The organism is Flavobacterium ajazii, from assembly GCF_010614725.1.
In the GTDB taxonomy this organism is placed as follows: domain Bacteria; phylum Bacteroidota; class Bacteroidia; order Flavobacteriales; family Flavobacteriaceae; genus Flavobacterium; species Flavobacterium ajazii.
The window spans coordinates 461,370-519,040 of sequence record NZ_JAAEHL010000001.1 but is presented as its reverse complement, the minus strand read 5'-3'; the positions used below and the strand labels follow the sequence as shown (position 1 = coordinate 519,040).

At 34.7% G+C, this 57,671-nt stretch carries 29 protein-coding genes (1 of these 29 only partly in view); 27 read left to right on the top strand and 2 right to left on the bottom strand.

Translation table 11 applies throughout. The features are described 5' to 3' along the window. The 13 genes from GWR14_RS01980 to GWR14_RS01920 all read left to right on the top strand — a co-directional run. Positions 1–380: the end of a glycoside hydrolase family 28 protein gene (locus GWR14_RS01980; protein WP_163407270.1), read on the top strand. 1,198 nt of this gene lie to the left of the window's left edge; the window shows 380 of its 1,578 coding nt (coding positions 1,199–1,578); its start codon lies beyond the left edge, outside the window; it ends in the stop codon at positions 378–380. Positions 381–552: 172 nt separating this feature from the next. Continuing rightward, on the top strand, positions 553–2,382 hold the full coding sequence (locus GWR14_RS01975; RefSeq protein ID WP_163407269.1) for a metallophosphoesterase family protein: 1,830 nt from the start codon (positions 553–555) through the stop codon (positions 2,380–2,382). Between the two features lie 53 nt (positions 2,383–2,435). Next, on the top strand, positions 2,436–6,470 hold the full coding sequence (locus tag GWR14_RS01970) for a hybrid sensor histidine kinase/response regulator (protein WP_163407268.1): 4,035 nt from the start codon (positions 2,436–2,438) through the stop codon (positions 6,468–6,470). A 179-nt stretch (positions 6,471–6,649) separates the two neighbouring features. Continuing rightward, on the top strand, positions 6,650–10,294 hold the full coding sequence (locus GWR14_RS01965) for a DUF2339 domain-containing protein (protein ID WP_163407267.1): 3,645 nt from the start codon (positions 6,650–6,652) through the stop codon (positions 10,292–10,294). Positions 10,295–10,789: 495 nt separating this feature from the next. Then, the gene (locus GWR14_RS01960; protein WP_163407266.1) at positions 10,790–11,662 is read left to right on the top strand and encodes an inositol oxygenase family protein; all 873 of its coding nucleotides are present in this window, start codon (positions 10,790–10,792) and stop codon (positions 11,660–11,662) included. Positions 11,663–11,726: 64 nt separating this feature from the next. Next, a complete protein-coding gene (locus GWR14_RS01955; protein ID WP_163407265.1) occupies positions 11,727–14,867 on the top strand; it encodes a glycoside hydrolase family 2 TIM barrel-domain containing protein in 3,141 nt (1,046 codons plus the stop codon). A 249-nt stretch (positions 14,868–15,116) separates the two neighbouring features. Further along, positions 15,117–16,265, top strand: a complete 1,149-nt coding sequence (locus GWR14_RS01950) for an acyltransferase family protein (protein WP_163407264.1) — start codon at positions 15,117–15,119, stop codon at positions 16,263–16,265. Positions 16,266–16,342: 77 nt separating this feature from the next. Further along, the gene (locus tag GWR14_RS01945) at positions 16,343–17,980 is read left to right on the top strand and encodes a sodium/sugar symporter (protein WP_163407263.1); all 1,638 of its coding nucleotides are present in this window, start codon (positions 16,343–16,345) and stop codon (positions 17,978–17,980) included. Positions 17,981–18,012: 32 nt separating this feature from the next. Continuing rightward, on the top strand, positions 18,013–19,572 hold the full coding sequence (locus GWR14_RS01940; protein WP_163407262.1) for a glycoside hydrolase family 28 protein: 1,560 nt from the start codon (positions 18,013–18,015) through the stop codon (positions 19,570–19,572). 31 nt (positions 19,573–19,603) lie between these two features. Next, positions 19,604–20,419 (top strand): SDR family oxidoreductase, encoded by an 816-nt coding sequence (locus GWR14_RS01935; RefSeq protein WP_163407261.1) that lies wholly within the window; start codon positions 19,604–19,606, stop codon positions 20,417–20,419. Positions 20,420–20,528: 109 nt separating this feature from the next. Continuing rightward, entirely contained in the window at positions 20,529–21,707 is a 1,179-nt protein-coding gene (gene uxuA, locus GWR14_RS01930; RefSeq protein ID WP_187356520.1) for a mannonate dehydratase, read from the top strand. Positions 21,708–21,900: 193 nt separating this feature from the next. Beyond that, entirely contained in the window at positions 21,901–23,343 is a 1,443-nt protein-coding gene (locus GWR14_RS01925) for a glycoside hydrolase family 28 protein (RefSeq protein WP_163407259.1), read from the top strand. Between the two features lie 82 nt (positions 23,344–23,425). After that, positions 23,426–25,411, top strand: coding sequence for an alpha-L-arabinofuranosidase C-terminal domain-containing protein (locus tag GWR14_RS01920; RefSeq protein WP_163407258.1), 1,986 nt, complete (start codon positions 23,426–23,428; stop codon positions 25,409–25,411). A 307-nt stretch (positions 25,412–25,718) separates the two neighbouring features. On the opposite strand, the gene GWR14_RS01915 is transcribed toward GWR14_RS01920, so the two are convergent. Beyond that, positions 25,719–27,185 carry a glycoside hydrolase family 130 protein gene (locus tag GWR14_RS01915; protein WP_163407257.1) on the bottom strand — a complete coding sequence of 489 codons (1,467 nt, stop codon included), beginning with the start codon at positions 27,183–27,185 and terminating at the stop codon, positions 25,719–25,721. Positions 27,186–27,604: 419 nt separating this feature from the next. Here GWR14_RS01915 and GWR14_RS01910 point away from each other — a divergent pair, with 419 nt between their 5' ends. Together GWR14_RS01910 and GWR14_RS01905 are read left to right on the top strand one after the other, a co-directional pair. Continuing rightward, positions 27,605–30,721 carry a glycoside hydrolase family 2 TIM barrel-domain containing protein gene (locus GWR14_RS01910; RefSeq protein ID WP_163407256.1) on the top strand — a complete coding sequence of 1,039 codons (3,117 nt, stop codon included), beginning with the start codon at positions 27,605–27,607 and terminating at the stop codon, positions 30,719–30,721. A 98-nt stretch (positions 30,722–30,819) separates the two neighbouring features. Beyond that, a complete protein-coding gene (locus GWR14_RS01905) occupies positions 30,820–34,914 on the top strand; it encodes a hybrid sensor histidine kinase/response regulator transcription factor (RefSeq protein ID WP_163407255.1) in 4,095 nt (1,364 codons plus the stop codon). Between the two features lie 8 nt (positions 34,915–34,922). On the opposite strand, the gene GWR14_RS24005 is transcribed toward GWR14_RS01905, so the two are convergent. Further along, complete coding sequence (locus GWR14_RS24005) at positions 34,923–35,045, bottom strand: hypothetical protein (RefSeq protein ID WP_262888204.1); 123 nt, start codon at positions 35,043–35,045, stop codon at positions 34,923–34,925. A gap of 134 nt (positions 35,046–35,179) precedes the next feature. Between GWR14_RS24005 and GWR14_RS01900 the strand changes: the two genes are divergently transcribed. From GWR14_RS01900 to GWR14_RS01845, 12 genes are all read left to right on the top strand, one after another. Beyond that, positions 35,180–36,424 (top strand): DUF2264 domain-containing protein, encoded by a 1,245-nt coding sequence (locus tag GWR14_RS01900; protein WP_163407254.1) that lies wholly within the window; start codon positions 35,180–35,182, stop codon positions 36,422–36,424. A 42-nt stretch (positions 36,425–36,466) separates the two neighbouring features. Further along, entirely contained in the window at positions 36,467–37,141 is a 675-nt protein-coding gene (locus GWR14_RS01895; RefSeq protein WP_163407253.1) for a hypothetical protein, read from the top strand. Positions 37,142–37,269: 128 nt separating this feature from the next. Then, a complete protein-coding gene (locus tag GWR14_RS01890; protein ID WP_163407252.1) occupies positions 37,270–38,418 on the top strand; it encodes a glycoside hydrolase family 88/105 protein in 1,149 nt (382 codons plus the stop codon). Between the two features lie 393 nt (positions 38,419–38,811). Then, positions 38,812–42,144, top strand: a complete 3,333-nt coding sequence (locus GWR14_RS01885; RefSeq protein WP_163407251.1) for a SusC/RagA family TonB-linked outer membrane protein — start codon at positions 38,812–38,814, stop codon at positions 42,142–42,144. A gap of 13 nt (positions 42,145–42,157) precedes the next feature. After that, complete coding sequence (locus tag GWR14_RS01880) at positions 42,158–44,140, top strand: RagB/SusD family nutrient uptake outer membrane protein (protein ID WP_163407250.1); 1,983 nt, start codon at positions 42,158–42,160, stop codon at positions 44,138–44,140. Between the two features lie 350 nt (positions 44,141–44,490). After that, on the top strand, positions 44,491–49,023 hold the full coding sequence (locus tag GWR14_RS01875) for a glycosyl hydrolase (protein WP_163407249.1): 4,533 nt from the start codon (positions 44,491–44,493) through the stop codon (positions 49,021–49,023). A 123-nt stretch (positions 49,024–49,146) separates the two neighbouring features. Then, entirely contained in the window at positions 49,147–50,004 is an 858-nt protein-coding gene (locus GWR14_RS01870) for a glycoside hydrolase family 16 protein (RefSeq protein ID WP_163407248.1), read from the top strand. Further along, entirely contained in the window at positions 50,001–51,125 is a 1,125-nt protein-coding gene (locus GWR14_RS01865; protein ID WP_163407247.1) for a glycoside hydrolase family 43 protein, read from the top strand. Before GWR14_RS01870 ends, GWR14_RS01865 begins: the two co-directional genes overlap by 4 nt. Before the next feature lie 58 nt (positions 51,126–51,183). Further along, positions 51,184–52,158 (top strand): glycoside hydrolase family 43 protein, encoded by a 975-nt coding sequence (locus tag GWR14_RS01860; RefSeq protein WP_163407246.1) that lies wholly within the window; start codon positions 51,184–51,186, stop codon positions 52,156–52,158. A gap of 154 nt (positions 52,159–52,312) precedes the next feature. Further along, positions 52,313–54,319: a DUF2264 domain-containing protein gene (locus GWR14_RS01855; protein WP_163407245.1), complete on the top strand. Its 2,007-nt coding sequence runs from the start codon at positions 52,313–52,315 to the stop codon at positions 54,317–54,319. Positions 54,320–54,386: 67 nt separating this feature from the next. Next, positions 54,387–55,388, top strand: coding sequence for a glycoside hydrolase family 43 protein (locus GWR14_RS01850; protein ID WP_163407244.1), 1,002 nt, complete (start codon positions 54,387–54,389; stop codon positions 55,386–55,388). Positions 55,389–55,626: 238 nt separating this feature from the next. Continuing rightward, positions 55,627–57,618: a GAF domain-containing hybrid sensor histidine kinase/response regulator gene (locus GWR14_RS01845; RefSeq protein ID WP_163407243.1), complete on the top strand. Its 1,992-nt coding sequence runs from the start codon at positions 55,627–55,629 to the stop codon at positions 57,616–57,618. The last annotated feature ends 53 nt before the right edge of the window (positions 57,619–57,671 follow it).

The window sequence follows — 57,671 nt, the reverse complement described above, 5'->3', positions numbered from 1 at the left end:
TCGAAAATGTAGTTTTAGAAAACATCGAAATCAATTACCCCGGAAGAGCTACAAAGGGAATGGCTTATATTCCGTTAAACCGATTACATCAGGTTCCGGAAGCAGCACAGGATTATCCTGAATTTTCTATGTTTGGAGAATTGCCTGCTTATGGTTTGTATGTGAGACATGCCAACGGAATAACTATGAAAAATATCAAATTCATATTAGATGATGCTGATTTCAGGCCTGCTTTTATATTTGATGATGTCCAAAATATAAATATGGAGAAAATAAATCTTCCTGAAACAAAACACAAACAAATAATTTTCAAAAATGTAGTTTCAGCAATGTTAGAAAATGAGTTGTCAGAACAAAAACTAATGATAGATAAACAGTAAGATTTTGAATTAAAGATGTGTCAGGCTGAGCGGAGTCGAAGTCCCTTATGGTTTAAAAGCCTTCGACTCCGCTCAGGATGACACCTAATATATTAATTAAAGTATGTGTTTTAAAATTAGTGAAACGCCTTTTTTTAGTTTACAAAATCTATGTTTTAAATAAAAAAGTTATATGTTAAGAATATCAATTTGCATACTGCTAACACTTTCTTCATTTGCCTGTAAATCCAATAAGGCAGAAAGAAAAGCATCTTTGAAAATCGCTTTTATTGCCGATGCTCATTTACAGGATATTTTTGCAAAATTCGAAGACAATAATTACAAGGGAATCCAAAATCCCGTAACCGGAGAATACGCTAACATCAGGACAATGAATGCCCAATTGCATTCGACCCGAATTTTTAATGAAAACTATTTTGCTTTTTTAGAAGCTTTAAATGATATTTCAAAAAGAGGAATCAAACAGGTTGTACTTCCGGGTGATTTTAGTGATGATGGACAGCCCGTTCATGTGAGAGGTTTGAGGAAAATACTTGACGAGTATTCTAAAAAATACGGCATGTCATTTTTTGTAACTACCGGAAATCACGATGTGGTAAAACCCTTTGCTCAGGAAGCCCTAAAAACCGATTTTTTAGGGAAAGACGGTAAAGAACAAATTATAAGCAGCTCCAAAAACAATCTTCCTAAACATGAAAATCAGTTAGAACCTGTTATTACAGCCGATATCAAAAACTGGGGCTACAAAGAAACGCTAAATGAAATGCAGGCTTTCGGATTTTTTCCGCAAAAAAACTATTTGTATTGGGAAACTCCATTTTCAGATTATAATTATGAAAGTTATAATTTCGAAAAAGCTTTAGCTGAATCGGATTTAGAAAAAAGAACTTATTCTGTAAAAAACACGAATTTATTTCTTCCTGATGCGAGTTATCTCGTTGAACCTGTAAAAGGAGTGTGGCTCCTTGCAATAGATGCGAATGCTTATGTTCCGAATGAAAAATTATCAGGTCTACCTAATGATCCTCATGATTTTTCCGGTGCCAGTATTGGTTACAACAATGTACTCATTTATAAAAAACATTTAATAGACTGGGTAAAAAAGGTTTCGACAGAAGCAAAACAAAAAGGAAAAACTTTGATTGCCTTCAGTCATTATCCGATGGTGGATTTTAACGATGATGCTTCTCCTGAATTAAAATTGCTTTTTGGGTCAAACAAAATGCAATTATCAAGAGTTCCAAATGAAGAAGTAGCCCAAATTTTTGCCGATGCAGGAATTCAGATTCATTTTGGCGGACATATGCACATCAACGATACGGGAGTGCGAACAACTGCAAAAGGAAATACGCTATTTAATATTCAGACTCCTTCTCTGGCTGCTTATATGCCTGCTTATAAAATTCTAACCATACATCCAAATACAGTTCTTGAAGTAGAAACTGTGGTGATGGACAAGGTTTTAAATTTTAATAGTTTGTTTCCTTTTTATAATGAAGAATATACTCATTTACAGCAGATAAAAAGCCCTTCAATTTGGAATAGGGAAATTCTTAATACTAAAGATTATAAAGACTTTACAAAATGGCATCTAAAGGAATTAGTGAGGCTTCGGTTTTTACCGGAAGATTTTCCTTTAGATATTTCAGTCTCTCTTTTAAAACTTTCAGGAGCAGATTTAGCGTATATAAATAAAAATAATGCAGAAGTTGATGCAGCGTTTAAAAATAATTCTCTGACCATAAAAGATTTTGAATCCTGGACAGGTTTTGACATGATTTTCGATTTTTACAGATTGAAAAACGCTGATGAATTGGCCATTCCTGAAATAGGAACAAATAGATTAAAACAATACCAAATAGTTTGTGGACAATTAGAAAAATCAAGTAATGAGAAACTGGTTTTATGGGGAAAAATATTTCTGAAAACAATGAACAGCAAACCTTCGAATCATTTTAAGATTGACTTAAAAACGAATCAGATCATGCGCATAAATCCTTAAAATTAGCTAACTTTATTTAACCAAAAACCTCAATTCTATTTATAATTTATTTTATGAGAAAAAATCCTTTCATATTATTTCTGATCGTATTCATTTTTTATAATTCATATTCGCAGAATATAAAATTTACACATTACAACGATAATAATGGGTTGTCGCACAACTCTGTTAGACATATTGTTCAGGATAAAAAAGGTTTTTTATGGTTTGGAACTTTCTCCGGACTGAATCGTTTTGATGGCTATCAGTTCAAGAATTATCTAAGTTCTTCACTTGGCAATAATAAATTATACAATGACGACATTACAGCATTAGAACTCGATGAAGCATCAAACCACTTATGGATTGGTACCCGAAAAGGTCTGACGCTTTTTAAAATGGATACTCAGGCTTTTGTAACTTTTTTGCCTAATAAAAACAACGCAAACAGCTTACCTGAAGAAGAAATTCGTTCTGTACATGTAGGCAAATTTAAAAGAGTTTGGGTTGGGACTAAAACCAAAGGGGCATATATGTTTTTACTTGAAGAAAACAGATTTGAAAAGATTCCGATTAAAGGTTTTGATTATGTAAAAGAAATTTTTGAAGATAAAAAAGGAAATATTTGGGTTGGGAGTTACGAAAAAGGATCTGTGGCTAAAATAACGCTGGATTCAAAAGGTGCCATAGTAAGAATTAATAATTACACACTTACAGTTCCAAATTCTAATATCAAAAACCCATATGTCAACTTTATTTATGAAGATGCAAAATCCGATATTTTCGTAGGAACCCGTGAAGGGCTTTATAAACTGGATCAAAAGAAAGATTCTTTTACCAACTTATATATTGAAAACAAAGAAATCAGAGGAAGCTTAGGGCCTTATTTTTTATCAGTTGCTCAGGCACCTGATGGTAAATACTGGGTAGGAACTCTCGGAGGGTTATTGGTTTGCAAACAATTAGAAGATATACAGAAAGGGAATTACAAATGGTATTATTCCATATTGTCAGACAACACTTCTATCGTTGACAATTTGATTTCGGCACTTTATTTTGATGCCTCAGGCGTATTATGGATCGGAACAGAAGACGGACTGGATAAGTATGATCCTTACGAAAATCAATTTAACTTTAATAAAGATATTTCGCGTTACATAGGCAATCAGGCACCGCGTATAAGAGGTTTTTCTAAAACGTATGACGGAAAAGTAATTGTCGTAACCAATCATAATGGCCTTTTTATTTCAGGTTCCAATGGATTTGCTCCCTTATATAATACAGGAAAAGACATAGCCAGTATTTATTCTGATGATGGAAAGATTTTTTATTGCGGACTCTGGAACGGAAATATTTTAGTCTATAATTATGCTTCAAATAGTGCCAGAGAAATTTCTGCAGGCTTTGAAACGTCTCCTGTATTTGCTTTTAATAAAATAGACAATCAGTCGATGATGGTAGGTTCATTTGGAGAAGGAGCGGTTATTCTGGACACCAGAACATTATCAGTTCAGACTTCAAAAGGTAAATTATTACCCGGTTTTCAAATTAATGCCATAGAAAAAGACGGTCAAAATAATATCTGGTTTGCGACAGAAACCGGTGTTGTAAAATACAATACTATTTCGGGCAAAATTGAAACCTATAAAACACTTTCCAAAAGAGAAAACAGTGCTCCGCATGAAGATAATGTAAGCGATATTATGATTGACAAAGCCGGGAGGATTTGGGCTTCGACACGTTTTGGATTATGTCGTTATGATACTTCAAAAAACAAATTTGTTACGATAACCAAATTTAAGGAACTTTCGGGTAAATGGGTTACGGATATGTTATCAGATGCAAAAGGGGATTTGTGGTTAAATATCAACAATAACAGTATTGCATGGGTTAAATCTGATCTGAAAGACATTAATATTTACCATGTAAACAGCGGAAACAGATTGGATGTATTTAGTTCAGGAGGTTTTTTTAACTTTAATTCTAATATTTATTTAGGCGGTAAAAACGGTATTATTTCTTTTTCACCGCAATCGATGAAAAGAAATAAATGGTCACCTTTACCGGTAATTACCGAATTTAAAATCCAGAATGAAGAGGTGTTTCCGGAAATGGAGATCAACGGTGATGTTCCGCTTTCAAAAGAGCTGAATTACGGTAAAGAAGTAGAACTCAATTACAAGAACCGAAACTTTTCTCTTCAGTTTTCAACTCCTTCATTTGCAAATGAAAAGCTGAATAAATTTCAATACATGCTTGAAGGTTTTGATAAGGACTGGATATCAGCAAACAGCAATTCAAGAACCGTTCAGTACACCAACCTTTATCCTGGAAGTTATGTGTTTAAAATAAAATCGGCTAATAGCGACGGCAATTGGAGTAAGGTTGTTTCTTATAAAATCAAAGTACTTCCACCATTTTGGCTTACTCCAATCTCATTTTTATTGTTTTTCCTGCTTCTGACCCTTATTTTTTATTTTATCAGAAGAGAAATTAAAAACCGTATTCGCTTGAAACAGGAATTGCTTACCGAAAAAGTAAACAGGGAGCATGATGTAAAACTGAATAACGAAAAGCTTCGATTTTTTACCAATATTTCTCATGAGTTAAGAACACCGTTAACACTTATTTTAGGTCCTGCAAAGCAATTACTGGACGAAAACAGTAATGCTACAGATTATGAAAAAAGCAGGTACAATCTTATTTATCAAAATGCCAGCAGGCTATTGAATCTGGTAAATCAGGTACTTGATTTTAGAAAAGCACAATCAGGTGAATTGAAACTTAAGGTCACAAAAACTGATATTCTGAGCTATTCGAAAAACATTTTTGATTCTTTCAAAGAAATGGCTTTCAACAAAAAAATCAAATTGAATTTTATTACTGAGGACGAATCTATTGAGGGATGGGTAGATAATGATAAGTATGATAAAATTCTTTACAACCTGTTATCCAATGCTTTGAAGTTTACTAATAAATACGGAAATGTAGATTTATTCATCCGACTAAAAAACAATACAGATGAAATTCTAGTTATTGAAGTAATTGATGATGGTATCGGAATTCCGCTGAAAAGTCAGGAAAAAATCTTCAAACGATTTTATCAGGCAACCAACAGTAAAGCTCATAATACGGGTTCAGGTATTGGTTTGTCTTTGGTAAAATCATTAGTAGCGATTCACAAAGGATCAATCGCTGTAGAAAGTTCTTTAGGTAAAGGAAGTACATTCAGGGTTGAAATTCCGATAGATCGTGTTTCTTATGAAAGCAAAGAAGTTTTTGAGTATGCTTTGAAAAATGATAATCTGAGCATGCTGATTCCTGAAAAATCAGTTAAAAAAACGATTCAGAATACCGAATTGAAACAAAAAATACTGGTTATTGAGGATAACAGTGAGCTTAGAAAATATCTGGTAGATTTTCTCTCTGATTATTATAAAGTGTATGATGCAGAGAATGGGGAAGAAGGTCTTAAAATTTGCCGACAAATAAAGCCAATTTTATGTGTTGCCGATGTAATGATGCCTGTAATGGATGGGCTAGAATTTTGCAAAGAACTAAAAAACGATGAATTTATCAGCCATATTCCGGTTGTACTCCTAACGGCATTAGGGGAAAATGTTGACAAAGTTAAAGGATACGAAACAGGTGCCGATGGTTACCTGGTGAAACCTTTTGAACCAACATTATTAAAATCAGTTATCGAGAATGTTATCAAATCACGATTAGATCTGAAAGTAAAATTTTCAGGAGAAGTAGAGAGCAAAGTAAGTTTACTGACCCATTCTCCAATAGACGAAGAGTTTATGGAAAAAATTACCGCTTTAATCAATGATAACCTGAGCGAACTGGATTTGTCAACAGAATTTTTGTGTGATAAACTGGGAGTAAGTTCGTCAAAACTATACCGAAAGATAAAAGAATTGACAGATCTGGCTCCAAACGAATTCATCCGAACCATCCGTTTAAAAAAATCGGCAGAACTTTTAAAAACAAAAAAATACAACGTTTCTGAAGTAACGAATATGGTCGGGTTTAATGATCCGTTATATTTCAGCAGATGTTTTAAAAAACAGTTTGGTTTTCCTCCGAGTAAGCTTATCAATTAGAGGGACCAAAATTTATTATATAAAAAAGCAAAAATATTTAGGCAAAATCTGTAAAAAGAGTTGTTAAATAGTCCATATTGTACACTAAATGTAAAAAGTCAATTTTATAAAAAGAAAGTGTTTTTTGAAAATTGAATTAAAAGTATAATTCTTACATTAGCCGGTTCTAAATCTGAACTATGGAGAATTTTATTCTTTTTGCATTAATTGTATGCGTTGTTGTTTTATTTAATAATCTTTCGAAACTAAAAATAGAAAATGAACATTTAGATTCTCTTTATAAAAAAAATAAAGAGGATTTTAATGCCTTGAAAAAGGAAATTATTGAAATCAAAAAGCAACTTGAACAATCTGATTTTGTTGCTAAACAAGCACATGAAAAAGAAATAATTCCTGAACAGGTACAAGATATTGTTTCTCCGGTTGTTCCCGTGCCACTCGAGATTGTTGGAGATACTATTCAGACGGAAACAGATACTGCTGTCGATGAAGCTCTTGAAATACTTACTTTGAGCTACGAAAAGCAAACGGTTTACTCAGAAGATAAAAAAGAAAATGTTTCCGCAATAGAAACTCCGGAAGCTGTAGAAAATATTGAAATTCATGAAACACATGAACCAAAATCACAACCGGAATTTCAAAAGCAGGAAGAAGAAATTTATGTAGAAAGTGCATTTTCGATTCTAATAAAAAAGCTGGAAAAGCAATTTGCCGAAAACTGGACCGGAATTTTAGGAACGGCTATTATGGTTTTAGGAATTGGTTATCTGAGCATTTATACAGCTCTGAAAGTTTCACCAATGCTTCGAATTTTGATTCTTTGGCTTTATGCAGGAATTTTGGTTGGCTCGTATTTCTTTTTACAGAAAAAAGAAAAATGGTTTAAAACAGGACTTTGGCTTCGTAGTGCAGGCGCAAGTTTATTTTTGTTTGGCTGTTTTGGTGCTTCGCAAATTCCGGCACTCACGTTTGTGCATAGTATTCCGCTCGCATATTCGCTCATTGGAGTTGGAATTGCAATCAATTTATATGTTGGTTATATTATAAAACAGCAGACTTTCTTATCGCTTCACGTGATTCTGAGTGTCCTGGTTTTATGTGTAATTCCTGAAAAACTTTTAATTACATTTTTATTAGCGGCAGGAACTGCTACTGCCGGAATAATTTTATCGTATAAAGAAAAATGGGAATATCACTTATTGATTGTTATTTCTGCTTTTATCATATTTGACATTTGGTTTACTCAGGGTACACATTCTTTAAGTCCTTCTCAAAACATTTTTGCTATAATTGGTATTATATTGGTTTCTGTAAGTTGCATGTACATGCAATACCGTAATATTTATGCAGATACACGTTTTGACCGAATTGCTTTTATAACACATTTGACCAACTGGATTTTATTTGCTACAGGTTTAATTTTACATTCCACAGGAAGCAAAATCAAGATTTTCGTTTTATTTGCTGCAGCCATCATTTGTATTTTTGCAACTCTTTTTGCCAGAAAGAAAAAGATTTTTTGGCTATACCATTTAGACGGAATGGTTTCATTTATTCTATTTGCTTTAATTATTATAATGCTGAACGACTGGAAAGTAGGTTTTGATGTTATAGCTTGTGGGTTATACCTCTTAATCATTTCTTGTTTATTCGTAGTTTACAAAAGCAAAGAAATTTTACTGCATAAAATATTTTTAGGACTTAATCATATTTTCTGTTTAATTGCTTTTGTCTTTTTTGTGACGTACATCAATCCGTCATTTGAACAAAGTCACATTACAAATTCTTTTGCCACTGTGATTGCAATGTTTTCTATGACATTACTGGTCTCTGTTGTTTCTGCTGCAAAAAAAGAGTTTTTCGAAATAGATCCTTTTATCATTAAAAAAGATTTAAGCTTAAACGGAATATTCTCTGTTCTTTTTTCCATATTGTTTTTTATAAGTTGGTATCATACGATTGAGTTCTCGTTTTTTTATCCACTTTTATTTATTGCTTTAATGTGGTGTGGTTTACGATTCAGATTCAGAACGAATACTTTTGATCTAGGTAGATTTATCTTTTTAATCATTACTATTTTCACAGGAACCCTATTAGTTCTCACAGAACCAAAATCTAATTTGGATATTGCCTTCTTTTTAGGGATTATTGCAGTAATAACAGGTAACTGGTTTGTGAAATTATTTTATAATGATGATTCAATCATCAAAACCATTGGAATTATTGGCGTAAATGGTTTATTGGTTTCGCTTTTATACAAATATTTAGCGTCTTATACTATTATTCAGATTTTAGGATGGTTTGGTATTGCCTTGCTAAATCACGAATTTTTATGGATTCAGTTTAAACGAAAAACACTTAGAACGGATAACCAAATAGTGCTTTATGGCTTTTGTTTGGTATTTTCGATCTTTGGAAGCGCTTTGTTTGCCTATAATACCCGATTTTTAACTCATACCGAAATTGGATTAACTGCTGTTGGACTTTCTATAATTGAAATCTATATTCTATTTGCGGACAAAATCAGAAACAAATCGAATGCTGTGATTTCAGGTTGGGGGAAGTTAAACAGATTAAATTCTGAATTCATTCTTTTTAACGCTCTGGTCTTTGGATTTTCCTGTATTCAAATGGACTACATTCCTGTTTATTTAGGAGTTTTAGCATTGGTTACTTTTTGGGTTTTTCAAAAAATTGACAGACTTAAACGTTATAATATTTACTCTTTTGTCTTTTTAAACGTGGCTATATTTTTAAGCCTTTATTTAGCTGCTTTTGATTCAAATACAGTTAGTAAAAATATGCTTTACATTACGCAGGGAGTACTTGTTTTATTATCTGTAGGCTATAATTATCTTCAAATGAAAAGCCCAAAAGAAGGAGGGAAAATGTTTATTGCATTTTTACCTGTTATTCAGAATATATGGGTAATCGCTTTATGGTTTATTCAGGTTGAAGTGGTTTATTTACCGCCTTTATTAATGCTTTTGGCAATCCTGAATTTTGGTTTGATACTATACAGAAAAATAGAACTGGCTCCGGAAGCCGTTTTAGGCATTGCAGTTTTATCTATTATGACTTCTATTTTTTATAGTATCAGAGAACTTAATGATTTTACCTTGCTTGCATGGGGCTTACAGCTTTCAAGTATCGTTTTATTGATTGTTTTAGCACTTTTGATAAACAAAAAAGAGTTTATAAAATCACTAAAGATAGATTATCAGATTGTCATAAACATTTGGCTCTCTATCATTATGTTCACACAATTAGAACACAAATGGCTTCCTGTATTTTGGGCGGCAACAGCCATAATAAACATGGGGCTTTATTATAAAAAAATAGGAAGCAAAAAAGAAATCAGTGTTGTATATTATTTATTAGCAAATTTTCATCTAGCTTTTATTAGTTTCACTTATTACGAATCTAAATTTGAATATGTTTATCTCATCATATTTGCACTGTTAGCATTGTATATTTTTATTACTTATAAATATATCGAAGATTTCAAGTTTAAGAACAATATCATTATTTATCCGGCGACTTTTAGCATCGGGTTATTTTTGTATCTCACGTTCGACAAAGGAATCTTAACTTTCTTTTGGATTTTAGAATCTTTAGGATTACTAGTACTTGGAATTATCCTTAAAGAAAAATATTTCCGTTACGTTTCACTTTCGTTAGTCGGTGTTTGTGTAATCCGACTTATGTTTTTCGATTTATCAAATGCAGATTTCCTTATCAGGGCTTTAGTTTTATTAGGCGTTGGAGTAGTACTTTTAGTAATGAATACTTTGTTTAAAAAGTACAAAGAACGTTTTGATTAAAAATTGCAAACGTAGAGATGCACAGTAGTGCATCTACACATTGATAAACCAGAAAATGAGACGCACGGTTGTGCGTCTCTACAAATATTTGGATCTTAAATATTTTTCCTTGTAACCCGTTGGGTGAAATTAAAAATAAGTGTCAGGCTGAGCGTAGTCGAAGCTCTTTCGTGTTCAAAAGTCTTCGACTCCGCTCAGGATAACATCAATTCCTTGAGTTATAAATGATGGTTCACTACTGATTTTATACTTTTTATAATCAAATCAATTTTTTTAATCAATTTCACCCGACGGGTTTTCCTTTTAGATTTAATAAATTAATTTGTACAATGGATAAATAAAGGCTTCGGCATTGATTCACAATAACTTTAATAACTATTTTTTATTGAAAAATTCATATAATTTTAAATTCTATCCATGTTTTTGATGTATTAGTCCATTTTGTTTCCTGTTACTAAATCTATTTTTGTCTTATAACTTTTAATTTAAAATCTTATGAAAAAGAATATAGACACAGATAATCCGTTGCATAATTTAGATGAGTGGGAAGATGATTTGTTAATACGTTATCCGGATCCTTCTGAACCTGTAAAAGAAAAAGAAGAGTTTAGAAATTATGTAGATTCAGAAAGAGTAGAAACGGTTAGAGAATTTTACAGAATAAACCATACGTATCAGACTTATGATTTCGTATGCAGCAAAGAGCAGGAATTTTTACAGTTTAATAAAAAACAAATGTCAATTTGGGAAGCAGTTGATTTCCTGAATACACTTGTTGACGACAGTGACCCGGACATTGATTTAGATCAGACACAACACCTTTTGCAGACTTCAGAAGCGATTAGGGCAGATGGTCACCCTGACTGGTTTGTACTTACCGGCTTTATCCATGATTTAGGTAAAATTTTATGTTTGTTCGGAGAACCTCAATGGGCAGTTGTAGGAGATACTTTCCCTGTAGGATGTGCCTATTCTGATAAAATTGTTTATCCTGAGTTTTTCAAAGATAATCCGGATTATACTGATGAGAGATTCAATACTAAATTTGGAGTTTATACCGAAAATTGTGGTCTTGAAAATGTAAAAATGAGCTGGGGACATGATGAATACCTATATCAGATCATGAAAGACTATTTACCGGATCCGGCTTTGTATATGATTCGCTATCATTCGTTTTACTCTCAGCACAAAGAAAACGCTTATTCACATTTGATGAATGAAAAAGATATCGAAATGTTTGATTGGGTAAGAAAGTTTAATCCCTACGACTTATATACAAAAGCGCCTGTTAAACCGGATGTTAAAGCATTATTGCCATACTATAAAGAATTAGTAGCTAAATATTTGCCGGAAAAACTGAATTTCTAAGTATAATTTATATTGGTTAGAATTTTATAATTCTTTGGGTTGGAATATTTCAAAATAGAATTAAATGCAAAAAATCAAAACGAAAATATTTTTATTTGGTCTGTTAGTAATTTTTGTTTCAGGTGCTGCAGGACAGGAAAAAGACAGAAATGACTGGGAGAATCCGCAGGTATTTCAGATTAATAGAGAACCGGCACGAGCGTCTTTTCTCCCTTATGCAGACGAATCATCTGCTGTAAGTGATCAATATGAAAACTCACCATGGTATTTTTCCCTTAATGGTAAATGGAAATTTTCCTGGTCCCCAACACCCGATCAAAGGCCAAAAGATTTTTACAAAACAGATTTTAGCACTTTAAACTGGAAAGAGCTTCAGGTACCCTCTAACTGGGAACTACAAGGCTATGGAATTCCAATCTATACCAATATTACGTATCCTTTTGAAAGGAATCCGCCATTTATCAATCATGCTGATAATCCGGTTGGATCATACAAAAGAGATTTTATACTGCCGGAAAACTGGAAAAACCGTCATGTTTACCTTCATTTCGAAGCAGGAACATCGGCGATGTATATTTGGGTAAACGGAGAAAAAGTAGGTTATACTGAAGATACAAAAAGCCCTGCCGAATTTGACATTTCTAAATATCTGAAACCGGGTAAAAATGATGTTGCTGTAGAAGTATATCGCTGGAGCGACGGTTCATATCTGGAAGATCAGGATTTCTGGAGACTTTCGGGCATAGACAGAAATGTTTATTTGTACAGTACTGATACTATTCGGATTTCTGATTTTTTTGCTAAACCTGATTTGGATTCAAATTATAAAACCGGAAGTTTAAATGTTGAAGTAAGTTTAAAAAACCTGTCTTCTGTTGCTGTAAAAAATCAAAAATTAACTACTAAACTAATTGATGCTTCAGGGAAAGCAATTTTTGTTAAAGATTTAAAAGTGAATTTTGAGGCAAACAAAACCCAAACAGTCAGTTTTTTTCAAAATGTTTCCAATCCAAAGCTGTGGAGCAGTGAAGCACCAAATTTATATACACTCGTTCTATCATTAAAAGATGAAAAAGGCAGTATAATTGAATCCACTTCAACACAAATCGGATTTAGAAAGGTAGAATTAAAAGGAGGGGAATTACTCGTAAACGGCGTACGATTAATGGTTCATGGAGTCAATATCCACGAGCATAATCCTATAACAGGGCATTATCAGGATGAAGCCACGATGATGAAAGACATCAAAATGATGAAACAGCTGAATATAAATTCCGTTCGCTGCAGCCATTATCCGAATAACATTTTATGGGTTAAACTTTGTAATAAGTATGGCTTGTATCTTGTAGATGAAGCCAATATAGAAAGCCACGGAATGGGTGTAGAGGGACAGCCCCTTATTTGGATGAATCCAAAAACGAATCCGGGTTATCTTCCGGAATGGCATGCATCTCATATGGACAGAATTTACAATTTGGTCGAGAGGGACAAAAATGCACCTTCCGTAATCATTTGGTCATTAGGAAATGAAAGTGCCAACGGACCTGTATTTCATGATGCATACAAATGGATAAAAAAGAGGGACAATACACGTTTGGTACAATTTGAACAGGCAAAAGAAAATGAAAACACCGATATCATCTGCCCAATGTATCCTACAATTGCGTACATGAAAGAATATGCTGCTCGTAAAGAAGTTGCCCGCCCATATATTATGTGTGAGTATGCTCATGCAATGGGAAACAGCACAGGTAATTTTCAGGAATATTGGGATATCATTCGCGGAAGCAAAAATATGCAGGGCGGTTTTATCTGGGACTGGGTAGATCAGGGATTTAAAATGAAAGATGAAATCGGACGCGAATATTGGGCATATGGAGGTGATATGGGTGGTCAAAATTATACAAATGATGAAAATGGGTGCAATGACGGATTAGTATGGCCGGATCGTACTCCGCATCCCGGAGCATTTGAAGTAAAAAAAGTATATCAGGACATATTATTTAAATCTGTTGATATTAAGAACGGAGTTATTGAAATAATAAATGATTTTGGGTTCACAAATTTGGAGAAATACCACTTTGAATACCAAGTTGTAGAAAATGGGAAAATCATTAAAGAAGGTACCCTTTATGTTTCCCTGAATCCAAAATCAAAAAAACAGTTCAAAATTGATTTGCCAAAATTACAGGCAAAAGAAGGAACTGAATATTTACTGAATGTTTTTGCCTTTACCAAAACTGGTTCTGAATTACTGCCTCAGCATTTTGAAGTGGCGAGGGAACAATTTGTTATTGAAAGTGATAAATATTTTACGAAGACAGAACTGGTAAATACTTCTAAGATTCAGGATGATAAAAACGAATTTGTTTTGAGTTCAGCAGATGTTACAGTTAAGATCAGTAAGACAACCGGGTTGATTTCGTATTACAGTTTAAAGGGGGAGGAATACTTTAAACAATATCCGGAACCTCATTTTTGGAGAGCCCCAACCGATAATGATATGGGAAATAAAATGCAGATTAGATGTAATGTCTGGAGAACAGCCGGAAAAAATACCACTTTAGAGGATATTCAGGTTGTGGAAGAAAACGGAAAAAAATATGTCATAGCAAAATTAAAGCTTAATGATGTTTTTTCAGATTATACCATCAAATATTCTCTAAATAATAACGGCGCTTTAGAAGTTCAGTCTTCATTTAAACAAGGCAATAACTCTTTACCGGAAATGCCTCGTTTTGGAATGCTATTCGTCTTAAAAAACAATTTTGAAAATCTGGATTATTACGGAAGAGGCCCCTTGGAAAATTATCCGGACAGAAACACAGGAGCTTTCAAAGGGATTTATAAGAGCAAAGTAGCGGATCAATACGTGTCTTACACACGGCCGCAGGAAAATGGATATAAAACAGATGTTCGCTGGTTTTCGCTTTCAGACAATAGTGGAAAAGGACTGGAAATAAAAGGACTGCAGCCTTTGGGAATCAGTACACTGAATAATTATCCAAGTGATTTTGACGCCGGAATTTCTAAAAAAAATATTCACGCCAGTGATATTACACCAAGAAATGAAGTCGTAGTTTGTGTGGACTTAACCCAGCGTGGATTAGGAGGAGACAACAGCTGGGGATTGCCACCGCATGAACAATACCGACTGACGCAAAATGAATACAGTTACGGATTTGTTATAAAACCAATAGAATAATAACCGAAGTAATTTAAGCATGCTAAATCTTGCCCCGTTTAGCACTTAGGTATTTCACTTTTACATCCGATCACGTTCAGATAAAATGAACGTGATTGCTGTAAATTTTCAAGTCATTTAAAAAAGAGTAACCGCCATACTTTTGGCGAAATAATTTTGTAAATCAATAAATACTCATATAAACAGAACAATAAGTTGATACTCAATGCAGGAATCAACAGGTAAAATATGCTTTAAAATAAATCCGGTATGAACAAAATTATTACAAATAACAGATTAGTTTCTTTAGACGTTCTGAGAGGATTTGTTATGTTTTGGATTATGAGCGGCGAACATATCATTCACGCATTGGCCAAAGCAGCCCCAATTCCGGTTTTTGTCTGGATGTCTTCGCAATTGCATCATACTGACTGGGATGGAATCACGTTTTATGATATGATTTTTCCGGTGTTTTTATTCGTTGCAGGGGTTTCAATGCCGTTTTCTTTCGATAAAAAAATGAAACTGGCAGGAGTAATAGCACCAAGTGAACTTCCTTCGCAGGAAAAGAAAAAAATATACCTGTCTATGCTAAAAAGGACTTGCATTCTGGTATTCCTTGGATTTGTTGTCAACGGTTTATTGCGTTTTGACGGATATGACCAAACCCGTTTTGCCAGTGTACTAGGACGAATCGGAATTGCCTGGTTTTTTGCAGGACTGATTTATTTGAATTTTGATTTAAAAAAGCAGATAATCTGGTTTGCAGGTATTTTGATAGGTTATTATCTGGCGATGAAATTAATACCTGTTCCCGGATTTGGAGCAGGCGATCTAACAGCAGAAGGATCACTGGAAGGCTACATTGACCGTCTCTTGCTTCCGGGAAGACTACACAGCAAAGTATATGATCCTGAAGGTATATTTTCGACCATCCCAGCCGTTTCTACAGCTTTGTTGGGAATGTTTTTGGGGACTTTTTTAAAAACCAAAGCAGACTTTCTTTCGATAAATAAAATTATATTGATACTGGTTACCTCGGCTATTGTTTTAATAGGTACAGGGCTTCTTTGGGATTATGATTTTCCTATCAACAAACATTTATGGACTAGCTCCTTTGTTTGTTTTGTTGGTGGATTCAGCATCCTGTTTTTTACATTTTTTTACCTGATTATTGATGTGATGGGCTTTCACAAGTGGGCTTTCCCTTTAGTATTAATCGGTTCAAATTCAATTTTGATCTATATGGCGTCTGAAGGTATAGTCAATTTTAAACACACTGCCGATTTTGTCTTTGGTGGATTAATTAAATTTTCTCCTCCTGGCTGGCAGCCTGTATTTGCAACTATATCGGTAACATTTGTACAGCTTGTTTTGCTTTACTTTTTATATAAGAAAAAATGGTTCTTAAAAGTCTGATTCTATAAAATTATACCTTAAACTAACTAAAAACAACTAAACCACCACTACTAATTATCTAATAAACCAACCTCATTATGAATACTTTACAAAGTGCAGATTACATTGTTTTTCTTATCTATTTTGTGATTGTTGTTTCCTACGGAATGTACATTTACAGAAGTAAGAAAAATGCAATGACCAGTTCCAATGACTATTTTTTGGCAGAAGGCTCACTTACCTGGTGGGCCATTGGAGCTTCCTTAATTGCCTCTAATATTTCAGCAGAACATTTTATAGGCATGAGCGGTTCCGGTTTTGCCATCGGACTGGCGATTGCTTCTTACGAATGGATGTCGGCAGCAACGTTGATTATCGTAGCTATGTTTATTCTTCCTGTCTATCTTAAAAACAAAATCTTTACCATGCCACAGTTTTTGGCTAAAAGATATAACGGAACAGTAAGTACGATAATGGCCATAATCTGGTTATTAATATATGTATTTGTAAACCTTACGTCTATTATTTATTTAGGTGCTTTAGCCATTTCATCGATAGCACCTGTCAGTTTTCAGTTTTGTGTGATTGGACTGAGTTTGTTCTCGATCATTGTGACTTTAGGCGGAATGAAAGTAATTGGCTATACCGATATGTTTCAGGTGATAGTACTAATTTTGGGAGGTTTGGTAACGACGTATTTAGCATTAACCTTGTTATCAGAGCAGTTTGGTTTTGGAAAAGACATTTTAAAAGGACTTGCGGTTATTGCTGACGAAGCACCTGGTCATTTGCACATGATTTTAGAGAAATCGAATCCGCATTACGCTGAACTACCGGGAATGTCGGTATTGGTAGGAGGGATGTTAATCAATAATCTGGCCTATTGGGGATGTAATCAGTACATTGTTCAGAGAGCCTTGGGAGCCGATTTAAAAACAGCCCGAAAAGGAATTTTATTTGCAGCATTTTTAAAACTATTAGTTCCAATTATTGCCGTTTTACCGGGGATTGCCATGTATGTAATGCACCAAAACGGAATGTTTCAGCAGGAAATGGTAGATGCAGCAGGGGTTTTAAAACCGGATCACGCTTACCCAACATTAATGAATTTATTGCCGGCCGGATTAAAAGGAGTAGCACTGGCAGCTTTAACAGCGGCAATTGTAGCATCTTTGGCTGGTAAAGCCAATAGTATTTCGACTATTTTTTCTTTAGATATTTATAAAAAGTATTTCAACAGAGAAGCAACAGAAAGAAAACTGGTACTTACCGGAAGAGGCTGTGTAATAGTTTGTATGATAATTGCGGCTGTTGTGGCACCTCAATTAAAATCTTTAGATCAGGCTTATCAATTTATACAGGAATATGTTGGTTTCTTTTCACCGGGAGTTTTGGCTATCTTTTTATTGGGAATGTTTTGGAAAAGAACTACACCGGCAGCCGGACTTGCCGGAGCATTATTTACAGTACCTGTTGCTGCTGTATTAAAATTTCTGCCAATGTGGACCAACGGAGCCTTTCCTGATTATCCGTTTTTAGACCGAATGACGATTTCTTTCTTTATAATCGTAATTTTAATGATAGTGATTAGTCTTTTGAAACCTTCATCAGAACAACAGCAGCAAACTCATAGTATAGAGGTAGATACATCAATGTTTAAAGTTTCTTCAGAGTTTATTATTGGTTCCTTTATTATTAGTGGAATATTAGTAGCATTATATACTGTGTTTTGGTAAACATAATTGAGGGTAATATAAATGAAAATATAATGAATAATAAAAGAATTCTAAAAAGCAGTTTTGTCATTTTACTTTTTCTTTTCCTGTTTAGTTTTAATACAGAAAGTTATGCTGGTAAAAAGAAAGATTATTTGATTACTTCTTTTGGCGCTGTTGCAGATGGTAAAACAGTAAATACAAAAGCGATTCAAAAAGCAATTGATGCAGCTAATAAAAATAAAGGAGGAAGAGTTGTTTTTTCTAAGGGAAAATTTCTATCCGGAAGTATTATTTTAAAAAGCGGAGTAGAACTATTTTTTGAAGAAGGAGCTGTTTTGTTGGGAAGTACAGATGTTAACGATTATCCAAAATATGAAGGAATAAGAGCGTTAGTTTTGGCTTATGCTTCGAAAAATATTTCGATTACCGGAAAAGGAATTATCGATGGACGAGGAAGAGAATTAGCTTTGGCCGTTGATAGTCTGCACCATACCGGAGTACGAATTGATTCAGAATATAATTACAGAAGGCTGCGTCCAGGAGATGGAAGAGGAAAATTAGTTTCTTTTGTAAAATGCGATTCGATTAAAATCACAGATATTACGCTGAAAAACAGTTCTGGCTGGGTTCAGTGCTTTGAAAAATGCTCTAATATTGTTGTTGATCATATAAATGTAGAAAGCAGAGCTTATTGGAACAATGACGGAATAGATATTAATGGATGTGAAAATGTTAGTGTGACCAATTGTAATGTAAACTCAGCTGATGATGGTATTTGTTTAAAATCAGATTCTCCAGGATTACAAAATAATAACATTTATATCGCCAATTGTATCATCAGATCAAGTGCCAGTGCAGTTAAGTTTGGTACAGGTTCCTATGGAAGTTTTAAAAATGTTACCATAGAAAATATTGAAGTTTTTGATACTTTCAGGTCGGCTATTGCGATTGAATCTGTCGATGGTGCAGAAATAGAAAATATTAAAGTATCGAATATAACGGCTGTCAATACAGGAAATGCAATCTTAATTAGGTTAGGGCACAGAAATGGAGAGAAACCGGGTTACATCAAAAATGTTTCTATTAAAAACGTAAAAGCTCAAATTCCTTTCGGACGTCCGGATATTGATTATGATTTAAGAGGACCGGAAGTAGATTATTTTCATAATCCTTTCCCAGCTTCTATTGTCGGAATTCCCGGATATTCTATTGAAAACGTGACTTTGGAAAACATTGAAATTACTTATCCTGGAAGGGCTTCCAAAGGAATGGCTTATCTGCCTTTGACCCGATTAAAAGATGTTTTAGAAAATATAAAAGGATATCCTGAATTTACAATGTTTGGCGAATTACCTTCATGGGGCTTTTATGTTCGACATGCAAACGGAATTCAAATGAAGAACATCAGGCTGGCTCTTGAAAAAGAAGATTTTCGTCCGGCTTTTGTTTTTGATGATGTAAAAGAATTATATATGGAAAATATTGATGTTCCATCAGATAAAACAAATCAGGTTATTTTTAAAGATGTTTCCTCAGCTAACCTTGATGCAGAAACTTTGAAAAGAAAGAGCGAACCAAAACAAAATACATTTGTATTACCGGCTCATTAATTATTTAAAAACTGACTTATAAATTATAGAAATGAATAACGTTTTTTCATTACAAAGAAAAGTAATAGTAGTAACCGGGGCCACCGGAATATTAGGTGAAGCTTTTATCAACGGAATTGCCCAGGCAGGTGGAATCGTAGGTGTATTAGGCCGAAATGAGAAAGTAGCAAATGAAAGAGCTGATGTGATTATAAAGAATGGAGGACAAGCAATTGCCTTAATTGCGGATGTTACCAATGAACAGGATCTTATAAAAGCCCGTGAAACATTACTTTCGAAATACGGAAAAATAGACGGATTGGTAAATGCAGCCGGCGGAAACATGCCTGATGCTGTTGTGCAGCCGGGACAAGATGTTTTTCAATTAAATATTGAGGCATTGCAGCAAGTCATGAATCTAAATCTGTTCGGAACCATATTACCAACACAGGTTTTTGGTGAAGCCATCAAAAATACCGGAAGCGGCAGTGTAGTAAACATTTCATCCGTTTCATCAGAACATGCTTTGACAAGAGTATTAGGCTATAGTCTGGCAAAATCGGCTATTGATTCATACACAAGATGGTTTTCGGTTGAACTTGCCAATAGATTTGGTGACAAAATACGAATGAATTCTATTGTTCCTGGTTTTTTCCTGACAGAACAAAACAGAAAACTTTTAACAAACGAAGACGGAAGCCTTACCGAAAGAGGAAATCTAATTATCCAAAATACGCCTTTTAGCCGTTTTGGAAATCCGGATGAACTGATCGGAGCTTTAATTTGGCTGTTAAGTGATGCTTCTAAATTTGTTACAGGATCAAAAGTAACTTTAGACGGAGGATTTTCTGCTTTTAGCGGAGTTTAAAACATAATCACATACAGATTGTCAGACTGAGCGGAGTCGAAGTCCTTGTTTATCAAAAAGGCTTTAATTCAACTCAGAATAAATTTTAAAAAAATATTGCTATATGAAAATGACACAAACCTGGAGATGGTTCGGACCGAATGATCCGGTTACATTGCAAGATATAAAACAAACAGGCGCTGTCGGGATTGTGACGGCACTGCATCATATTCCGAATGGAGAAGTCTGGACTGTTGATGAAATCGTTAAAAGAAAAAACGAAATTGAAAACAGTGGATTAATCTGGTCTGTGGTAGAGTCAGTTCCGGTTCATGAAAGCATCAAAACGCAAATAGGTAATTATAAAGTTTATATCGAAAATTACAAACAGAGCATTCGAAATCTGGCAAGCTGTGGTATCTCGATTGTGTGTTATAATTTTATGCCGGTTTTGGACTGGACAAGAACTGATCTGGCTTTTGAAGTAGAAGATGGCTCCAAAGCACTGCGTTTTGATACGGCCGCTTTCGCTGCATTTGATCTTTATCTGCTAAAAAGACCAAATGCAGAAAATGATTATTCTGAATTACAGAAAAATAAAGCCAAAGAATATTTAGATAAACTGTCTGATGATGACAAAACAAAACTGATCAAAAATATAATTGCCGGTCTGCCGGGTGCAGAAGAAGGTTATACGTTGGAGCAGTTTCAAAAAACTTTAGACACTTATGCAGGTATTGATGCTGTAAAGTTAAAAGAACATTTGGTTTCTTTCTTAAAACAGATTATTCCTGTTGCTGAGGAAAATAAGGTTTTAATGTGTATTCATCCGGATGATCCGCCTTACCAGATATTAGGATTACCCAGAGTGGTAAGTACAGAAGCAGACTTTGATTATTTATCAAAAGAAGTCCCAAGCAGAAATAACGGAATCACATTTTGTACCGGTTCACTTGGTGTAATTCAGAAAAACAATTTAGAACAAATGTTCAGGAAATTTGCTGACAGAGTGCATTTTATTCATTTAAGAAGTACGCAAAGAGATGAATCGGGAAATTTTTACGAAGCCAATCATTTAGAAGGAAATGTAGATATGTTTGCCGTTGTTAAAGAAATATTGACTGAGCAAAAACGAAGATCTGCAGAAGGAAGAACTGATTCCAGAATTCCGATGAGACCCGATCACGGACATCAGATGCTGGATGATTTACATAAAAAAACAAATCCGGGCTATTCTGCAATCGGAAGATTAAGAGGACTGGCTGAATTACGGGGGTTGGAAGAAGGGATAATTCGTTCGATGAATTAAAAAATAAATTTTAAACACATAGAAGCATAGTCTTTCTCCTTTTAAAAAGAAAGATTTAATGACCAATCGGACACATAGCTCATGTGTATTTAAAATGAGTGAAACGACTTTTAAGTATTTCGGATAGTTTGTTCCTATGTGTTTAAAATTATATTTTGAATGGATTCTATTTAAGCTTTAAAAATAAAAACAGATGATAAAGAAATCTATAATTACCGCAATCATTTTTTGTATTTCATTGACTGCCGTAGCGCAAAAAGTGTATGATGTGAAAAAATATGGAGCCAAAGGAGATGGCAAGACGAATGATGCCGTTGCAATCCAAAAAGCTATTGATGCCTGTAGCAAAACGGGAGGTCAGGTATTAATTCCGGCACCTTTTACATTTTTGACAGGACCTTTTAATGTAAAATCGAATGTAGATTTGCATATTGAGGCAGGAGCTAAAATTTTGGCAAGTCCTGATGAAAAATTATACACAGAAAGTGCTTTTCGTGAAAATAAAGGAGAAGGTACCATCTGGATTGGAGGGAAGAATATAGAAAATTTTAGCATTAGCGGAAGCGGTAAAATCGATGGAAACGGAATCTCTTTTATGGGAGCTGAAGAAGATGATGCTTATATATTGAAACCTTTTAATGTATTAGATCCGCGTCCTCATGTTTTGACAATTATTGGAGGAAAAAATATTAGAATAAAAGATGTTCATATCGGAAATTCAGCTTATTGGACGGTTCATCTGGTAGGCTGCAATGATGTAGTTATTAGTGGAATTACCTTATTGAACAGTTTAAAAGTTCGAAATAGCGATGGTATCGATTTGGATCATTCTAAAAATGTTCGCATCAGTGATTGTTATATCGAAAGTGGTGATGACTGCATTTGCCTGAAAAACAGAAGAGAATTTGAAGAATTTGGTGCCTGCGAAAATATTACGGTTACAAATTGTACTATGACCAGCAGCAGTTGCGCAATCAAAATCGGTTCAGAAAATATGGATGCTATCAGACAAGTGGTTTTCAATAATTGCATCATCAAAAAAAGTAATAGAGGCGTTGGAATTCAGAATAGGGATGAAGGGACTGTGAGCGATGTTATTTTCTCGAATATGATTATCGAAGGTCAGCTAACGACTGATACCTGGTGGGGAAAAGCAGAACCTATTTATGTAACAGCTTACAGTCGCGCAAACGGAAACCACAAAGATGCTAACTGGCGTTTTCCAAAAGGTGCTACAGAAGGAAAAGTAGGGGCAATCAGTAATATTTATTTTACGAACATTCAGTGTTTTGGTGAGAATGGAGTTTATGTTAGTGGAGAAACGAAGGACAAAATAAAAAACATCGTTTTTGAAGGTGTGAATGTTTTTATTGATAAAACATCTAATTTTTCCGGAGGAATTTACGATCGCCGTCCGTCAAAAATGGATGGTTTTGTGAAAGGCAGTACCTCAGGTTTCTATTTGGATACAGCTGAAAATATAAAAGTTCAAAATTGTTCTGTAAACTGGGGAAAAAACAGACCGGATTATTTTAAATATGCTGTCGAGAGTAAAAATGTTGATGTTTTAAAAGTGAATAATTTAGATGGTGAATCAGCTTTTCCACAGAAATATGAAGCGGTGAAAAAACAATAATTCAAATTATTGTTGCAAAATCAGCTTTTTAAAATAAACTTTAAATAAATTAGCAACACTAAATTATCAACCATCATAAAAAATGAAAAATAATATTATTACCAAGATAATCATTGGCGGTTTACTTTTCAATGGTATTTCTATACATGCCCAAAAAACAATTTTAGAAGTTGATGTTGCTAAAACCGTTACAAAGATTCAGCCTACCATGTTCGGTTTGTTTTTTGAAGATATCAATTTTGCTGCAGATGGCGGATTGTATGCCGAAATGATTAAAAACAGATCTTTTGAATTTGAAAAACCCTTGATGGGATGGGAACAGCCGAATACCAAAAGGTCTTCAATGAATATGAATTCCGGTGTTGCGACTCCTATTAAAGTATTAGAAAACGAAACCAATCCAAACTTTTGCCGTATCCTTATCAATGACGACAAAGGATATGCTATAATAAACGAAGGTTTTAGAGGAATGGGGGTTAAAAAAGATGCCAAATACAATTTTTCTCTAAAAGCTGCTAATCATAACGGAGCCATTAAAAAAATAATTGTTCAGTTAATTGATAAAGATAAAAAAGTAATTGGCGAAACGAGTATTGTTCCTACATCAAATGAATGGGAGAGTTATACTGCACAATTTACAGCTATTCAAACTGAAGCAAAAGCGAAACTAAAAATAACTTTTGAAGGAACAGGTACAATTGATTTGGACATGATTTCATTGTTTCCTGAAGATACCTGGAAAAACAGAAAAAACGGTTTAAGAAAAGATCTTGTACAGCTTTTGTATGATATAAAACCGGGATTTTTGCGTTTCCCTGGCGGTTGTATAGTAGAAGGAAGAACTTTGTCAGATCGTTATCAGTGGAAAAAATCGGTGGGAGATGTTGAAGACAGAAGAACAATGATGAACCGCTGGAATGTGGAATTCAATCATAAACAGACTCCAGATTATTTTCAAAGTTTCGGACTTGGTTTTTACGAGTATTTCCAGCTTTCAGAAGATATTGGTGCAACTCCGTTACCTATTTTGAGCTGTGGAATGGCATGTCAGTACAATACAGGTGAATTGGCTCCTATAGAAGAGTTAGATCCTTATATTCAGGATGCTTTAGATTTAATTGAATTTGCCAATGGTTCAGAAGAAACTACCTGGGGATTAATTCGTTCCGACATGGGACATACAAAACCATTTAATCTGAAATACATTGGTGTTGGAAATGAGCAATGGGGACCTGATTATATTGAACGATATAAAGTTTTTGAAAAAGCAATAAAGGCAAAATATCCAAACATCATAATTGTTTCAGGAAGCGGGCCATCACCGGATGGTGAACATTTTGACTTCGCAATGGCAGAACTTAAAAAGCTCAATGCAGAACTGATAGATGAACATTATTATAAAAGTCCGCAATGGTTTAGAGAAAATGCTTCCCGTTATGATAATTATGACCGAAAAGGTCCAAAAATATTTGCAGGTGAATATGCTGCGCAAAGTGTTTCAGGTGCAAATCCAAATAACAGAAACAATTGGGAGTGTGCTTTTTCTGAAGCAGCATTCATGACCGGATTAGAGAGAAACGCAGAAGTAGTAAATATGACATCGTACGCTCCGTTAATGGCTCATGAAGATGCATGGCAATGGACACCTGATATGATCTGGTTTAATAATTTACAATCTTATGGCTCTGCTAATTATTATGTTCAAAAATTATTTTCTACCAATAAAGGAACCGATTTACTGAATATTACCAAAGAAGGAAAGCCTTTAACAGGGCAAAATGATTTGTATGCATCTGCTACAAAAGATGTAAATACAAAAGAAGTAATTATAAAACTGGTAAATACAGCCGCAACGCCACAAGAAATTACAGTTGATTTAAAGGGAGGAAAATTTTCTTCTAAAGGAACTATAATTACACTTGCAAGTCCAAATTTACAAGACGAAAACACCTTTGCCGCTCCTAATAAAATAAGTCCAAAAGAAAGTACTTATAGCTTGAAAGGTGAAAAAGCATCCCTAAAGTTGCAAGCTTATTCGGTAACCGTTTTGAAATTAAAGAGTAAATAAAAGATTTAAATATTCAAAGCCTCCAAAATCATTTGATATTGGAGGCTTTTGTTTTAAAATCATATAAATCAATTTTTATTATCAATTAAATAATAATGATAAAATATTTTTATTAAAAATCACTTAAATATCTTTAGTTAAAAAGATTTTTTTGAAAAAATGGTACTAAGTCCTCGTTTTATAAAAAAGCGTTCTTAAATCAGCTTATTTAAAGTTTAGCAGCTTTTTAGGGTAAAAATAAAATTTATCAAATAAAAAATCCCACTTCAACGAAATGGGACTAATTTTATAAAATCATTTTAATTCGTTATTTACTTTTTTTTAAAGCATCTAATAATTCGACCATATCCACTACAGCATACGTAGATGAATAATCCGATACAGCATAAGGCAATATTAGACTGTTGTTATGAATAATTGCTCCGCAGGAATATACAACATTCGGAACATAGCCTTCACGCTCATCTTCTAACGGGGCAAGTAAAGGCTCAGTAAGTCTGCCTATTTCTTTAGACGGATCATCAAGATCAAATAATGATGCTCCAATACAATAGCGTCTCATTGTACCAACACCGTGAGTGATTACAAGCCAGCCATCTTCAGTCCAAAGAGGAGAACCGCAATTTCCTATTTGTGTCAGTTCCCAGGTATATCTTGGCTCCTGAAGGAGAATTGGATTATTCCACTGTGTTGCTCTTTCAGAAAACATGATGTAATTGTTTACACCATCAATTCGGGAAAGCATAGCGTATTTTCCTTTTATTTTTCGTGGAAATAAAGCCAGATTTTTATTTTGTGCACCATCTCCATGCAATGGCATTACCCTAAAACTATAAAAATCTTCTGTAGAAATAAGCTTAGGTAATATCGCATGACCATTATAAGCTGTATAAGTTGCCATAACAGTTACAGAATCATCATCATCAACAAAACGTACAAAACGGGCATCTTCTATTCCACGGCTTTCAGAATCAGATATTGGAAAAATAACCCTTTCTGTAATATCAGCATCATGGCTGAATTGTAAATCATAAAATGAATTGGCCAGCCAGATGATTTCTTCAAGAGCAGTTCTTCGTTCTTGCTTCATTGAAGGATCGTTTAAAGCTGTATTCACAATATTTTTAAGGACAACAAACTCAAATTCATCCGGAAGCCCCTGCATAATCTGGTCAATGTATTTGTCCTGAGTATGCATCTCAGACAATTTGGTCAAAAAGCGTTTTTTATTGAATAAACTTTTATGATCAATATCTGCTTTATCAATCTGATTCCCAATTTTCATTATCTGTAAATCGTTGTTTTTGTCGAGAATTCCTCTTCTGAATACAATAGATGAAATATGGCCTTCACCTGTTGCACGAAAAGAAATGATGACTCTTTTTTCACCGGTCTCAAGTCCGGACTGATCAAAATCTTCTACGATTGAGGGATTAAAAATGGCTGCGGATTCTATAGCATATTCCATTGTGCAATAAGAACCAATCAGCATTTTTCGATTCAGGGACATTGCTTCGTAATCAATCTGCATAGCTTCAATCAGAGGCTTTATTTTTTCACAGTGTCTGAAAAAAATGGCCGAAATATTTCGGTGGCGCCTGGCAAATTCACGAAGTGTCTGTTCTAAGGTATCATACACTTGTTTTTCATCCAGCATCATTATACGGATTACCATTTGTTGCGTCCGTTCATCACCATTCATAAAATATCTTGCTACAACTCTTCGGGAATCTGGGGTAAACTTTATATTTTTTCGAATGACAGATACGCGCATAATTAATTGTTTTTATAATAAAAGAAAACTTAATTTCATTGAAGTTAGCAAAAAATGTCAAGAAAGAAACTTTATTTTTTGTTAAAATTCTCAATTAAGAATGTGCTTCCTCAATTAATCCAAAGCGGACAGAATATCGATTTTGCTTGAAAGAAGTTTTTAAAAACGATTATTTTTTTGTGAAGTAATCCCCTTTTTGGGGCATTTTTAACTCTTTTTTATACAGCAGATGCAGATATACCCCTTCTATTTTGTTGTAAAGCCCCTCCTGGCTTATGTGTCGTTATCTAAATTTGTAACAAGTTCTTTATTTCTGATTCAGTTTGTCTTTAATTTCTTTTCTGATAATAATTATAAAGTGAATCTGAAATAAAATTGCGGAGTACTACATCTTAACCTGATTTTGTAAAAATAATTAAATGAAAAAAATTGTATTAGCACTTGCTTTGTTTTTGAGCCTGCAAAATAATTACGCCCAAAATAATGAATGGGAAAATCCCCGGATACTTGACAGGGGGAAAGAAGCGGGCAGGAGTTCCTTCCTTTTATACAGTAATGAAGTCGAATTAAAAGGTAATAATCTTCAAAAATCAGAATTGTATCAGAGTTTGAACGGAAACTGGAAATTCAATATTGTTCAAAATCCGTCTCAAAGACCAACAGATTTTTTCACAACTATGCTGAATGATACCGGGTGGAAAAATATTCAGGTACCTTCGAACTGGGAATTACAGGGTTACGATATCCCTATTTATACGAATATTACATATCCTTTTCCTAAAAATCCTCCTTTTATAAATGGCGATTATAATCCGGTGGCTACTTACAGACGTACTTTTGAGGTAGCTGATTCCTGGAAAGACAAAGAAATTATATTGCATTTTGGTTCTATTTCAGGCTATGCCAGAGTATTTCTGAACGGAAAAGAAGTCGGTATGACCAAAGCATCCAAAACTCCGGCAGAATTTAATATTACTTCTTTTCTGACAAAAGGAGAAAACTTAATTGCGGTTCAGGTATTTCGCTGGCATGACGGAAGCTATCTGGAAGATCAGGATTTCTGGAGGTTAAGCGGTATCGAACGTGATGTGTATTTGCAGGCAATGCCAAAAACTACAGTTTGGGATTATTTTGTAAAAAGTGATTTGGACAATCAATACAAAAACGGAATTTTCAATCTGGATGTTACTCTAAAACATTTCGAAAAGAATACGATTAAAAATCCGTCTGTTAAAGTAGAATTGTTTGATAAAGAAGGAAAAACAGTTTATTCTGAAAGTAAAAAGGTAAACGCCAAAGAAGAAAAAATCAGCTTTACAGGTACAATTGAAAATGTAAAACAATGGAATGCAGAAACGCCAAATCTGTACCGATACAAAATTACATTATTAGACAATAAAGGAAAAACGCTCGAAATTGTTTCTAAAAGAACAGGTTTTAGAAAAGTAGAAATCAAAAACGCTCAATTGTTGGTCAACGGAAAAGCAGTTTTGGTTAAAGGAGTAAATATTCATGAACATGATGACGAAACAGGGCATGTCCCAAATGAAAAAACTTCATTGAAAGATCTTAAGTTAATGAAAGAATTCAATATTAATGCAATTAGGATGAGTCATTATCCGCATGATCCGCATTTATATGAATTATGTGATGAATATGGTTTTTATGTTGTGGATGAAGCCAATATCGAATCACACGCTATGGGTGCCGAATGGCAAAACTGGTTCGATCAGAAAAAACATCCTGCTTATTTACCTGAATGGGCACCGGCACATTTGGATCGTATTAAAAGAATGTTTGCAGCTGACAAAAATCATCCTTCAATCATTATTTGGTCATTAGGAAATGAATGCGGGAACGGTCCTGTTTTCTACGACGCTTATGACTGGTTAAAACAAGTCGATTCAACTCGTCCGGTTCAGTTTGAACAGGCTGGAGAAAATAAAAATACAGATATTGTATGTCCAATGTATCCAGGAATTAAAAGCATGAAAAGTTATGCAGCAGCTGATAAAAAACGTCCGTACATTATGTGTGAGTATGCTCACGCAATGGGAAACAGTGGCGGAAATTTTCAGGAATACTGGGATATTATCAATAGCAGTAAGCATATGCAGGGTGGTTTTATCTGGGACTGGGTGGATCAGGGTATCAAAACCAAAAATGCAGAAGGCAAAACATTTTGGGCTTACGGCGGTGATTTAGGAGCTGAGAAACTTCAAAATGACGAAAATGGCTGTGCAGATGGTGTTATATTTTCAAACAGAACTCCAAAATCGGCTTTGTATGAAATTAAAAAAGTATATCAAAACATTGATTTTCATTTCAATAACTCAAATGAATTAGCCATTGTCAATCGTTTTAATTTTACCAATCTGTCTGATTATGCTTTTAAATGGGAAGTAATTAAAAATGGAGAAAAAACAAAATCAGGAGAATTTGATTTAGATGCCGCTCCTGGAGAACAGAAAAGAGTAGCCTTAGATTTAGGTTTGATTGACGAAACTTCAGAATATTTTTTAAATGTTTATGCATTTTCAAAATACGATGCGCCTTTAGTGGCAAAAGGTCATGAATTTGCCAGACAACAATTTGCAATAGGAAAAGGTTCTTATTTTAAAAATAACAGTATTGCAAAAAGTACATCTAAAGTGAAGCATACAGTTAAGAATAATGTGCTTTCTTTTGAAACAGAAAATGTAGCAGGAGAATTTGATTTGAAAAAAGGGGAAATCCTGAAATACAATTTAAAAAATGCCGATAATGCTATTTTTACCAATTTTCCGACGCCTTATTTCTGGCGTGCTCCAACAGATAATGATTTTGGAAGCGATATGCAGAATAAATTGGTAATCTGGAAAGAGGCATCCAAAAACCCAGTCATTATAAGTGCTCAGCTGGATAAAAATACTTCAGAAAGTTTGCTTGTAAAAGTAGCCTACAAATTAGCCGGAGTTGATGTTCCTTACACAGTAAATTATGTGATTCAGAACGATGGCTCGATAAAAGTGACTGCAGCTATTGATATTAGCGGAAAAGAATTGCCTGAATTGCCTCGTTTCGGAATGCGTTCAAAGTTAAACGGCTCTTATGATAACCTTACTTATTACGGAAGAGGACCATGGGAAAATTACTCCGATAGAAATTCGGCTTCGTTTGTTGGTGAATATTCAGATAAAGTGATCAATCAGTACACAAGTAATTACATTCGCCCTCAGGAAGGTGGTTACAAGACAGATGTTCGCTGGCTGACTTTAAAAAACAATAAAGGACAGGGCGTAAAAATTGACGGATTACAAACTCTTGGTTTTAGTGCACTGAATATTTCAACAGAGGATTTAGATCCTGGTAAAACGAAGGCTCAGCGCCATCCTTCAGATTTGGATTTAGATTCAAAAGAAGCAGTTTATCTGCATGTGGATTATAAACAAAGAGGTCTTGGCGGTGATGACAGCTGGGGGCGTTTGCCTCATGATCCGTACCGTTTATTGGACAAACAATACAGTTATTCTTATATAATTTCATTAATCAAATAATTTGACGTTTTTGTTTATGTTTGTGTAGAAAGAAAGCCTATGAGTTGTTCATAGGTTTTTCTGATTTAAGTTATATTTAGCCTTAAATACCTAATATTTTGAGAAATAAAGCCCTTTTATTTTTAATGTTTTTAGTTTGCGTTACGGCTAAGCCTCAGGCTGTAAAAACTTCAATTCCAAAATACGGACAGGAAAAATATGATATTGGTTATATCGGAATCCAAAATGGTCTTGCCAATAACGCTGTGACTTCTGTTTATAAAGATAAACGGGGTTTGATGTGGTTTGGAACATATGACGGAATCAGCAGGTATGACGGTTATAATTTTCTGAGTTTCAGAAACGAACCCAATGACGCCAATTCGTTAGTTAACAACAGAATTGTTAGTATTTGCGGAACTCAGAATGAAATTTGGATTGGTACAAAAGGGGGGATTAGTGTTTATGATTATTTAAGAAACAAGTTTACAACAAAGAGTTATACAGATGCGAAAACTTCCAAAAATGAAGTGATTGATTTTGTAGTCAATCAAATCAGGGATTTTAAATCAAAAATGTATATAGCGACAGCAGGTAAGGGTTTGCTTTATTACGCAGGAAATGAAGAGAAAATTATTCAGATTCCACTTTATGTCAAGGGAAAATTACTGTGGGACTATCATGTTCAGGAAATCGATTTTGATAAATCTGGTAAATTGTGGTGTTCTGTTGCCGGTGTTGGGCTTGCAACTATGGATATTTCAGCCAGAAAACTTTCAGTAGTTTTTCCGGTTGTTTTAGGAAGCGGCTGTATTTTATATGATAAGTTTTCAAATATCTGGCTTGGAGCAGAAGAAGGGTTGTTGAAATATAATGTTTTAAATAAAACGCATCATTTTTATAAGAATCAGGAAATTCAGTATCCTGTTTCAGATTTGATGTGTAAACCAGAAGCAAAAGAATTGTGGATCGCTACAAACGGGAACGGTATTGTAAAATACAATTATACTTCCGACAGTTTTTCTCCGCTAAGTTCAGACCTGAATGAAGAAAAGCTTAACAGTAACGCTATTTCTTCTCTGTTTTCAGATAATCAAAACCGCGTTTGGATTGGAACTTTGCGCGGAGGTGTTAATACAATTGAAGAAAGAAAAAGCCCTTTTACGACAATTTCAAAAAACGAAAAGATAAAAAATACACTGCCAAGTGATTTTATTCTTTCGTTATCCGAACAGGACAATGAAAATCTGTGGATAGGAACAGACGGAGGCGGTGTAAGTTTATGGAACAGAAAGAATAATACGTTTACAAATTATTCCTATGATGCAAACAATCCCAATTCGTTATCAAATAATTTCGTTTCAGCCATTGTAAAAGACACTAAAGGAACCTGGTTCGGGACTTACGGTGGAGGAGTTTGTCGGTTTAATTCCCAAACCCGAAGCTTTAAAAAATACAGTCTTTTTAATCCAAAACTAAATGGAAATCAAAAGAATATCTGGGTACTTTTTCGAAGCAAAAATAACGTTTTATGGGCCGCTTCTCCGGATGAAGAAGGGTTATATCGTTATAATGAAACAACGGATCACTTTGATTTTGTGGATGCCAAAATCAGAGGAATCATTTCGATGACAGAAGATAAAAACGGTAACCTTTGGATCGGAAATTTTTCGAAATTGTATCAGCTCAATCTTAAAACAATGAAACGAAAAGAGATTGATGTAAAATATCCGGTACGTTCTATTGTTTCGCATTCTGATACAAAAATGCTTGTGGGTACAGAAGGAGGCGGTTTGATGCTTTTGAATCCGCAGACTTTTAAAAGCAGTTTTTTGACTCAGAGAAATAAACTTCCCAATAACTCCGTATTAAATATTGTTCAGGATAATCAGGGGAATTATTGGTGCAGTACCTATAACGGAATATTTGTATACAATGTATCTAACGGAAAAATAACCAGTTATCATGATGCTGACGGACTTCAAAGCAATCAGTTTAATTACAATGCTGCCCTGAAACTTTCTACGGGCGAAATTGTATTTGGCGGAATTAAAGGTTTTAATATCATCAATACCAAAATAACGAATCAGTTTCATGATTTCCCAAAGCTGATTATGACTTCGATAAAAGTAAATAATAAGGTTTACGATCAAGAGGGTTTGTCTGTTTTCGGAATTGATAAATTAAAATTACCGTATGATGAATCGATGCTCAATATCGAATTTGCCGCATTAGAATATAGTCTGCCTGAAAAAATATCCTATGCTTATTTTTTAGAAGGCTGGGATTCGCAATGGCATTATGTGGACAATATCCGCAATGCAAATTATTCCAGAATAACAGAAGGCGATTATGTGCTTAAAATTAAATCTACCAATGCAGAGGGAATATGGAATACAAAATCTATTTCATTACCTGTTACCATCTTACCGCCTTGGTACAGAAGCGGCTTCGCCTATTTTGTCTATTTTCTCTTCGTTGGATTGATTATTTATGTAGTCGATAAATACCAGCGCCAACAGGAAAAACTGAAATATGAGGTAAGGCTTTCACAAGATTTAGCAAAACAGGAAAAAGAACTGAATGAAAAGAAATTAACATTTTTTACTAATATTTCACATGAATTCAGGTCGCCTTTAACTATGATTATCAATCCATTAAAGGAAATAATTTATGGTACAGATCAGCAGATAGATCCAGCGGCTATAGAAATGGTGTACAGCAATTCGAGAAGGTTACTGAGTCTGGTTGACCAACTGCTTCTTTTTAGAAAAACCGAAACTGAAACCGGAAAACTCAAAATTGGTCTGATTGATATTGTAGAATTATGTAAAGAGGTTTTTAGCTGTTTTGTGCAGCATGCCAAAACCAAAAAAATCGATTACAGTTTTAGTATTTCAGAAGAAAAAGTAATGGTTTATGTAGATCGGGAAAAAATTGAAATGGCGCTTTTTAATTTGATTTCGAATGCTTTAAAATTTACAGAAAAAGAAAACGGAGCTGTAACGGTTAATTTACGTTGTTCAGAAAATGAGGTAATTATCAATGTTATCGATAATGGAGAAGGAGTTTCGGATACTGATAAAGACAAAATTTTCAACCTGTTTTATCAGTCTAATCAAAACATACGGAATAACCGAAAAGGATTCGGAATTGGTCTTTATCTCGTAAAGCAGTTTATTACACAGCACCACGGAAAAGTAAGCTGTCGTGATAATGAAAATGGAGGATCTGTTTTTGAAATTAGATTATTACTCGGAAAAGAACACTTTGGAGATGTTGAAATTCGTGAAGATTTGAGTGACAGAACCTTGTTTTTAGAAGAAGTTTTAGAAGATACTGCAGTACAGGAAAATGTTCTGCAAACTGTTGAAGAGCCTGAGAATGTTCATGATTTGGTTAAGGATGCAAAAAGTATTCTGGTGGTAGATGATAATGTTCAGATCAGGAATTATTTAAAGCGGATATTAACGCCAAAGTATCATGTTACGGTAGCTGAAAATGCAGAAGCAGCGTTAGCCATAATTAAAAAAATAATGCCGGACCTGATTATTTCTGATGTCGTGATGGGAGAAATGAACGGAGTCGCTTTTTGCAAACACATTAAAACCGATGAAGAATTAAAGCATATTCCGGTCATACTGCTTACAGGAGGAACTTCTGAAGATGTAAAATTAAAAGGTGCAGAAGTAGGAGCTGATGATTATATTACAAAACCATTTGATAACGATTATTTATTGGCCCGAATCAGCGGAATATTTGCCAGACGTGACAGTGAACAGAATTATATGCTTAATTCGGTAACCAAAAAATCAGCCAGTTTAAAGTTATCTGATGAGGATAAAAAGCTGATTGATAAAATCGTAGATATTATTGATGCGAATCTGGATGTAGAGAATTTTAATGTAAATGATTTATCTGAACATTTAGGAATGAGTTATTCTTTGGTGTATAAAAAAATCAAAAAAATCACAGGAAAATCGGTTTCTGAGTTTACCCGAAATGTACGATTGCGAAAAGTAGCAACATTATTAATTACTACAGATTTGCAGATCAGTGAAGCGGCTTCAATTGCCGGTTTTGGTGATATTAAATATTTCAGGAAACACTTTCAGCAATTTTATAATTTAAATCCTTCGGAGTTTAAGAAGAAGTATCAAAATGTAAAGGATAATAAATATATTTTGAATGAAAGTTTCTGGAAATCAACGTGAATTGAAAACTACTGTCTGGCTGAGTCCATTCGGCTTCCTTCAGGATGAACTAAAGTCGAAGCCCTTAAAGCTTTTACGGTTAAAAAGCCTTCGACACCGCTCAGGATGACAATGTTATTCAGAAGGAGCAAAAGAAATTTTAATAAATAAAAAAAATATTCTTTACATATAGCAACTCTGTGTTTTTGAATAAGTGAAACGCCTTTTTTAAGAATACAAAACTATAATTTCTATGTGTTAAGAAATTAATTATATCAAACGAGTTATGAGTAAATATTTTAGAAACGCTGTTTTATTAGCATTTATATATTTAACAGAGATTAATACAATTCAGTCACAATCAAAAAAGCTTGAAAAAGATTCACCTAAAAAAGTGCGTGAATTTTTCGTCGCTTCTTTAATCAAAATAGGAGATCCCGTATTGGATGCATTAAGTAAAAATCAATTAAAAGTATTAATGCCCGTAGAAAAATCTCCAGGTGCCTGGGATGAAAGAACTAATGTAACCTATTTGGAAGCTTTTGGAAGAACACTTTCCGGAATGGCTCCGTGGCTGGAATTAGGCCCGGATGAAACTCCTGAAGGAAAACTGAGAGCAAAATATATTGATTTGGCTCAGAAATCCATTCACAATGCTACAGATCCCAACGCGGCAGATTTTATGAATTTTGTAAAAGACAGACAACCTCTTGTTGATGCGGCTTTTTTTGCCCAAGCCTTGCTTCGTGCACCAAAGCAACTTTGGGAACCGCTGGACCCTGTTACAAAAGAGAATGTTATTAAAGCTTTAAAATCAACCAGAGCAATTGAACCTTATCATAGCAACTGGCTGCTTTTTGCCGGAATGATAGAAGCTGCCATAATTAAATTCGATAAAGACCCGGATAATAACCGGTTGAATTATGCTTTATCAGAACACAAAAAATGGTATCTGGGCGACGGAACATACGGTGATGGGCCTGATTTTCACTGGGATTATTACAACAGTTTTGTAATTCATCCTATGCAACTGGATATTTTAACTGTATTGAAAGAGAAAAACAACGACTACAAAACCGATTATCATACCGAATTAAAAAGAGCAAGACGTTATGCAGCTATTCAGGAAAGATTTATCTCTCCAGATGGCACTTATCCGCCCATTGGCAGATCATTAGCGTATCGTTTTGGTGCTTTTCAGTTATTATCTCAAATTGCGCTCTGGAAAGAATTGCCAAAAGAAGTTGCTCCCGCACAGGTTCGGTCGGCTCTCTATACTATGATTCACAACCAGATAAATGCAAAAGGTACTTTTGATAAAAAAGGCTGGCTTCAGGTAGGTTTATACGGTCATCAGAATAACATTGGTGAAGGTTATATCTCAACAGGAAGTTTATATTTGTGTTCCGAAGCCTTTTTAGTTTTGGGCTTACCGGAAACAGATTCGTTTTGGAGGGATGCTTATGAGCCGTGGACACAAAAGAAAATATGGTCTGGTCAGCAGATTCCAATTGACCATGCTGAAAAATAATCGTTATAATGCGAATTGAAACAATAAAAGATAAGACAGAAAATGGATTGGAGATATAACACAATATGGCTTGAACAATTAGAGCAGAACAAAATTTTTCATAAGAATTTTAAAGAAAATTCTATTCAAACAGCAAATAAGATTTTTGAAAACTCTGAATACGCAATTATATGGCATTTAAAAGAGAAGCTAAACTCATTTGATAATTTATCAAAAAACGACAAACTTTTATATCTTGAATTAAATTTGGCTAATATTAGAAACTTAACAGGGCTTGAAAAATTCAATAATCTCAGAAGACTTGAACTGCATTATTGTACAAAGCTTGAAGATGATAAAGGCTTGGGACAGACTAGTAACAGTTTAGAGTTTTTACATATCAACCAATCTAAAAAATTTAAATTTACTGACGAACTTTCGAAGTTAAAAAAACTTAAAGTCTTGTGTTTAAATTCCTGTGCATCGATTGAAAACCTTAATTTTTTAAGTGATTTTCCCAATCTTATAGATTTCCGTTTTGTAAATACGAACATTTTGGATGGGAATTTAAAACCAATTCTTGAACATCCTACAATACGAACAGTCGGTTTTTTAAATAAGAAACATTATAACTACAAGGCGGAAAAAATTAAATCTGAGCTTGAAGAAAAATTCGATAGAGACTATAAAACAATTATTCAAAAAGGAGAATATTCAACCTATAGATATGATTACTAAAAAAATTAAAGGCTAATATAGATTCTTTTTATATAAAGTGAAACGCCTTTTTTAGAGTTTACAAAAACTATGATTCTATGTGTTTAGAAAAAACTTTACTAACAGATTTCAAACCAAATTTTTATATAATGATAAATTTAAAAAACTCATTTTTTATTGCATTGGCGGCTGTTTCCCTTTTAAGCTGCAAAAGCACAGCCCAAAAGACATCAGCGATAAAACAATCAAAGAAAGAAGTTATTTCGATTATTAATAAAGTCAACAATCACTGGCAGGAAACACATCCTGAACCTGGGAATTCTTTTTGGCATGTTTCGGCCTACCATACCGGAAATATGGAAGCTTACAAAGTGACCCAAAACAAAAAGTATCTGGATTATTCTATGGTCTGGGCCGAGAAGAACCAATGGATGGGAGCCAAATCAAATGACAAATCGGAGTGGAAATACAATTATGGAGAAACCGACAAACACGTTTTGTTTGGAGACTGGCAGATTTGTTTTCAAACCTATATTGACTTATACAATTTTACAGGAAAAAACGATCCACGCAAAATTGCACGTGCCCGCGAAGTGATGGAATATGAAATGAGCACTTCAGCAATTGATTACTGGTGGTGGGTAGATGGTTTATATATGGTAATGCCGGTAATGACAAAGTTATACAACGTTACCGGAAACGAAATGTATCTGGAAAAGCTGCATTCTTATCTGCAATATGCCGATGGAATTATGTATGATAATGAAGCTAAACTATATTTTCGTGATGCCAAATATGTTTATCCAAAACACAAAAGTGCTAACGGCAAAAAAGACTTTTGGGCAAGGGGAGACGGCTGGATTTTTGCCGGTTATGCCAAAATTATTCAGGATTTGCCTAAAACAGCTAAACATAGAAGCGAATACATTAACCGTTTTAAAGATATGGCTCAGGCTTTAGCAGCAGCTCAGCAAAAAGAAGGCTATTGGACAAGAAGTATTCTCGATCCTGAACATGCCCCGGGACCTGAAACAAGCGGAACAGCCTTTTTTACGTACGGATTTTTATGGGGAATCAATAACGGAATTTTAGATAAGAAAACCTATCTGCCTGTTGTCCAAAAATCATGGAATTACTTAACAACATTTGCACTTCAGGAAGATGGTACAGTTGGATATATGCAGCCTATTGGAGAAAAAGCAATTCCGGGGCAGGTGGTAGACAAAAATTCTACAGCTGATTTTGGAGTAGGGGCTTTTCTACTCGCAGCATCAGAAATGTATCGTTATGTAAAATGATGTATCATTATTTCACACTATTATGAGGCTGTCTATTTTGACAGCCTTTTTGTTTTTAAGCTAATTATTAATCTTTTTATGATAAAAATTAACTACTTAATTCCCTGAAAAATCTCGTTTTGAATTTTAAATAATTATGTATAAAATATTTTTAACCATGTTTTTTTATCATGACAATAAAAAAAACTTGTATTTAATGGTAAAATGCTGATTTACCCCTTTTATAATGCTGTAATTACCCCCTTTCACTTATACATGTTGAATTAGATTTGTCTTGTAAATCATGGGGTTGCATAGAATTTATGGTTCTAAAAAATCAATTTAGAATTCTCAATTGTATTCTCCTGCTATTACAAACTTAACTAATCAATTAACCAAAAATTACTACCAAAAATGACAAATTTTATTAGGAAAATCAAAGCTCCTGATTGTACATCAGGATTTGATTTGAAAAAGAAACTTACAATATTTTGTGTATTGGTTTCCTTATCTCAAATGCATGCACATACTGCTGCATCAGCGAGTACAAAAGAGTTTGAAAAAATACAGCAGCAAAACAGTATAACCGGACAGGTTAAAGATCAAAATGGTATTCCGTTACCGGGAGCTACTGTTTCTATAAAAGGAACAAAAATTGGAACTACAACAGATTTCGACGGAAAATTTAGTTTAGCAGGAGATGAAAATTCAGTATTGGTTGTTTCATTTGTTGGTTTTATAACCCAGGAAATAGTTGTAAAAAACAAATCGAATATTGTTGTACAATTAAAAGAGAATGCAGCAGCTTTAGAGGAAGTTGTAGTCGTAGGATATGGTAAAATGAAGAAAAAGGATTTAACCGGAGCGATTGTTCAGGTTAAGCCGGAAGCTTTGGCAAATCAAAATCCACAGACTGTTCAGGATTTATTACGAGGCGTTCCAGGTTTGAAAGTGGGGTACTCAGCTGATGCAAAAGGAGGAGGCTCATTACAGATTCGAGGCCAGACTTCTGTTTACAATCCTGATGGTGCAAATCGTAATTCACCTCTTATTATTTTAGATGGAATGCAGTTTTATGGAGAACTGTCAGAAATCAATCCTGATGATGTTGGTCAGATTGATGTTTTAAAAGATGCATCAGCAACAGCTATATTTGGTTCTAAAGCCTCTGCAGGAGTTATTGTTATTTCGACAAAAAGAGGAAAAACAGGTAAGCCTGTCATAAACGTTACTACCAACACAACAATTGTCAATGAAAGTGCCTATCGCGATGTATATTCTCCGGAAGGATATGTAAAATATCGTCAGGATTGGGAAACGGCTAAGACATATGGTCAAAATACAGCTACCGGAAATTATGAAGCATGGATAACAGGAACCGCTGCCGGCAAACCAGGATACTATACAAATCCAGGCCAATTAGACCAATATGGCATTACTGAAGCACAATGGCTGGCTTATCAGCCTGTTGGACAAACACAAGGAAAGAGTCTGAATGAAGTATGGGGACTGCGTTTGGGAATTACCGACCCAACGCTTTTGAAAAATTTTACAGAAGGAAAAACACACAACTGGTATGACAGTACTTTTAGAACAGGAATCAATCATGATAATAATTTAAGTGTTTCAGGAGCAAGTGATAAAGTAAATTATTATATGTCTTTGGGATATTTAACTTCAGAAGGAGCTATACAAGGTAATGATTATGAAGCAGTTCGTGCCAATATGAAAGTGGATGCCAAAATTACGAGCTGGCTGGAATTTGGAGCAAACGTTAATTTTCAGGATCGTACAGATGGAGATATTGCTGTTGGTACAGGTACAAATTACTGGGATGCTAATATGTTAAGAAACAGCCCGTTTTCTAACTTTAAAGATGCAAACGGCGCATATGAAAGACAACCGATGGGGGCAACAATTGGAGGATATAACTATTACTATGATCGTCAGTTTATCGAACTTGAAAAAGGCTATACTGTATTGAATACTATTTTCAATACCAAGGTAAGTTTACCTTTTGGAATTAGTTATTCTTTTAATGTGGCGCCACGCTATCAATTTTTTTACAATCGTTATTTTCAGTCAGCAGGACATAAAGGATGGAATGCTGCTACTATAGGTGTAGATAGGGAAAATGGTAAAAATTTTACATGGAATCTGAATAATACCTTAACATGGGATTATACATTTGCCGAAAAACACCACATTATAGCCACTTTTGTTCAGGAAGCTGAAGAACTGAAAACATGGTCAGATCGCATTGATGCCAATAATATTCAGCCTTCAGATGCATTAGGGTTTCATAATATTGCTAATGCCACACTTGCAAACAGTACATTTACATCCAACGATACGCATCAAACGGCCGATGCATTAATGGCGAGACTTTTCTATTCGTTTGATGATCGATATATGGTAACAGGAACGATACGCCGCGATGGATATTCAGCATTTGGATCTACAGATCCGTATGGAGTTTACCCTTCTGTAGCAGCTGCATGGACTTTTAATAAAGAAAGCTGGTTCAATTGGGCTCCTATGAGTACAGGTAAATTACGTTTATCATGGGGTAAAAACGGTAACAGAACGCTTTCTGATCCCTACATAGCTTTAGCAAACTTAAGTTCTGGTACCGGTGCAACAATGGGTTATATTGATGCTTCAGGAAACATTGTTGATGTGAAATATTTAGGAATCGATCGTATGGCAAATCCAAATTTGCAGTGGGAAAAAACAGAAGCAACCAATATTGGTCTTGATCTTGGTTTTTTAAATGATCGAATTACAAGTACAATTGATGTTTACAGATCAGTTACTCATGACATGATAATGATTCAACGTTTACCTGGTTTTACAGGATTTGGATCAATTGCAACCAATCTTGGAGAAGTTGAAAACAGAGGTATCGAGATAGCTCTTAATACCATAAATATAAAAAATCCAAATTTTGAATGGTCTACTATGGCCGCCTTTTCATACAACAAGAATATCATTAATGCATTATACGGTAATATGGAAGATATCAAGGATGCTAATGGTAATGTTATTGGAAAAAAAGAGTCTGATGATAAAACCAATGGATGGTTTATAGGAAGACCAATCTCTCAAATCTGGGATTACAAAGTAATCGGAATCTGGCAAAAAGAGGAGTGGGAAGAAGCTGCAAAATACGGACAGCGTCCTGGAGATCCAAAAGTTGAAAACAGCTACACGGCTGATGATGTAAATGGAAAACCTGTTTATAATGAAAAAGACAAACAATTTTTAGGACAGACAGCTCCTCCAATTAACTGGTCTCTTCGTAATGAATTTAAATTCTATAAAAACTGGAACCTGGCAATCAATATGTATTCCTACATGGGGCACAAATCACTTGACGGACGCTATATGAATACTTACAATGATGGTAGTTTGTATACAAACAATTATAACCCGTTTGTAAATCCATATTGGACAATTGATAACCCTACCAATGACTGGGCACGTCTTGATGCAAGAGGACCAGCAGGAGCCGGAACACAAAAATTATACGATCGTAGTTTTATTCGTTTAGATAATATTTCGCTGGCTTACACGCTTCCTAAAGATCTTTTAGACCGCCTGCATGTTAGGAATTTCAAAATTTATGCTTCAGTTCAAAACGCCGCAACATGGTCTGCTTCCGGAGAATGGAAGTATTATGGAGACCCGGAAACAGGTGGACTGGCTACGAGAATGTTTAATTTAGGTTTTAACGTTTCACTTTAATAATTATTCAACAATGAAAAAATATATAAAAAATAAAATCTCAACACTAGCACCTTTAGTAGCAATGACTGCTCTTTTGGCTTCTTGTTCAAAGGATTTTCTGGAGCCTGATCCACTATCGTTTTACGAACCTGAAACTACATTTTCAACAGAATCTGGTTTGCAGGCAGTTTTAGCAAGTGCTGATAAACAATTACGTAATAATTATATTCATTACAATAATGCCGGTAATAGTGTGCCTATTGGTACGGAATATGTTTTTTCTGATATGGCAAAATATGGAAAAACTGATAACACCAGTACTATTTCTGATTTTGCTAATACGATAGTCCCTACCGGAAGTTTTAAAACGGCAACAAATGATGATTTTTATCTTGGGTTTTACTGGGACGAAGCTTATACCGGTATTAAACATGCCAATACTATATTGACATACATTGATAAGGTGACCAGTTTAACTCAGGAAGTTAAGAATAAATATATCGGTCAGGCTTATTTTCACAGAGCATATCGCTATCTAAATCTGGTATATCAATTTGGAGATATACCGTTAATTACTAAAATTCTGGAAGTTCCAAAACAGAGTTATTACTCTACTAAAAAAGAAGCTATCATTGAAATGATTACGGCAGATATGGAAAAGGCTGTAGAATGGGTTCCGGAACAGTCAAAACTGCCTTATTTAGGTGTGGTGAATAAAGGAGCATGCCGTCAATTGCTGATTAAATGTTATCTGGCTTCAGGAAGATTTGCAGAAGCTGAAGCGCAGGCAAATATCCTTATTAATCAGTCAGGTTATTCTTTAATGCAAAGTAATTTTGGAACTTTTGATCAGGGAGGAAATCCAACAACATGGACAATTACCAGAAACGTTATTTGGGATTTACACAGACCTGAAAACAAGGTTATCGCTGCTAATAAGGAAGCAATATTGATTATGCCAAACGGAGGAGTACAGTCGTTTTTACCTTTTGCCTGTATGAGGATTTTTGGACCTAACTGGAATTCTGGTACTTTAACAACACCTGATGGTAAACAGGCAGCTGCCCGTTTTGCCTCAAACAATGCAAATTATCAGGCCAAATATGATTATGCAAGAGCATTAGGACGTGGTATTGCTACAATTAGTGCTTCCTATTATTCACAGCATCCTATGTGGGTTGTTAACGGTATTGAGGACAAGCAGGATCTGCGTCATAATAATACTGTTGGTAACTGGGTGAACATGGAAGATCTTAAATACAGCGATAAGACTTCTGCATATTATCAGCAAAATTTTAGAATGAAACATAATGGTGTTCTGTTATCAAAAGACACTCTTCGTGAATGGTTTGACTTTCCACTGTATAAAATCTATCTGCATGATGTTGTAAATGAAACTAATCCAAATGCAACTGATTTTCAGGGAGCCAGTACCGGAAGTAAAGCGCATTGGTATTTATATCGTTTAGCTGAAACTTATCTGTTAAGAGCAGAAGCACGTTTTTATCAGGGTAATGTTGGCGGGGCTGCTCAGGATGTCAATGTTGTCAGAGCCAGAGCGGGAGCTTCTCAAATGTATACTAACGTAACTATTGGAGATATTTGTGCGGAAAGAGGAAGAGAACTTTATCTGGAAGAATGGAGAAATGTAGAATTAAAACGTATTTCGCATTGTCTCGCACTCAGTGGGAAACCTGATGAATGGGGTCAGACATACAGTTTAAACAATTGGGACAAACAATCCGGAACTGATGCAGCCGGAGGCAGTTACTGGTATCAGCGTATTGTACATTATACACTTTATAACAAATACCCAAGCGGAATTGTGGTACCAAATGGGACTAAATTTTATACGATGGACAAACGCAACAATTACTGGCCAATTCCAAATAGTGCTATAACGGCTAACATTAAAGGCAAATTAAGTCAGAACTTTGGTTACGACGGTTATGATGCCAACGTTAAAGTATGGGATAAATGGCAGGATGCTGTTGCAGATGAAAGTCAGATTTAATATTCATCCACGTTTACAGATTCAATTATTCTGTAAGTTCTAAATTTCAATTTTCCCCAAATATAAAGTAGTAATAGCAGTTCAAAATCAAATCGCGATTTTGAACTGCGAGGCTACTATTGCTGATTTTTTAAATAATAATAATTAAAGTATTAAATAAAGTAATTGTACTTAAAATACTATTATTCAAATTTTAATATGTATAACAATTTGAAATTAAATATTTAATTTCTTTTTTATAATTCACATTAAACTCTACAATGAAATTTCAGTTCCTATACCAAATTTTGGCGGGTAACTGAAAAAGAATAAACTAAAAATTTTAAACCAATTTTTAAATAAGACTTAATATGAAAAAATTATACACTTTTTTAGTATTCGGACTATCTATCTTTTTGTTTCGGATACAGGCACAGGCACCCAATCTGCCGGTCAAAGTAAATTTGGCTACGACATTGAACGGTTCAAAGACATTTAATAATGGTACTGCTCAGGATATAATTTCTTTTCCGTTGTCCAATCAGACAGAATTTACACTGGAGGTAAAAGCCAAAGTAAATTCGGCTCAGGGAAGAGGACTGGATGTAGAGGTTAAAAACACAACAGGACTAGGATTCAGGACTTCTTTAGACAAAACATCTTTTAATTATAATACTATTTTAACATCAATAGAAAATTTAAGTAATTCTTCTGATAATGCTCAGGAACAGACTTATAGGTATTCTGTAAAAAATGGTTTTGTAAATATTTATCAGGATGGACATTATCTTATTTCTAAAGCACTTGATTTTGTAAATGATAACTCGGGAGCTCCAACTGTATACGGTTCTGATAACCTTCTCGGAAGATGGGCAGGTGTTACAGGTAACAATTCAGGTAAGCCAAATGATTACGGCTGGGCGAATACTTCTGCAAGTCTTCCGTGGAATACAGCTAATTCAACCAGTGGTGTTCGATATCTCGATGTAACTTCCGGACATACATTCGAATCAGACAATACTGCTTACAATGGCAGAATAATGTACATTCGTTGGGATAACAGCGCATATTCTACTTCGACCTATAGTTATCCTGTAAAACTGGAAAAAGACCTCAAATATGAATTTTCGTGGATTTACGAATATGTGTCTAATTCTGCTCCCGGAACACCTATCAATGTAGCCATTTCAGCTACGGCAAATGGAACCGGAGTTATAGCCTCTAAAAGTTTTGTTACAGGTAATGCCAATAAATTAAGAAGAGGTGATTTTTCCTTTATCTCAAATGCTGATGGCGTTTATTACGTAACGATCACAGCAGGATCCGGACTTATGGCTATTGGAGATTTAAAATTAAAATCTTCAAATTTAATTAATACCTGGGATGGTTTTGCTAATGATAATTTAGGTTCACCAGCCGCTTATAGCTGGACCAACTCATTATCTTCTGCGATTTTTAACACGGCAAACGCCACCAGCGGAGCACGATATATGGATGTAACATCAGGACACACCTTTGAGTCAGATGATACAAATTACGCAGGAAGGTTGCTTTATATCAGATGGGACGGCACGGCTGAAAATTCAGTTTATTCATTTCCGGTACAATTAGAAGCGTCGAGAGATTATCAGTTTTCATGGCTTTATGAATACATTTCAAATTTAGCTCCCGGTTCTCAAATGAATGTATCTGTTTCAACATTAGCCAATGGTGGTGGTACGGTTATTTCCTCAAAAAGTTTTGTAACTGGCGTCGTAAATAAACTAAGAAAAGGCGATTTGTCTTTTCAGTCTCAAAGTGCCGGAACGTATTATATCAATATTACAGGCGATAAAGCTCTTTTTGGCATCGGAGATTTAAAAGTTCAGACACAACAGCTGGCAAATATCATTATTGGTAAAAATTACGCCAGCGGTGCCGTAGACATGGAAGTGAGTTCAGTAACTTTTGAAAACGCAGCCTATGCTCCGGAAAAAGTTATCAGCCCTTCATTACAAACCGCTGATATTTCAAGTAGTGTCAATGTTGGAGCTTATGCAAAATCAAAAGTAGTACTGAATTCATCAGCCTCTTTGTATTTAAAAAATGCTTATAATCCTTTAATTAATGCATCGGTAAATTTGAATTCGGCAAATGCTCAGGTCTATTTTGAAAATGTCAAGCCTTCTGTAGTTATTAGTACTTATCTGCAATATATATCAGTAAATGGTGTTCAGGCCAGTAACGGAACGAATGTTATTGTATCGAATTATGGCGGAGGAACTGTAGTAGCTCCTTATTCTGCAGATTTAAAGCCATTAGAAGTTTTTACAGCAGAAAATTTTGGAGGAGCTTCCCAGCAATATGAAACCGTTACACCACATGATAATTTAAGTTCATTAGATAATGCGATTAAGTCATTCAAATTAAAAAAAGGCTATATGGTAACATTCGCTTCAAATGCTGACGGAAGCGGTTACAGCAGGGTTTTTATAGCCGAAAATCAGGATTTGGAAGTTCCGGTTCTGCCTGTTAATCTAAACGGAACCATTTCGTTTATCAGAACAATGAAATGGCATGAAGTCAACAAAAAAGGACTTGCAGGTGGAAGTACAGAAGCTATGGATGCAACGAATATTACCTGGTATTACAACTGGAATACCGGAATGAGTTCTACACCTAATATTGAGTATGTGCCAATAAGACAAACTAATTTCTGGCCGTCATTTACACCTGCTTACACAAAAGAAGGTTATACACATCTTTTAGGATTTAATGAGCCAGATCGTCCTGATCAGGCGAATATGACGGTTGAAGCAGCCATAGCTTCATGGCCAGCGCTTATGAAGTCGGGTTTAAGGTTAGGTTCTCCCGCAACATCAGATCCGTTCAATCCGTGGATGGGAACTTTTATGACGCAGGCTGAAGCCAATAATTATAGAATTGATTATGTAGCAATCCACTGTTATTGGTACAAAACTGCTGCTCAGTGGAAAAGTGACCTTCAAAATATCTACGACAGATACAAAAGACCGCTCTGGATTACTGAATGGAATATAGGAGCAAACTGGACAGGCAATAATTTCCCTGATGGTCCAACTGTATTGACGGATGCAAACGCCATTAAACATAAAAACGATCTTGCAGCAATATTAAATGTATTGGAAACTACTGACTATGTAGAACGCTATTCGATCTATAACTGGGTACAGGATGCAAGGGCAATGTATGTTACAATTGACGATGCATTTAAAACAAGAAATCCAAACTGGCAAAATTATGTATGGCTTCAAACGGCACCGGTAATTTCAAGTACAGCTACAAGTTATGTCGTTTTAACTCCTGCAGGAGAGTATTATGCGAATAATGCTTCGGCTAAAGCTTATAGTTCAAACAGAGAGTATATTTCGACATGGAAAACAAAAGTCGAAACACTGAGTTACCAACTGTCATCCGACTATCAAAACATTACGGTAAACTGGACAGGTACTAATAATGATTTGGTAAATAAATATATTCTGGAAAGAAAATTAACGGGCGAAAATGATTTTTCAGTTTTTTATGAATCAACAGATTATAAAGTTATCAAACAGACCGATCAGGTACATTCAAGAGCGGAATACCGAATCAAAGTTGTGGGTAAAGACAATGTAGAATCTGCATATTCACCTATTTTGGTATTCGAACAGGCTCCAATTGCTGCTACACCTTCAGATATTGAAGGAAAAGCATTATCGAGATCCATAATCAATTTAAAATGGCCGGCAGTTGCAGGAGCTGAATCTTACACAATCAAAAGATCAGAAACACTGAATGGCACGTATCAGGATGTTGCTGTATATTTAAAAGAAACGACTTTCGATGATATCAATTTAGAGGAGGATACAAATTATTTTTATAAACTCGCATCAGTAAATACAGGTGGTGAAAGCCAATATTCAACGCCTTTAAATGTTAAAACAATGGCATTTGCAATTCCGTCAGCTGTTACAAATGCTAGTTTGGCTTATGGTGATGCAAAAGTAAATCTCGAATGGGATTTTATGTACGACGTTAGTTTTTATGTAAAAAGATCCACTTCATCATCAGGACCTTTTACAACTATAGCAACCGTTACAACGAATTCATATAGCGACGTATCAGTTTCAAACGGAACGCCTTATTATTATAAAATTGCAGCCTTTAATACTTTGGGTGAAGGGCCTGAATCAAATCTTCTGAGCGCGACACCTGCGCAGGGGCAAAAAATTACAGGCAGTATAATTGGACATTCCGGATCGTATCAAAGTAATGGTGCTACAATTGAGAAAGCTTTTGATGAAAATCTGACGACTTATGTTGATGGGCCAACTGCTGCTGGTTATCTAGGTTATGATTTCGGAACAAACGGCAAAGCCAGTCTGACGGATATCAGATACGTTCCGCGCAATGGTTTTGGCAATCGTATAACAGGAAGTGAAATACGTGGTTCTAATAGCGAGGATTATCTTAATTCTTATGAGGTTTTACATGTAATAACAGGTACGCCGGCTAATGATGTTTTTACACAGGATTCTGGTTTGGCTACTCCAAAATACAGATACATCTATTGGTACACGCCAACGGGTTACGGAAATATAGCTGAACTTGAGTTTTACGGAAGCATCGATACGACTTTAGCAACCAATAAACCTCAGGCAGAATTTTCAGGAAACATAAAAGCATTCCCAAATCCAACCTCAGGACAGTTTGATATTGATTTTCCTATTAGTGTAACATCTCAAAATATTGCCATTTATACAGCTGATGGTAAATTGATCTCGCAATCTAATTATGCTGTCGAAAATGGTAAAATTCATCTGAATCTGGAACATAACAGCACAGGAATATACTTCGTAAAGCTTCATTCTTACCCTGATAAAACAATCCGAATTGTCAAAAAATAAGAATTAAGCAGATAAAAAATAAGTTAGTTTGGTTATAATGCGTTTTTGGACGATGGGGGATTTTGAGCGATCCCCCATTTTCTTAAAAATGATAATACTGCCGAATTGTAAATAAGTAATGAAATGAAATTTAAAGTGAATCGTTTTTTGGTTTTAGGAAGTGCAGCAATGCTGTATAGTTTCGTTTCATTTAAAGAGAAACCAGATAAGAAAGAAGAATATCAGTTGGTCTGGAGTGACGAATTTACTGTTGAGGGTATTCCAGAGGAAAAAAACTGGAATTATGAAACCGGCTTTGTGAGAAATCAGGAAGCACAATGGTATCAAAAAAAAAATGCCTTCTGTAAAAACGGTTTCCTGATTATTGAAGCTAGAAAAGAAAATAGACCAAACCCGGATTTTGTTTCAGAAATTCATTCCGACTGGACAAAAAAGAGAGATTCCATAAAAGTTACATCATCCTGTTTAATAACACGCGGAAAACATTCCTGGCAGTATGGCCGATTCGAAATGCGGGCTAAAATTCCTGTTGGAAAAGGAATGTGGCCGGCCTTTTGGACTTTGGGCGTACAGGGAAACTGGCCTGCAAACGGGGAAATTGATATTATGGAATATTACACCGGAAAAATATTAGCAAATGCATGCTGGAAATCAGATGAATCCAAAACAGTCTGGGACAGCTCTACAAAAATGCTAAGTGATTTTAATGAAAATTGGGCGAACAAATTTCACATCTGGAGAATGGATTGGGATGCGCAATGGATTAAATTATATGTTGATGATCAGTTGCTAAACGAAATTAGTGTCGATGAAACGATGAAATATAAAAATCAGAAAATAAAACCTTTTCAGCAGCCTCATTATTTATTGGTAAATCTGGCAGTAGGAGGAATAAACGGTGGAGAATTTACATCTGATAATTTACCGTCACAATACATAATAGATTATATCAGGGTTTATCAAAAAAAGCAATTAAAATGAAATTACAATATTCGATAATTATAAGTTTTCTGTGTTCATTAGTATTTGGACAAAACACTTCTTTTGAACCGGGAAAAGTATGGAAAGATACTGATGGCGTACACATTAATGCTCATGGAGGCGGTGTTATTTTTGTTGATGGAACTTATTATTGGTATGGCGAATTTAAAACAGAAGGCAAAGGCGGAAATACAGCGCTGAAAGGCGTTAGCTGTTATTCGTCAAAAGATTTGTACAACTGGAATAATGAAGGCATTGTACTAAAAGTCGAAGATGATCCTAATTCTGAAATAACAAAAGGATGCATCATGGAACGCCCCAAAGTAGTTTTTAATAAAAAAACAGGCAAATACATCATGTGGTTTCATTTGGAATTTAAGGGAAAAGGTTATGATTCTGCCAGAGCTGCAGTAGCCATAAGTGATTCTCCGAAAGGCCCTTTTGCATATAAAAAATCATATAGACCTAATAAAGGAGTCTGGCCAATGGATTTTAAGGAAGAATATAAATTAGCTTCGACAACTGAACGCAATTTAAAATCCTGGAGCCCTGAATGGGTAACCGCTATCAAAAACGGAATGTTGGTGCGTAGGGATTTTAAAAAAGGGCAGATGTCAAGAGATATGACAGTTTATGTAGATGATAATGAAAAAGGGTATCTTATTCATTCATCAGAGGAAAATTTGACCCTTCATATTTCTGAATTGACAGATGACTATTTAGATTTTACAGAAAAATGGACCCGAGTGGAACCTGCAGGACATAACGAAGCACCTGCAATTTTTAAAAAAGAAGGAATTTATTATATGATAACCTCAGGCTGTACAGGCTGGGATCCTAATGAAGCACGTTCTTTTAAATCCAAATCTATCTGGGGGCCGTGGGAAGCTTTAGGAAACCCTTGTTTTGGTAAAGATGCCGATTTCACATTTCATTCGCAAAGCACTTATATTTTTCAGGTTCAGGGCAAAAAAGACCAGTTTATTTTTATGGCAGACCGCTGGAAGCCTGATAATCCAATTGATGGGACTTATATCTGGCTGCCAATTAAGTGTATTGAAGAAAAACCAGTTTTAAAGTGGTTAGATAATTGGAATTTAGCTTATTTTACAGAAAATTAATAATTAAAAAATGAAAAGCCAGCAAAATTTTATACAGAAATCAAGTTTTATTTTTTTTATGAGTGCATGCTTTTTTTATTTTTCAATAATAAATGCTCAGAAAAGCAGAGTATTAAAAGAAGCAGTTCCTTTAGATTCAATCCGATTAAGTGATCCGGCAATTTTAGCAGATAATAAAACTGGCATGTATTATATGACCGGAACTGGCGGATTTCTTTGGAAGAGTAAAGATTTAAAATTATGGAATGGCCCATACGATGTTGCCAAAACAGATCCAAAATCCTGGATGGGACCAAAACCGATGATTTGGGCAGCAGAATTGCATCAGTTCAAAAATAAATATTACTACTTTGCCACTTTTACGAATAGGGACAAAATAATAGATAAAGTTGATGATAATAGTATTGAACGCCGTGCAAGTCATATTTTGGTAAGCGATCATGCTCAGGGACCGTATTTACCGATGAAAGACGATATCTATTTACCAGCTGATAAACCAACACTGGATGGCACATTTTGGATTGATAAGAATGGGAAACCTTATATGATTTATTGTTATGAATGGCTGCAAAATGGAAACGGGACTATAGAAAAAATAGAATTAAAACCGGATTTAAGCGGCTCGGTTGGAGAAGGAAAATTACTCTTTAAAGCAAGTGACTCACCCTGGAGCAGGGAAAAAGATTCTAATGGCAATGATAAGCCTAATAAAGTTACCGATGGTCCGTATTTATTTAAAACAGGTTCAGGACGTTTAGGAATGCTTTGGACCAGCTGGATTTACGATGTTTATACTCAGGGAGTAGCCTATTCTAAAAGTGGTACCTTGGATGGACCCTGGATTCAGGAAGAAGCCCCTGTTTCACCACCCAATTTTGGTCACGGAATGCTGTTTCAGACTTTTGAAGGTAAATGGCTTATGTCTGTCCACAGCCATAAAAAAATTGATGGTAAAACGATTAGGATTCCTAAACTATTTGAGGTTGATTTGTCAGGAGATAAGCTAGTTGTTTTGAAGCCTTATTTTCCATAACGCAGGGCTTGGGCTTCTTTATTCTTAAACTAAAAAAATATAATCAAAAACAATTTATCCCAAGCGGCATGTATATAATCTTGTTAAAAAGTGTTATTTTTACACTTATATATACTATAGTTTCTTTATAATTTATAGTTACAAACATTTAAAAATGAATCAATTAAAAATATTCTTGTTTTTCGCAGGTATTTTCAGCCTGTCTCTATTTTCCCAGCAAAAAGAAAATACGGCTGTATTTCAGATTAAAAAACCAGATTATGCAGTTAGTCCACATACAGGAATGATAAAACAGCACTGGAAAGATGCGGCATTTTATCTATTGGAAGGAGCTTTCAGCTATATTCATAAACTGGATGACCCGATGCAATTTCCGAAACAGGAAGGAAAAAGTTATCCATCGAATCCAAATCAGGTTCCGACAGAAAAATTGGAAGGGCTTTGCAGAACTTTATTTATTGCTTCGCCTTTGTTGAAAGAAAATCCGAATTTGATAATCAACAATATAAAAGTAGCAGATTATTATCGCTATCAAATAGCGAAATTGACAGACCCGAATAGTCCGACTTATATTGAACCGCGTGCTAAAAATGGTGGTCCAAGTCAAAAGCTGGTTGAATTTGGCGCTTTGGCACTTTCTTTACTGACTAATCCTGAAGTTTTATGGAAACCGCTTCCGCAAAATCAAAAAGACGATCTGGCTAAAATAATGATTAGCTATGGTGACGGGCCTACGGTAGATTCTAACTGGAAGTTTTTCAACATTTTTGTACTGAGTTTTTTTAAAGAACAAGGCTATACAGTTAATGAAAAATTATTGGTTGAATATTTAGAAAAATCACTAAAGCATTATCGTGGCAATGGATGGTATAATGACAGTCCTGCATATGATTATTACAGTATGTGGGCTTTTCAGATGTATGGAAGTATTTGGTCAGAGTTTTTTGGAAAGAAAAACTATCCTGAAATTGCGGCCAGATTTGCCTCGAATTTTAATGATTTAAAAAACAATTATCCTTATTTATTTAGCAGAGATGGTGAAATGATCATGTGGGGAAGAAGTATCAGTTACAGAACCGGTGCAGTAGTTCCTTTTCCGTTAATGGGATTTCAAAATGATCCGAATACCAATTACGGATGGATGCGCAGAATTTCATCCGGAGTAATTAAGCAATTTTTGACGCATCCGGATTTTATGAAAGACAATGTACCTACACTTGGCTTTTATGGTGCATTTGAACCTGCAGTTCAAAATTACAGTTGTCGTGGAAGCGTGTATTGGATGGGGAAAATCTTTTTAGGCTTACTGGTGCCGGATAATAGTCCGTTTTGGACAGCCAAAGAAAACAATGGAGATTGGGATGCAACATTCAAAAAAGATCAGGTTTACAATAAATATCAGGGAGATTCGCAAATCCTTATTACAGACTATCCTAATATTGGGGCTTCAGAAGTTAGAGCGTGGTGTCATGAAAAAGTGAGCAGCGACTGGCAGAAATTCAGATCGACAGAAAACTATAACAGATTGTCTTATAACAGTGCTTTCCCGTGGCAGGCAGATGGTCAAAATGGTGAAGTTGCAATGAATTATGTGATTAAAAATCAAAAAGACCAATGGGAAGCCTTTAGATTATTTACTTTCAAAAAGTTTGAAAACGGCATTTATTACCGAAATGTAGTTTTAGAAACCGATGAAAATATAAAGTTCAGTTTAGCGGATATTCCTTTACTAAACGGAATTTTAAGAATTGATAAAAATAACAGCGATAAGCCTGTTTCAATGCGCTTAGGACATTATGCTTTGCCGAAATTAGACAAAGAAATTGTTACAACTAAAAAAAATGTAGCAGGGCACGAAGTGACTATTATCGATAACGGAAAATACCAGCTGGCTATGATTCCACTTTTAGGCTGGGATAAAACCGAAGTTGTAAAAGCAAAAGGATTACACCCGGAAAGTGATGAAAGTTCGGTAATAAATGTCACTGGCAATTCAAAATCAAATAAAACAGCTATTTATGCTACTCTGATGCTTTGGAAAAAATCAGGTGAAAAGTGGAAAAAAGAAGAGCTCATTCCGGTAAAAGTTTCGCAACAAATTAATGGCTCCATAATCGTAGAATATGATAAATTAATTAAAAAAGTAATCGTATTTAACTAAAACAATATTAGTATTTTAAAAACAAATTCGTTACACAAATTACACACAAACAATAAATAAAATAAGCATGAAATTAATTAGAATTTTCGCTTTGACAATAATGGCTGTAATCAATCCATTTCAAGGCAATTCGCAATCCAAATTTAATAATCCAATTGCAGAACAGCGTGCCGATCCGTGGGTATATAAAACAGAAGCCGGCGAATATTATTTGATAGCTACAGTTCCGGAATATGATAGAATTGTAATCCGAAAGGCTAATAGTATAAACGGTTTAAAAGAAGCAAAAGATAAAGAAGTCTGGCACAAACACGAAAAAGGTGTTATGGGCAGTCATATCTGGGCTCCTGAACTGCATAGAATTGACGGAAAATGGTATATCTATTTTGCTGCAGGTGAAGCCGAAAATATCTGGAATATTAGAATTTGGGTATTGTCAAATCCTTCCGCTAATCCGATGGAAGGCAAATGGACAGAAGAAGGACAGCTAAAAACGCAAAAGGAGTCATTTTCATTAGATGCCACAACTTTTGAACACAATGGTAAAAGATATTTAATCTGGGCACAAAATGTAAGAGGAGGGAATCATGGCACTGCTTTAGTTTTATCAGAAATGAAAAATCCAACCACGCTTACAGGTCCGGAAATAGTTATTACCGAACCGGAATTCAGCTGGGAAAGAGAAAAATACAATGTTAATGAAGGTCCTGCTGTGATTAAAAAGAGCGGAAAAATATTTGTAACGTATTCTGCCAGTGCAACAAATCATAACTATTGTATGGGCTTATTATGGATTGATGAAAAAGCAGATTTACTGGATGTTGCAAATTGGCAGAAATCTCCTGCTCCTGTATTTTATACCAATGAAGAACTAAAAAGATATGGTCCCGGTCACAATTCATTTACGACCAGCGAAGACGGAAAAACAACGATAATGATTTACCATGCAAGAGATTATAAAGAAATTCAGGGACATGAATTATCCGATAAAAATCGTGCAACCCGGGCAAGAGTCTTAGAATGGACAAAAAGCGGTTTTCCTGATTTTATGCAGAACAAAAATGATTAAAAATTAGAAGTAAAATATAATCTACAATTTCAAGGATAATGTTATCCTAAATGATGGAGTCGAAAGCTTTTTTATTGGAAAAATTTCGGCTCCATTCATTTTAATAACTGTTTTTAATTTCCTCCAAAGGCTATTACAGCTAAAATATATAAAGCCTGTTAATTGTTGGGGATGACACGATTTATTACATGGTTTTATCTGAAAATATTTTATCTTTATAGCCATATCTCAGATAAAAATGAACAATACAAAATTTCCTATTCCATACAACGAATTAGAACGTTTAGCTGCTTTAAAACGCTACAATATACTTGACACACTGCCAGATCATGCTTTTGATGATGCTACTAAACTGGTTTCCTATATTTGTGGTGTACCAATCGCCCATATCTCGTTTATAGACGAAAGCAGACAGTGGTTTAAATCTGAGATTGGAATCGGTGTTACAGAAGTACCGCGTGAAATTTCTTTCTGCCAGTATACTATTATGGAATCTGAAATAGTAGAAATAAATGATACTTTTCTAAACGATCGCTTCAAAAATGACCCTAATGTTGTCGGTGGGTTTAAAATCAGATTTTATGCGGGTATTCCGCTTACAACACCCGACGGATTTAATATAGGAACTATTTGTGCAATAGATCATGTCGTTAAGGAACTCAATGAAAATCAGAAAAATGCTTTGTCACTTGTTGCAAAACACGTAATTGGCCAACTAGAATTGCAAACAAAAAATATTGAGTTAAATGCTCAGAAAAAAATTGCAGAACGTGCGGTACTGGCTAAAGACAGTTTTCTGGCTAATATGAGTCATGAAATCAGAACCCCGCTAAACGCTGTTATTGGTTTTACAGAGCTTTTGAGTCAGACAGATTTAAATAATACCCAGCTTGATTATGTCGAAAGCGTACAGACAGCCGGAGAAAACCTTCTTTTAATTATTAACGATATTCTTGATCTTTCTAAAATAGAATCCGGAAATCTGGCTATAGAAGCAGAACCATTCAATTTGAAAAAGACTCTCAAACATGTTTATAATTTATTAAAAGTTAAAGTACCTAAAGACGTTGAGTTTAATCTTTATTTAGATGCCGAAATGCCGGATATGGTAATTGGCGATCAGGGAAGATTAAATCAGATATTAGTGAATCTTACCGGTAACGCTCTCAAATTTACAGAGGATGGAGATGTAACAATTTCAGTAAAAAAAGTGGAAGATACTGATGATTTTTACACTCTGAGATTTTCTGTAAAAGATACTGGTATTGGTATTCCTGAGGATAAGCTTAAAACTATTTTTGAGCGATTTACACAGGCCGAAGAAAGCACTACCAGAAAATTTGGAGGTACAGGACTGGGACTTAGTATTGTGAAACAGCTTGTCGAATTACAAAAAGGTGAAATTCAGGTAAAGAGTAAGCCAGGAAGAGGTTCTGAATTTAGTTTTACCTTAATCTATAAAAAAGCTAATACTGCAGAAATTAAAGTTAATAAAGTATCAGATAACAATCTGGGCAAACTTAAAATATTGCTGTGTGAAGACAATCCCTTAAATCAAAAATTAGCCAAAAGCGTTATTTCTAATTTTGGTTTTGAATTAGATATTGCCGAAAATGGTGAAGAAGGCATTGAACTTTTATCTAAAAACGAATACGATTTGGTTCTAATGGACCTTCAGATGCCTGTAAAAGATGGCTACCAGACGACAGAATATATCAGAAATGAAATGAAATTAGCCATTCCGATTATAGCTATGACTGCGCATTCATTAGTTGGTGAACAGGAACGTTGTTACAAGGCAGGCATGGATGCTTATGTACCTAAACCTTTTAAGCAGGCAGTACTTTTAAAAGCAATAAAAACTGTAATGAGTAAAGATTTTGAGCATGGATACAAACGTAAAATTAATTTTTCTTTTTTAGATGAAATGGGAGGTGGAGATGCAGATTTCAAAAAAGAAATGATCAGCCTTTTTATAGATAAAATCCCGAATCAGGCAGCACAACTTGATGAAGCATTTAAAAATAATGATTATGATACAGTAAAAAAACTGGCACATCATATGAAATCCAGTATGGATATTTTTATGTTGGAGGATCTTAGCAATTATTTATCTGATATTGAAGAAGAGGCCATTATTGAAGAATTTACGGCTGAAACTTTAGATAAAATTAATATTTTACATTGTGGAATTGTAGATGTGGTAAAAGTTTTAAAGGAATTATGTTAAAAGGAGTTTATACTATAGTTTTGCATCATTATATGTCATAAATTTAGTTAGCT

Coding starts and splice junctions, on each gene's coding strand:
- GWR14_RS01915 (WP_163407257.1), bottom strand. CDS start 27,185: ATGCGCGTATCTGTCATTCGAAAAAATATAAAGTTTACCCCAGATTCC.
- GWR14_RS01900 (WP_163407254.1), top strand. CDS start 35,180: ATGAGTAAATATTTTAGAAACGCTGTTTTATTAGCATTTATATATTTA.
- GWR14_RS01870 (WP_163407248.1), top strand. CDS start 49,147: ATGAAATTTAAAGTGAATCGTTTTTTGGTTTTAGGAAGTGCAGCAATG.
- GWR14_RS01895 (WP_163407253.1), top strand. CDS start 36,467: ATGGATTGGAGATATAACACAATATGGCTTGAACAATTAGAGCAGAAC.
- GWR14_RS01885 (WP_163407251.1), top strand. CDS start 38,812: ATGACAAATTTTATTAGGAAAATCAAAGCTCCTGATTGTACATCAGGA.
- GWR14_RS01860 (WP_163407246.1), top strand. CDS start 51,184: ATGAGTGCATGCTTTTTTTATTTTTCAATAATAAATGCTCAGAAAAGC.
- GWR14_RS01945 (WP_163407263.1), top strand. CDS start 16,343: ATGAATACTTTACAAAGTGCAGATTACATTGTTTTTCTTATCTATTTT.
- GWR14_RS01850 (WP_163407244.1), top strand. CDS start 54,387: ATGAAATTAATTAGAATTTTCGCTTTGACAATAATGGCTGTAATCAAT.
- GWR14_RS01845 (WP_163407243.1), top strand. CDS start 55,627: ATGAACAATACAAAATTTCCTATTCCATACAACGAATTAGAACGTTTA.
- GWR14_RS01880 (WP_163407250.1), top strand. CDS start 42,158: ATGAAAAAATATATAAAAAATAAAATCTCAACACTAGCACCTTTAGTA.
- GWR14_RS01855 (WP_163407245.1), top strand. CDS start 52,313: ATGAATCAATTAAAAATATTCTTGTTTTTCGCAGGTATTTTCAGCCTG.
- GWR14_RS01890 (WP_163407252.1), top strand. CDS start 37,270: ATGATAAATTTAAAAAACTCATTTTTTATTGCATTGGCGGCTGTTTCC.
- GWR14_RS01865 (WP_163407247.1), top strand. CDS start 50,001: ATGAAATTACAATATTCGATAATTATAAGTTTTCTGTGTTCATTAGTA.
- GWR14_RS01910 (WP_163407256.1), top strand. CDS start 27,605: ATGAAAAAAATTGTATTAGCACTTGCTTTGTTTTTGAGCCTGCAAAAT.
- GWR14_RS01920 (WP_163407258.1), top strand. CDS start 23,426: ATGAAAAATAATATTATTACCAAGATAATCATTGGCGGTTTACTTTTC.
- GWR14_RS01940 (WP_163407262.1), top strand. CDS start 18,013: ATGAATAATAAAAGAATTCTAAAAAGCAGTTTTGTCATTTTACTTTTT.
- GWR14_RS01875 (WP_163407249.1), top strand. CDS start 44,491: ATGAAAAAATTATACACTTTTTTAGTATTCGGACTATCTATCTTTTTG.
- uxuA (WP_187356520.1), top strand. CDS start 20,529: ATGACACAAACCTGGAGATGGTTCGGACCGAATGATCCGGTTACATTG.
- GWR14_RS01935 (WP_163407261.1), top strand. CDS start 19,604: ATGAATAACGTTTTTTCATTACAAAGAAAAGTAATAGTAGTAACCGGG.
- GWR14_RS01970 (WP_163407268.1), top strand. CDS start 2,436: ATGAGAAAAAATCCTTTCATATTATTTCTGATCGTATTCATTTTTTAT.
- GWR14_RS01975 (WP_163407269.1), top strand. CDS start 553: ATGTTAAGAATATCAATTTGCATACTGCTAACACTTTCTTCATTTGCC.
- GWR14_RS01955 (WP_163407265.1), top strand. CDS start 11,727: ATGCAAAAAATCAAAACGAAAATATTTTTATTTGGTCTGTTAGTAATT.
- GWR14_RS01950 (WP_163407264.1), top strand. CDS start 15,117: ATGAACAAAATTATTACAAATAACAGATTAGTTTCTTTAGACGTTCTG.
- GWR14_RS01960 (WP_163407266.1), top strand. CDS start 10,790: ATGAAAAAGAATATAGACACAGATAATCCGTTGCATAATTTAGATGAG.
- GWR14_RS01965 (WP_163407267.1), top strand. CDS start 6,650: ATGGAGAATTTTATTCTTTTTGCATTAATTGTATGCGTTGTTGTTTTA.
- GWR14_RS01925 (WP_163407259.1), top strand. CDS start 21,901: ATGATAAAGAAATCTATAATTACCGCAATCATTTTTTGTATTTCATTG.